Below are 57,671 nucleotides of genomic sequence, written 5' to 3' on the forward strand. Positions count from 1 at the left end.
GGAGCAAATGTCATTGTAGTCGTTTTAGGATCTATTGCTGTTTTATCTGTATATTCGTTCCTTATTTAGATATGATAATGATAGATTGTGCATTGAACCGGTTCATAGAGCCGGTTTTTTCATTAGAAAATTTATTTTGCGGAAATGATTTTAAACGGGTCATGGACATAAGCTTGAAGCTGCAAAAATATCGTTTGCCGGTATTCACGCAATTTGGCCGGTAGATCCTAATAATCAGATCAGCCGGTAAATTCATTTTCACCTGCTGATCCGGAGTCGGAAAACCGCAAAACTTACATTTGGCCAATAAACATTGCTCATTGGACGATAAATCATGGCAGCGGCCTGGCTGGAATATCTGGAACCAGTGGCAGTGAACACCAGCCCTAATCATTGAATGAATGTCCAACTAAAATAGTTCTAATTACAGATTTTTATACTAAACTAATTATAGAATGGTTGTACCAAAAGGGGGGAATCAGATGGCAAGAAAATTAGGCTTTTACGGCGCGTTAGCCTTTTGCTTATACGGCTTATTTTTTTATTGGTATTTATTTTACTTTGCGGATAACAGTCTGCCGTTTGAATATGAAGGCTCACGGGCAGATCCTGCAACATTCCTCAACGGCAGGGAATTGATGCTTAGTGAGGAATATTCAAAAATAAGAAATTTACTGTTTTTCATCTCCACACCCTTTGAATGGGTCTTCTATTTATTCATTCTTCTATTTGGTTTGTCAAAGGCTTTTAAAAAATGGGCGGAGCAATCTACACCATATAAGTTTCTGCAAACAGCTATTTATCTTATTTGGCTTTCATTTTTTGCGTTTATCGCCACGATGCCATTAAGCTACATCAGTTTTTCATTATCGAAAACTTATAATATCTCGACTCAAAGCTTTAGCGGGTGGATGAAGGATGAACTCATTGATTTTTGGGTTAATTATGGAACGATGGTCCTGATTGTATCGGTTTTATATTGGCTGATTAATAAGAGCAAGAGAAGATGGTGGCTTTACGCATGGCTTCTATCTATTCCTTTCACCTTATTTATGATGTTTTTGCAGCCTGTTGTCATTGACCCTCTTTATAATGATTTTTACCCTTTAAAAAATAAAGAACTTGAAACCAAAATACTTGAACTCGCAAATCAGGCAAATATCCCTGCTGAACATGTTTTTGAGGTCGATATGGCTGAAAAAACAAATGCGCTGAATGCCTATGTTACAGGTATCGGCTCTAATTCCAGAATTGTTCTTTGGGACACAACCCTGAATAAATTAAATGAAGACCAAATTCTGTTTATTATGGCACATGAAATGGCCCATTATGTTGAAAAGCATATCTATATCGGAATCGGAGGCTACTTGCTGCTGTCCCTGCTGGGCCTTTACCTGACCGCTAAATTAATGGAAAAGGCAATTGATAAATGGGGAAGGGCGCTTAAAATTCCTGCTGTAAATGATATAAGGTCCTTGCCATTATTCTTAATGATTCTTTCAATGCTTTTGTTCATTTCCAGCCCGTTGACCAATTTGGTTTCGCGATACCAGGAAACAAGGGCTGATCGTTATGCGATTGAAATGACCGAGGATTCGGATGCTGCTATCCAAACATTTCAGGAGCTGACAAGGGCAGGCTTGAGCCAGGTGAATCCGCCGCTACTTGTGAAAGTATTCCGGTATGGCCATCCAACCATGCTGGAACGGATTTCAATGCTGGAGGAGTTTGAAATTAAGCAGAGACAGAAGGAGAGAGAGCAGGCTCAATAAGGGTGCCCATTATTATATTGGCTGTGTTAAAGCTAAATGTTGATTTAGCACCCTGATGATTGGAGCGGAAGGCACGAGACTAGCGAGTCAAAGGGAGACCCCAAAGGCGCTAAGGGACGAGGAGCGTCGGACCGCCCGCTGTTCGCTAAGTCCCTGAAGCGGAAATCACCAGGCAAGTTTAACAGAGACATTCTATTAAGAAGTTAAAAAGCAGGCCCATTGGGTCTGCTTTTTAGATCTTTTTATATGTATGAATGCTTCCATCCTTAAAAGCTGGTATTTCATTAGTAAAATAAATACCTGCTCCATCATCAATTCCATAACCAACTGAAGCACCAGTCCTTTTCATAGCCGCTTTTAAATTTTCCCTTTCGTTCCACTTTGTAAAATGGACACTGATAGCACAATCACGGATCAATCCGAGCCCATTCAGAAAAAGATGCTGCTTTTTCGGCGTGTCAACTGGAGGGATTATACAATGCTCCGGGCATATTAAAGCCCCTGCCGAGAAGCCTGCCACGGGGATGCCTTCCCAATACATCTTCCTGATGCATTCACCAAGACCTGTTTCCGCTATAAAGCTCCTGTATTTTTCAGTTTCGCCACCGCCAATAATGATTCCGGAGCAACAGAGCAGTTCCTCAAAAAGTGAAGCTGACGAAGAAGAGGACAGCGGAAGATAGGTGCAATCTTTAACTCCGTATTGCTTTAAAGGCCTTGTATACTTGTCCATATAGTTTATCCAGCCTTCCCTTTCCAAAAAGAGTACTGCTACTTTATTTGTAGATGCAGAAGAGAGCTCTGCAAATTTTCTTCCTGAAATTTCTCCGAAAGGCGGGCTGCCGCCCATTAAAAATAAATGCCTGTCACTCAAGAGTCATTCTCCTAACTGTAAAAATAAAATCCCCCGCTTTTTTGGCGGGGGGCAACTTTAATTTGCTAAGTACCGAAACGTTTGGAAAGTTCCCTGTACTGGTTTGATAAATGGATAAATGCCGGCTTGTTTCCTTCGTCAATGGCTGCGTCCACTTTTTTCATTAATTTTTCTTTTTCTGTGTTCAGCAGGATCTCAGAAATCAGCATGTCAATGTAAAGGTCAAGAACAAAGGACTCTTTCTGCTGCTTGCGCTTCATGGCGCTCGCTTTCATTAATTCGGTGTATGATTTTTCCTTCATGGAAATCACCCCTGATGCTTTTTAATATTATATGGAATTCCTTCTGAATATTCAACTAAATTTTTTAAATTTTTAGAAAATATTTTCATGGATGTCGAAAATGTGAACATTTTAGCAACTATTATCGAAAATTAGTAATTTTTAGATTAATTGGTGCTATTATGAAAATGCGGCGGTATACAAAAAAAGGAGATGAAAAAATGAGAAGCCCAAATACTCAGCTAATCGAAGAATATGAGATCAATCCAAATACGATGATTATCAAGCCTCTCCCTTATGGCCTTAAGGTTTATTCACAAATTTGGGGGCTTGATGAAGAATTGACTTCCCCATTTAAACCCATTGAAATTATTAAAAAAAGCTGCAGGTTTTTCGGTTCAAGCTATGAAGGCAGAAAGGAGGGTACGCGCCAATTGACCGGAATAACCCACAAGGCTCCGATTACAATTGACCCCACAAACTTCATTTATTTTTTCCCAACAACCTCTCCAAGCAATCCTGAATGCATTTGGATTGCACAGGAGCATATTCTCTATTACAAACGGACTAATGACGGAAATACAGAGGCGGTTTTCAAAAATAAGCAAAGTTTTATTCTTCCAGTGTCTTACAATACTTTTAATAACCAGCTGCTGAGGACAGCATTGCTAAAAACAACTCTAATAAGCAGGATAGAAGAATCAGAGAGAAAGGCACTATACTTTTTAAATGGTTCCAGAAGTTTGAATGCTTCGGAGAGAGCGGGAGCATATGGTGCAAGAAGGGATTAGGGATAGCAGGATAAGCGAGAAGCATGCATGTTTTCATGCTTCTGTTTTTCCGTGTATATTACAATATTAAAAGCAGGCTCTTCCCATTACAAATTTATCGAATTAATTTGCTTTTAGGTTTTTGCCAGTTCCGGTCACATGCCTTTTAAACAGATAATATACCATTAGCTCCTGAACTTTGTTGCGGATGCGGGGATTAAAGTAATTATGACGCTCCTCGTAGCCTTTATAGAGAAACATGAACATGGTAAACGCGTCATCTCGTTTAATTTCATGAACCTTGAGCTGGTTTTTGTTCATATAGCGTTTGACTTCTGATAGTTCATTTTGTATGACTTTCAGGGTTTCTTCAACTAAATCAAGATAAGGCTGTTTTAGTTTGAAGGGACTTTTATTAATAACAATCAGATCACGGTTTAAAATAGTTAATACCATTGGCAAATAGATAGCCTGTTCCATTACGTTACGGTCTTCCTCAGGAATTCTCGTCATAATCTTTCTACTCCCTTAATCAAAAGTTGCCTGCTATTTCACGAGCTTGCAAGTTTCATCCAGATAATCTTTCCAGAACAAGTGTTCCTATTTAATTTTACAAAGGAAAGCTTCTCCTTGCAAGAGCCTTTATTTGTCGAATAAGGTGAAAGCCCCCTATCCACATCATTTCCATTTAGCAAAAAAAGTTTCACCTATTAGCAGAATGAGAAGGGATTTTATTTCTAATGTCGAAATAAGTAGAACAGCATAGTTAGGAAGGATGGAAGAAATGACACAAAAGAGAGCAATACAACCTGAAGATCTTTATGAGTTAAAGTCGGTTGCCGACCCGCAGCTATCCTCGGATGGGTCCGGTTTGGTATATGTTGAGACGAAAATACTAGAAGATAAAAATACATATAGCTCGAATTTATTCTATATAAATGCCAGCGAAAAGAATAAACCAGTCCAGTGGACGTATGGTGAACATAAAAATCATTCACCGCGCTGGTCTCCGGATGGACGAGCGCTTGCATTCGTTTCCGATAGGAGCGGCAAACCGCAGATTTATATTATGAACATAACAGGCGGTGAAGCACGTCAGCTGACCCAGTGCACAAATGGCGCTTCCAATCCTGTTTGGTCACCGGACGGAAAAAAGCTTGCTTTTAATGTATCTTTGAAGCCAGATGAAGAAGCGGGGAAAGCGGAAAAACAGGAAAAGCAAGATGAGAAGCCGGTTCCGCTTGAAATTGATAAAATGAAACACAAATCAGATGCTCAGGGATTTTGGAGCGGAAGATACAGCCAAGTGGCAGCTGTAGATATAGAGACTGGCATGATTGAACAGCTAACTTCAGGTGAGCATGACTATCAGGTGCAAAGCTGGTCCCCTGATGGAAAATCAGTGGCTGTAACGGCTGATTTAAGCGAAGAAAAAGATTTTTCTTTTGTAAGCGATGTTTATCTCGTCAATCCTGAAACAAAAGAAATGAAAAAGGTAACGAACGGCAAAGGTTATTTTGGTAATGCTACATGGTCACCAGATGGAAAATATCTGGGCATGTTCGGACACGAAAGAGAATATGAAAATGCCACACATACAAAGGTTTGGATTTACGGCCTTGAAACTGAAAACATACAGTGCCTGACTGCGGATTCTGATATTTTGGCAGGGGATTATGCAATCGGAGATTTCCAGCAGGGTGTAGTGACACCAGGAATTCTTTGGGCAGAGGACAGCAGGAGTTTTTATTTCCTGGCCACGGACAATGGCAATACAGTTGTTTATTATGGCTCTTTGGAGGGCGAATTGTACCCGGCGCTTCTGGATCAGCAGCATGTGTATGGTTTGACTACCGGCGGAAATATCAACCAGGCAGTCGTAGCCATCAGCAAGCCTGCATATCCTGGCGATTTATTTTTGCTGGACGTACCAACGGGAGAATTAGAACAGCTGACAAATGTGAATGAAGAGTTTTTGGGCAAGGTGGAGCTTGCAGATGCAGAGCCGATTCAGTTTAAATCTTCAGATGATTGGGATCTGCATGGCTGGATCATGAAGCCACTCCATCTGCAGGATGGCGACAAAGCTCCGCTTGTAGTGGAAATCCACGGCGGGCCTCATGCGATGTATGCCAATTCCTATTTCCACGAATTTCAGTGCCTTACTGCAAAAGGCTATGCCGTATTATTTATTAACCCAAGAGGAAGCCATGGATACGGCCAGCAGTTTGTTGACGCTGTAAGGGGAGATTACGGCGGCAAAGATTATGAAGATATTATGGATGCAGTTGATTACGCGCTGGAAAACTATGATTTTATTGATAAAGACCGGCTTGGCGTGACAGGTGGAAGCTATGGGGGCTTTATGACCAACTGGATTATTGGGCATACAAACCGCTTCAAGGCAGCAGTCACACAGCGCTCTATCTCCAACTGGATCAGCTTTTACGGGGTAAGTGATATCGGCTATTATTTTACGGATTGGCAAATTAAAAGTAATTTGAATGATATTGATAAGCTATGGAAGCATTCTCCGCTTGCCTATGTGAATGAAATGGATACACCATTGCTGATACTTCATAGTGAAAAAGATTACCGCTGTCCGATTGAACAGGCAGAGCAATTATTCATTGCTTTAAAGCATCGTAAAAAAACAGCTAAATTTATCCGTTTCCCTGAATCGAACCATGAACTATCAAGAAGCGGGAAGCCTAACCTAAGAATCAGCCGTCTCAACTATATTGCTGGCTGGTTCGATCAATACCTATAAAAAATTGCCGCAGGCCTTCGGGTTTGCGGTTTTTTAGTTTGAATTGTGAAATAATTGGAACAGGAAGCATAGAAATCAACGGAAAAATGGATATATCAACGAAATTTTCAATTTATCAACGAAAGACTGTATATATCAACGAAAAAGCCGATATATCAACGAAATTAAATTTTTCTGCCCAACCGCCCCAAAGGTTTAAGATTATCAAAATAAGTTGCAAAGAAAGTAATTCATCTGCAAATTATAAGGGTATACAGGATATACCAGTACCGATATCGAAACTTTTTAACAAGAACATCAGTCAAATATATTTGAAGGTCTGTTTAGCATATCTTCAAAGCCCGGCCTGCCAAACCAGCGGGACTATCATTTTGTTTTAAAGAAAGGACTTAATTTTATGAGATCTGAAAGACATGAATATAAAAAGCAGAAAAAGAAGAGGAAATGGAAATCGTTTCTCTTAATTCTGTTTCTGTTGTTTGCAGGGACACTTGCTTATTCTTATTTCCAATTTAAGCAGGGGGTTTCCCAATCAAAAGGTGAAGCAAATATAGAGACAGAAGAATTTGAGTTTAATGGAGAAAAGGATCAGTACGGTGGAACGAATATATTGATATTAGGAAGTGACGCCAGGGGGGAAGAAAAATCGAGGGCAGATACAATTATGGTTGCCCAATATCATCCCGATAAGGGCACATATAAACTTCTTTCCTTTATGAGGGATATGTATGTAGACATCCCGGGCCACGGACAAAATAGGATAAATGCAGCACTGGCATATGGCGGGCCAGAGCTATTAAGGCAAACGCTGAAGGAAAACTTTGATTTAGATACTCAATATTATTCTATTGTGGATTTCGAGGGCTTTGTCCATTTGATTGATGAGGCCTTCCCAAGAGGAGTAGAAATTGACGTTGAAAAAAGAATGTCCGCCAATATTGGAGTTACTCTGGAACCAGGTTTGCAGCGCCTGGATGGCGAGCATCTTCTCGGCTATGTAAGATTCAGGCAGGATGCAGTGGGTGATTTTGGAAGAGTAGAGCGTCAGCAGAAAGTGATGAAGGAAGTTGCCAGCCAGTTTACCAGCTTCCAAACCATTACAAAGCTGCCGAAACTGATAGGGGTTGTAACACCTTTCGTAAATACTAATATGGATACAGGAGATATGCTGTACATTGGGAAAGACTTTATTTCTAAAGATAGCAGGAATGTGGAAACTCTCCGTGTTCCTGTTGATGGCACATTTGAAAATCAGAGGATCAATGGGGCTGCTGTACTGGCGATTAATCTGGAGGAAAACAAAGCAGCTATTCATGAATTTCTCTCAAAATAATAGAAAGAGCCGGGAGTTCGATTTACTCTTTTTTTGCTGATTAGGTGTACAATAAAAGGGTAAGTGGTAAAAATAGAGGAAATTGCCCTTTTTAAAAACGGGGATTTGCGTTATGACTTATAAAAAGCTGCTCGCCGCATATGTACAAGGAGAAATACTAAATGGATTTTGAACTGTTCAAAGACTGGTTTACATTGGAAAACATAATGGATTTAATTCAGGAATATCGCTCTTTTGGCCCCCTCCCAGGCATCCTGCTGCCTATGCTTGAAGCGTTTCTGCCGTTTCTGCCGCTGTTTTTATTTGTTATGGCAAACGCAAGCGCATTCGGCCTCTGGCTTGGTTTCTTGTATTCCTGGATAGGTGCTGTAGCGGGAGCCCTAATCGTTTTCTTGCTAATCCGCAAATACGGACAGAAAAGAATACTGCGGGTTTTGAAAAAGCACCAAAAGGTGCAAAAGCTGATGAGCTGGGTGGAAAAGCATGGATTCGGCCCTTTGTTCATTTTACTTTGCTTTCCGTTTACTCCATCTGCTGTTGTCAATATCGTCGCAGGCCTTTCAAACATCAGCATTGCTCAATATATGCTGGCTGTCCTGACAGGTAAAATGGTTATGATTTTTACAATTAGCTTTGTTGGCTATGACATAAGGTCCTTAGTGACACAGCCAATTCGGTCAGCCATTGTTGCGCTGGTTATTTTTATTCTTTGGTATGTGGGCAAAATCATTGAAATAAAAATGAATATGAGCGTAGAAAAAGATCGCACTCATAAAGAATAGCGATTCTAGAAAGCATTGGGGGAGATGCAGTGTGAAGGAAGAATTGAAAAAAGAAGGGGCAGAATGGATAAAGGCTTTTGCTATCGGCATAATTATCTTTGCTTTTATACGGACTTTTTTCTTCTCCAATTATGTGGTGGAAGGTGAATCCATGATGCCAACACTTCAGGATGGGAATAAGCTAATTGTTAATAAAATTGGCTATCAGGCCAGCGATTTGGATCGTTTTGACGTCATTGTATTTCATCATAATGATAAAGAGGACTTTGTAAAAAGAGTTATTGGGCTCCCAGGAGATAAAATAGAATACCGCAATGATGAACTTTATATCAATGGCAAAAAAGTGGATGAGCCATATTTGGAAAAATACCGGAAAGATGCACTTGGCGGCAGGCTGACAGGCGATTTCACTCTTAGAGAAATGACAGGCGCGGAAGCAGTTCCGGAGGGTAAGCTGTTTGTGATGGGGGATAACCGTCTCGGAAGCTGGGACAGCCGCCACTTTGGGTTTATTTCAGCGGAGCAGGTTGTTGGAAAAGTTAATCTGCGCTACTGGCCGCTTGATGAAATGGACGCTTCTTTTTAAATTAGCTATTAAAATTCATTGTGACTTTGAACGGCAAAAGGACTCGATAAAATTCGAGTCCTTTTTTTATAATGCTTAGATTCTGAAAATAACTAGGACGGTCCTAAAAACAATAATTTTTAGATAACATGCAAATTAGGATTCTCCCTATATTCAGGCTCACAATTAACACAAACATTTTCATCATAATCAGTCATATTGACATCTTCCCGGTTATATTGAATTCCGCACAGGGAGCAGGCAACCATTTCGTTTTCTTCTATTTCCTCTGGTGAGACCGGTATAGGATCATTAATGTTAATCGGTTCAACTGTAATTCCGCGCGTATTGGACATTTCTGTACTTAAATATTCCCTGGCGGATTCTTCGCTCTCCCAAAAGCCCAGATCCCATAACAATTCCTGGGCATCTCCGTTTTGAGTCATTAAGCCATAAACAACTTTCATCATGATTGCTCCTTTCAACTTGCCGTCATTTGTTTTATATTTCTTAGCCTTTTTTAGCGGGTATTAAACCGATTCAAAAAATTACCATAACATGTTCGTGGTGTAACTCATTTGTAACAGCCTTTTTTTATGCTGGGTTCAAAGCTAATTGGCTTTGTTTTGGGGCCGTGTTGATAGGAGCATAATGGGCGTTGTGCGCGGTGTTAGTTCACGGATGTGGTCATTCCTAAACAAATGGCTGAAGAAATAATCGAACACATAGGAGAAAATGCAAGCTTTGTCGAATTAAAAGATTGCGGACATTCGCCGCCGATCGATGATATAGATCAGCTGCTTTGTGTGATGTCGGAATTTTTGAATAATAACGGGGGTGCAATAGATGAGGCTTAAAGGGAAAACAGCCATTATAACCGGAGCCGCCAACGGTATTGGCCTTGCAGCTGCAGAAAGATTTGCCAGTGAAGGAGCTTCGGTAGCTATGGCGGATTATAATGCTGACCTTGGAAAACCAAGAGCACAGGTGCTAAAAGATAAAGGATTTAACGTAGAATTTTTCCAGGTAAATGTGGCAGATAGGCAAAGTATTGACCAAATGGTTGAAGCCGTAAAAGAGACATTTGGAAAAATTGATATTTTAGTAAATAATGCAGGAATTACAAGAGATGGGATGCTATCGAAACTATCTGCTGAAGATTTTCAGGCAGTTTTGGATGTCAACCTTTCTGGTGTATTTCACTGCACTCAAGCAGTCCTTCCGGAAATGGTGGAGCAGGGAGGCGGAAAAATTATCAATACTTCATCTGTTTCCGGAGTCTATGGAAATATTGGACAAACAAACTACGCAGCAGCAAAAGCTGGGGTAGTCGGCATGACTAAGACATGGGCAAAGGAATTGGGGAGAAAAGGAATCAATGTGAATGCAGTTGCTCCTGGATTTATTGCAACCGGTATGACAGCAAAGGTTCCAGAAAAGGTTATCGGGCAAATGAAAGGAATGGTCCCGCTTGGGAGGCTTGGAAATCCTGAAGACATTGCCAGCGCATATTTGTTCCTTGCTTCCGATGAATCAGATTATGTTAATGGAACTGTCCTTCATGTAGATGGCGGAATAATGATGTAACACCCGGTTTCGAGAGGATGCTCGGAACTGTGGCTGAGGATAACAAACGAGGTGAAAAAGGATGAGAAGTGTAGTAATAACATCAGCTGTCAGGACACCAGTCGGAACATTTGGCGGAGCCTTTAAGGATCTTCTTCCGACTGATTTAATTGTTCCGGCTTTAAAAGAAGCAGCGGAGAGAAGCGGATTGCAAAGCAATGAGGTGGATGAGGTCATTTTAGGCCATTGCATTCAGCGCACGGATGAGCCAAATACGGCAAGAACAGCTGCTTTGCTTGCAGGCTTTGATGATACGACAACCGGGTTCACTGTACAAAGACAATGTGCTTCAGGTATGCAGGCGATTATTTCTGCTGCGCTGCAAATTCAGTCGGGCATGTCAGATATCGTCATTGCAGGCGGAGTTGAAGCAATGAGCTCCAGCCCTTATACATTAAAGCAGCATCGCTGGGGAGCCCGCATGCAGCATGGGCAAGTAACAGATACAGTGTGGGAAATTTTGGAGGATCCGATCCATCATATTATGATGGGGGAGACTGCTGAAAACCTGGCAGAAATCCATGGCATCACAAGAGAAGAACAGGATGAAATTGCTTTGCTGAGCCATGAAAGAGCTTTGCATGCAATTGAAAACGGTTATTTTGACTCGCAAATCATTCCAATTAAAGTGAAAAACCGGAAAGGGGAAGTCATTGTTACAAAGGATGAAAACCCTCGCAGTGATTTAACTGCCGATAAACTAAGCGGTTTGAAGCCTGTATTCAGAAAGGGTGGATCCGTTACGGCAGGGAATGCATCCAGCCTAAATGATGGCGGAGCAGCGCTTGTTCTGATGCCTGAAGAGCTGGCGCTGGAAAAAGGCTTAGTGCCACTAGCTAAAATCGTTGGCTTCTCAGTAGCAGGAGTAGATCCAAAAGTCATGGGAAGAGGCCCGGTTCCGGCTGTGAAAAAAGGACTTGCCCACGTAGAATGGTCACTTGAGGATGCAGACTTGATTGAAGTTAATGAAGCTTTTGCTGCACAATACCTCGCAGTTGAAAAAGAACTTGGTTTGAATCGCGACAAAGTCAATGTAAACGGCAGCGGAATCAGCCTGGGTCATCCAATCGGCTGTACTGGTGCCCGCCTTGTCGTTAGCCTTGTCCACGAATTGAAAAGAAGAGGCGGACAAAAAGGGATTGCATCCTTGTGTGTCGGCGGCGGCATGGGTGCTACAGTTTTTGTGGAAACATACGAATAAAGGGTTCCTTCGGGGACTCTTTTCTTTGCGGGCGCTCAAATTTAGTGGCAGGAATTCTCAGAAGGCGGTTCCAATCCGCCCCTGAACTGGAGAAGTTTGGAGAGAAGAGGACCGAAAGAGTTCCAATTGTGGTCGATTATAAGCATTCTTCATCATATTCAGGGGAAAAAGCAGCTGAATCATGCTTGCAGATAGGCAAACCAGCATTTCTTGGGAAAATAAAACGGGATATCCGCGAAATTCGATATTTGGTTCGTAAGAGCCTTTAGCCGGTGAAAAAAGAAACAAAATTTTAAAATAGGAGTGAAATCATGAAAAGCCCTGTAAAAAATCAGGTTGGCGCCATTTTTATCCATGTGAAAGATATGAACAGAGCAATCGATTTCTATTCACAATTGCTCGGACATCCGAAAAAGGAAACTGCTCATGAAGGCATGATTTATGATTTGCCGGTATCAGGCGGATCTGGCATTATTCTCGATGCCAATAAAGGGGTCGTTGCCAAGCAGGATGCAAAGCCGCTTTTCTTTTTCGATACGAATGATATTTACCAATCTTATGACTACGTCAAATCTTTAAATGCAGAAATTTTTAGCGAGATTGAGGAGCATGGGGATATTTCCTTTTTTAATTTCCGGGATAGTGAAGGCAATCTGCTGATGATTTGTGAAGATAAAAGAAAAATCCAATGATAACCGCACCGAAAAAATCCCGCCATACCTTTAGTTTGGCGGGGCTTTTCAGCGTATATTGGTTCATCTTGTATGAAGTAGAGATTGTTGTAGGCGGGAAATTGGCTGGCTGCAGAATAGAGCGGGGCTGAAACCAGATTCTTTAGGGTCGTTTGTCCAAGGATGGTTCCCGCATAACAGAAGCCTTGTCTAATATATTTTAAAAAAACCAATTAATACAGGAAAGAAGGATTCCATCATTTAATGCAGAAATTATTGTTCCGGGGGTGATGGAATGCTCAGCGGAAATATATTATCCGGAAAAGATATAGCATTGGGAGCTTTTAATGAGGAAGATATAAAAAAGATCATCCAGTGGTATACAGATGAAAAAATAATGCGCAACCTGGATGCGCTGCCGGTAAAACCTAAGCAGGAAACAGAAATAAAAAAATGGCTGGACGAATCTTCACAAGATACTTTCAGGTTTGCTATTCGGTTAAAAAATACAAATGAACTTATCGGCTATGCAGAGTTAAACGGTATTCTATGGCCGCACCGAACCGGCTGGATCACCATCGCTATTGCAGCTGAATCTAAATGGGGGAAAGGTTATGGAAAAGAAGCCATGCAATGCCTTATTCGTTATGCTTTCATGGAATTGAATCTCCATAGGCTGCAGCTTACTGTATTTTCATATAATAATAGAGCCGTGTCCCTGTATGAAAGCCTTGGATTCCAAAGGGAAGGCAGATTCAGAGATTTTCTTGAACGTGATGGAAGCAGGCATGATATGTTTTTATACGGGCTGCTTCGGCCAGAATGGAAAGAATAAAAGTAGCGCGCGGTCTCGTCCCGCGCTTTTCTTATTTATTCTGACTGTGGACTAAGATTAATTTCTTTTGATAGGAAATAACCAAGTACCATATTCAAAAGGAAAAAGGCTAGCAGCAGCTGCAGCACATACTCATATTGAAGGACCATCACAACAGGCGAAGCAAGGCTGGCTCCAGTTAAAAGGATAAATGAATAGAGCGAAAGTGCCTTTGCCCGATCAGACCCTGCAATCATGCCAATGAGTGTAATAACTGTTGGTACAAGCAGGGAGATGGAGGCTACAAATAGTATGGAAAAGGCCATTAAAGCGGGTGTACTGCTAAATACAGCCATATTAATAATGCTGCATATGCCCAGTAACAAACCCAGCTTCATGGTTGCGTAAATGCCAATTCGGTCGATTAATTTGCCTGTGAAAAGAGACAGGACTGCCCCGATTAATCCAACCGCTCTTAATATAAATAAATCTTCTCTGGTCCCCTGGAAAAATCTTCCTATCGAATCGTATAAAGCTACAAAAGAAAACAGTAAAGTAAACGTAATGGCGTAACATTTTAACAGGCTGCTGTTTTTTATAAGATTTTTCATAGTCTGAATAACGGAAACTCTTGAATTGGCTGGTGGTGGAGTTGAGGGCAATATTTTGTACGACATAAGAAAGAGTACAAAATAACAAATGGCAAAGAAATAAAAAGCATAACTCCACTGAAAATAAAAAGTGATTGTAGAGCTGATGAGTTGTCCCAGTATACCGGCAATGAGAAATCCTGTATTGATAAATACGAGCAGCAGGGTACGTTTCTTTGGCGGAAAAAGGTCAAAGGAATAGGCAAAAGCAACAGGTGCGAAACTGCCAAGTGTCAACCCCTGAATCGACCTGGAAATATAAAGCGCCTCAACATTTGTTGAAAGCCCCACAGCAAAAGTGGACAATGATGAGGCGAGCAAACCGATAGTGATTATTTTTCGCCTGCCGAAAGTATCAGAAGCAGGGCCAAAGTATAGCAATCCGGCTGCATAAAAAAAGGCAAAAAGACTGCCTCCTCCGACAATATAATTTTCATTCACGTTAAATGTATCAGCTATATCCCCGTAAATAGGAATAAGCGTATAAATATTGCTGGCAACAAAAATGCCTGTTACTGTCAAAATAATGGAGGTTGCCAGCAGAATTGGTTTTGAGACCATTCATATCACCTGCCACCATAACCTATGCAGGATTGCCTGTATATGAAAGTTGTTCATTTCCACATTTTTGAAAGACCCCAATTGAAAAATTGAACAGCTAATATGATAAAATAATTTAAGAGAATATAGACATAAACGTAATGACTGCTAGGCTTTTCGGCAGATGGCTTTGGAAGCCTCACATAATCTGTTAAGTAAGCACCTAAATTTCGATAACTGTATAGCTCCAGCGCCTGACTACTCGAGGTGTCGGGCGCTTCTGCTTTTCTTTTAAGGAGGAAAAACATGACCGTACGTTTATTGATAGGCCGTTCCGGAAGCGGCAAAACGGAGTACTGCCTGAATGAAATCCGCGATGAACTGCGGTTCAGCCCGGATGGCGACCCAATTATCTATTTAGTACCGGAACAGATGACGTTTCTATCAGAATATAAACTAATTACAACACCAGGTTTAAATGGAATGGTTCGAAGCCAGGTGTATTCTTTTACGCGCCTTGCCTGGAGAATTCTTCAGGAAACTGGAGGCATGAGCAGATACCATCTTAATAGTGTTGGCATCAGCATGCTGATCCGCAAAATCATAGAAGATAAAAAAGATGAGCTGAAGCTTTTCCAGCGGGCTGCTGATAAGAATGGATTTATCCAGCAAATTGAACAGATGATGACAGAATTTAAACGTTATTGTGTCAATCCTGATGAGCTGACAGAGCGGCAGAATCAGCTTTCAGCTGGCGGGGAATCGAATAAAGCGCTGCAGGATAAGCTTCATGACCTTGAATTAATTTATAAAAATTTTGAAGAATCCCTTTCCGGTAAATATACAGATTCTGAAGATTATTTCCGTTTGCTTTCGGAAAAAGCCTCGCGATCACAGTATCTAAAAAATGCAGAAGTTTATATAGATGGCTTTTATAGCTTTACACCGCAAGAATATATGATCGTTGAGCAGCTAATGAAGCTGTGCAAAAAGGTAACCATTACACTCACACTTGATCGTCCATTTAAGCAAAGCGCTCCTGATGAACTTCATTTATTCAGGATGTCAGGTGAAAACTATCAAACGATCTTTGAAATGGCTTCTCGGAATGGGCTGGATGTGGAAGAGATCAAGCTTACTGAGCAAAAAAGATGGAATACGCCTTCCCTGAGGCATCTTGAAGCCAATTTTGACAGCAGGCCGGCTGCTGCTTTTTCAGGAGAGTCTGCCATTCATATTGGACAGGCTGTAAATAGAAGAGCCGAAATTGAAGGAATCGCAAGAAAAATAAACCAGCTTATTCGCATTGAAGGATACCGTTACAGAGATATTGCGGTTTTGGCTAGAAACGGACAGGATTATCATGACATGATTGAAACCGTGTTTCACGACTACGATATTCCTTATTTCATTGACCAAAAAAGGACGATGCTGAATCACCCTCTAGTGGAATTAATTCGCTCGACCTTGGAGATCCTCAATGGGAACTGGCGTTATGAACCGATCTTTAGAGCGGTTAAGACTGAGCTCATCTTTCCGTCAAAGTTAGATCCATCCCGTCTGCGCGAGCAGATGGACAGGCTTGAAAATTATGTCCTTGCCTATGGCATCCAAGGGGATAAGTGGACGAGGAAGAGAAGATGGATTTACAGAAGAATTAGGGGACTGGAGTTTGAAGCAGTTGCCCAGACAGATGCAGAAAAGAAAATCGAAGATGAATTAAACGATCTTCGGGAAATGATTACCGGCCCGATTTTAAGGCTAACCCGCCGCCTTAAAAAAGCTGATAATGGCCGTAAATATTGTGAAGCTATGTTTTTATATCTTGAAGAACTTGAAGTCCCATTAAAACTGGAACAATGGAAAACGGCTGAAGAGGAAAAAGGGAACCTTGTTAAGTCAAGGGAACATGGACAGGCTTGGAATGCCATAATGGAGCTTCTGGATCAATATGTAGAAATGCTGGGTCAAGAAGATGTCACTCTAAAGCGGTTTGCTTCTATTCTTGATGCCGGAATGGAGTCACTGCGCTTTACACTTGTTCCGCCTGCTATCGATCAGGTAATGGCAGCAGACTTGGAGAGATCCCGATTAACTGACATTAAAGCGGCTTTTGTCATTGGTCTTAACGAAGGAGTACTCCCTGTCAAATTTTCGGAGGATGGTGTGCTGGCGGATGAAGACAGGGAAAAGCTGCATGCAAATGGCATGAAACTTGCTCCAGGAAGCCGAACTCGCCTTCTGGATGAGGAATTTTTAGCTTATAAAGCCTTTGTCACCCCGTCAGAAAGATTATTTATCAGCTACCCGCTGGCAAATGAAGAAGGCAAAGCGCTCATGCCGTCTCCTTTTATTAAAAGAATGGCAGATTTATTCCCTGAATCCAGGCAGCATGCCTTTATGGCCGACCCGGCAGAATTGCCGGAAGCTGAACAGCTTGAATATGCGGATAACCTTAATACAGCACTTTCTTATCTGACATCACAGCTGCAGCTGAAGAAGCGAAACTATCCGATTTATGATTTGTGGTGGGATGTTTATAATATTTATTTAAAAAATGAGCAATGGAGAAGGCCGGCATTAAAGGTTCTTTCCAGCCTGAATTATGAAAATAATACACAGAAGCTAGATGAGAACATTAGCAAAGAGCTGTATGGTGACCATATACAGGCAAGTGTATCCAGAATGGAATTATTCCACAGCTGCCCGTTTTCCCATTTTGCCCAGCACGGCCTAAGGCTCCGGGAAAGGCAGGTATACCGCCTGGAGGCGCCGGATATTGGAGATTTATTCCATGCTGCATTAAAATATATTGCTGAAACGGTAATGACTCAAAAGCTATCATGGACGGATATGACCAGAGAACAGTGTGAAATTCTCGCAAAAGAAGCAGTCGAAATGCTTGCCCCTAAATTGCAAAATGAGATTCTCTTAAGCTCAAACAGGCATCACTATATTAAGAGAAAGCTTGAACAAATCATCAGCAGAGCATCATTCGTAATCAGCGAGCATGCCAAATCAAGCGGATTCTCTCCAGTAGGGCTTGAACTCGGATTTGGCCCGAAAGGAGAATTGCCTTCGCTCGTTTTCCCGCTTAAAAATGGGTCGAAAATGGAGCTTGTCGGCAGAATTGACAGGGTAGATAAAGCACAGGATGCACATGGAACATTTTTACGGGTTATTGACTATAAGTCGAGTTCCAAAGATTTGAATGTCAGCGAAGTCTACTATGGCATCGCCCTGCAAATGCTTACCTATCTGGATATTATTATTGCCCATTCCAATGCCTTGATCGGTACGGAAGCAGATCCAGCGGGAGTTCTATACTTCCATGTCCATAACCCAATTGTAAGCACATCAAAAATGCTGACATTGGAGGATATAGAGCAAGAACTCTATAAAAAGTTCAAGATGAATGGACTGATGCTGGGGGATGAAAATGTCATCCGGTTAATGGACCAGACGCTGGAAACAGGAGATTCATCGATTATTTCCGCCGGCTTCAAAAAGGACGGGACCATTTCAAAGCGGTCCAAGGTCGCCAATAAGCAGGAGTTTGACTATTTACGGCGTTATGTGAGGAAGATGTATACAAATACCGGCAACCGCATAACAGAAGGAACTGTCGATATTGCCCCTTATAAAATGAAGGAAAAAACGCCTTGTACTTTTTGTGCCTATAAATCAGTTTGTCAATTTGATGAATCGCTTGAAACAAATGATTACAGGCTGTTTGTTCCCAAGCCTAAAGAGGACGTTATAGAAACCATCAAGAAGGAGGTGGAGGAAGATGAAAATGACCATTCCGCCTAAGCCGGAAGACGCAACTTGGACAGATGATCAATGGAAAGCGATTATGGCAAAAGGCCAGGATATCCTGGTTGCAGCAGCAGCAGGATCCGGAAAAACAGCTGTTCTTGTTGAAAGGATCATCAATAAAATTATCGCAGCAGAAGATCCCATCAATGTCGATGAATTGCTGGTTGTAACCTTTACGAATGCATCGGCAGCCGAGATGAGGCACCGGATCGGCGAGGCTCTTGAAAAAGCCATCAATGCGGATCCAACGTCTGTCCACCTCAGAAAACAGGTGAGTTTATTAAATAAAGCTTCCATCTCCACCTTGCACTCATTTTGTTTGGAGATTATCCGGAAATATTATTATATGACTGAAATTGACCCGGGCTTTCGGATCGCTGATGAAACGGAAGCCCAGCTGTTAAGGGATGAAGTTCTCGAGGATCTTTTCGAAGAGGAGTACGGCAAGGAGGGAAATGAGGCTTTCTTCGCTCTTGTAGATACTTTTACGAATGACAGAAGTGATACAGCCCTGCAGGATATTATCCGGGACTTATACGATTTCGCCCGTTCTAATCCTTCTCCAAATCAATATCTCGACTCAATTGTTGAGATGTATAATGTGGATGGAACTGCTAGTCTTGAACAGCTGCCGTTTGTCCGTTCCCTATTGAATGATGTTGATCTGCAGCTGAAGGGAGCCAAGCAGCTGCTTGAGTATTGCCTTGAACTGACCAGGCTGCCGGGCGGACCGGTTCCAAGGGCTGAAAACTTTATCGCAGATTTGCATGTTGTTAATACTCTTATTGAAGCAAAGGAAGATTCATGGTCGACTCTTTATGAAGCCATGCAATCATGGTCATTCGGGAGAGCAAAGACGTGTAAAGGCGATGGCTATGATCCGGTTCTGGTAGAAAAAGCTAAAAAGCTGAGGGATCAAGCAAAGAAAATTATATCTGATCTTCAGGACGAGTTATTTGGACGCCGACCGGAAAGCTTCATTAGGGATATGGTAGAAATGAAGCCCCATATTGAAACGCTTGTTTCTTTAGTTAAGGATTTTTCCGTCCGATTTGGCCAGGTGAAAACGGAAAAGGGCCTTGTTGATTTTGCTGACCTAGAGCATTATTGCCTAGAAATTCTTTCTTTACAAGGTGAAAATAGCCGTCTGCTGCCATCAGTGGCTGCTCTTGCATGCAGAAACCAGTTTAAAGAAGTTCTGGTCGATGAGTATCAAGATACCAACATGGTGCAGGAAGCCATTTTGCAATTAGTAACGGCTGATTCAGAAGAAAACGGAAACCTATTTATGGTAGGGGATGTGAAGCAGTCGATCTATCGTTTCCGCCTGGCAGAACCCAATTTATTTTTGGGCAAGTATACCCGTTTTGACCAAAGCGGAGCAGGAGCAGGGCTCAGGATCGATTTGGCACGGAATTTCAGAAGCCGTAAGGAAGTACTTCATGGCACCAACTATATTTTTAAACAAATAATGGGTGTTGCTGTTGGTGAAATTGAATATGATGAAGCTGCTGAACTGGTAAAAGGAGCTCCTTATTCAGAGAATCAGGGGCATCCAGTAGAACTGGCTATTATCGATTTGGAAGGGAACGAGCAGGATGAAACGCAGCCCGAAGATCTGCAAGATGATTTCGACAGCACGGAGCTGGCGCAATCACAGCTAGAAGCAAGGTATATGGCTGCTAAAATTAAAGAAATTATTGGGGAGCGCAAAGAAGTTTACAATCCGAAAACCCAATCCGGGCGTCCTGCCATGTACCGGGATATCGTGGTCTTGCTTCGATCCATGACATGGGCACCACAAATTATGGAAGAATTCAAGCAGCAAGGTATTCCTGTGTATGCCAATCTTTCAAGCGGTTATTTTGAAGCCACGGAAGTCGCGATTATGATGTCCCTTCTTAAAGTCATCGATAATCCTTACCAGGACATTCCGCTTGCTTCTGTTCTAAGATCTCCAATTTTGGGGTTAACAGAGGAAGAACTAGCTCAAATCCGGATTCATAATAAAAGAGGCTCTTTTTACGAAGCAATGACTTCCTTCTGCCGGATTAAACCAAACCTTGCAACAGGTGAATTGTATGAAAAAGTCCGCCCGTTCTTTGAGCAGCTTAAGGAATGGCGTGTTATGGCACGCCAGGGTTCACTTTCCGAACTAATCTGGCATCTCTACAGAAAGACCCGTTTCTATGATTTCGTTGGCGGCATGCCGGGCGGAAAACAGCGGCAGGCGAATCTTCGCGCTTTATATGACAGGGCCAGACAGTATGAGGCAACTTCCTTCAGGGGATTGTTTCGCTTCCTGAGATTCATTGAGCGGATGCGGGATAGAGGCGATGACCTTGGTGCTGCCCGTGCCTTAGGTGAACAGGAAGACGTTGTGCGACTAATGACCATCCATAGCAGCAAAGGACTGGAATTTCCATTTGTATTCATAGCCGGGCTTGCCCGAAATTTTAATACGATGGATTTGAAAAAGCCATACATGCTGGACAAGGAATTTGGTTTTGCTGCTAAGTATGTGAATGCTGAAAAAAGAATTTCTTATCCATCACTTCCGCAAATAGCTTTTAAACGGAAAAAGAAGATGGAAATGCTTGCGGAGGAAATGCGCGTTTTATATGTTGCCTTAACCCGGGCTAAAGAAAAGCTATACCTGGTTTCCTCTGTAAAAAGTGCTGAAAAGAAACTGAGCCAGTGGCTGCAGACAGCTGAACATAAAGATTGGCTATTAAATGAGTTCGACCGTGCCTCTGCTAACAGCTATTTGGACTGGATCGGTCCATCCCTAGTCAGACATAAAAATTGTGAAACATTGCGAGGAGAAGCGACAGCAGTAAGCCCTCTAGTCTCATCTGATATTCTTGAACATCCTTCATGCTGGGACATTAAGATTATGAAAAGCGGGGACGCAGCCATGTTGTCTTCAGAAAAAGAAGAGAGTGAAGAAGATTTACTTCAATTGGTTTATGAAGGCAAGCAGGTTCCTGCAGAATCGGATTATAAGGAAAAAATACAGGAACAACTCTCATGGCAATATACCTACAAGCAGGCTGCCCAGCATCGCTCGAAACAATCGGTTTCTGAAGTAAAGCGGCAGCGGGAAATATTCTCAGATGAAGATAGCGGCACTGAATTAATCCGTAAAATAAATAAACCGCTGTTAAGCCGGCCTCGTTTTATGCAGGAAAAATCACTTTCGCCAGCAGAACGGGGAACGGCCATGCATGCAGTGATGCAGCATATCGATTTCTGCCAGCCGGCAACAGAAGAATCTGTTTCTGCTAAGATGGATGAGATGGTTCATAACGAGTTGTTGACGGCAGATCAGCGGGAAAGCATCGATTCGCAGCTGATTGTGCAGTTTTTTGAAAGTGAACTTGGACAAAGAATGGTTCAGGCAGCATCAATCAGAAGAGAGATCCCATTCAGTTTATCGTTCCCTGCCCGCGAAATCTATCCAAACTGGCAAGGCGAAGACGAGCCAATTTTAATCCAGGGAATTGTGGACTGTATATTTGAAGATGAACAGGGCTTAGTGCTCCTTGACTATAAAACGGACGGTATTACCGGAAGATTTAAAGGCGGCTTTGCCGAAGCAAAACCAGTACTTGAAAATAGATATAAAGTGCAAATGGACATGTACACAAGAGCACTTGAACTAATTTTAAAAAGGGAAGTCAATGAAAGATACTTATTTTTCTTTGACGGTGCCCATTCTATTAAGTTATAGAAATAGGAAAAACCGGCGGACTATGACACCTGCCGGTTTTTTTGTATAAGGCTGTTTTCGCAAAGTNNAGAGGGAGCGGGAGACCCCGCAGGCGTGAAGCGCCGAGGAGGCTCCCGTTCCTCCCCGCGGGTTCGCTGCGTGACTGGAGCGGAAATCAACGGGCAAGCTTTATAGTCCAAAAACAACAATCTATACGAAAAGAGCCTTGTATAAAGGTGAGGTCACCCCGCACGCACTCATCAGGCATCTCTTTATCCCACAAAAAGTAGGGTATTCTAAAATAAAAAAGGAGGGTTTCCCCATGGGGAAGAAGAGGAAGGAAATCGGAACATGTGAATTGTGTTTACGGGAGGATGTGGAGATAACTGTACATCATTTAACACCTAAAGAAATGGGCGGAACGTTCCTGCCAACCGCAAATTTATGTATCCCCTGCCATAAGCAGATCCATGCTTTATATACAAATGTTGAGCTCGCAGCAAGGCTGAACAAAATCGAGTTATTGTGGCAGGACGATAAAATAGGAAAGTATCTGAAGTGGATCAAAAAACAGCCGTCTTCTAAATTAACGAAATCCAGAAAGTCGAATGAAAGAAAGTTAAAAGGACGATAGCACGCCGGCTATCGTCCAAATCCCTTTCCATGTATTCAAATATATTAGTTATTCCCGACGGTTGGCTGGTCAATCAGGTTGGTATCCAGCACATTGCTGGCATTAAGGCCATTATTAGTTATGATAAATCCGCCGGTGTTCAACGCTCCCTGTCCGGAGGTTGATTTGGAATTGCTTTTTGGGGAAATAAACAGTGAGTCACCAAACTGTACAACTCCTCCTCCGACATTTATGATTTGTACCGGTCCAATTATAGCTGGCATAAAAAACATCCTTTTTAAAATTTTATATAATGTGTGTCTTATGCCCCTCCAGAATAATTGTTGCTTTTTGGATAAAGCTGGCGGAGGTGTTTGACACGAGTCTCCATAGAGATATGTTTACTGCTGCCAATATGGATAATGGAAGATGAAGAAACACCGATGACATCGATGTTTTTCACTTTTATAACTGGGTTTAGCTGTGTTGTCTGGATTGATATTTCTTCTTCAATTGGCAGGAGGGGGATAGGTTCGCTGAATATCGGATAAACAGAATAATTCCCTTCCCGGGCGTTAAAAAACTCTGCTTCCCGCTGTACGGCAATAGCCCTGGAGAAACCCTGGATATAGGAGGAATCTCCAATCTCAAAGATAGAAGAAAATGCAATGGTATCAATGTTAATTTTATCGACCGCTGATGTTCGCTGAAGCATTTTGTTTACTCCGGTGTCAGCGGAACAAAAGGTCCCACGATAAGTGATTCTGCTGGGGTATCAAAAGTAGCGGCAAGCTGGATCGTCTCCGTATCTCCTACCATAAGAACTGAGGAGCTGGATACACCCAGCACCCTGATGGTTCCTACACATACATCTCTGTTATATACTTGGTAATTCATTCTTTTTTCATTCCTTTCATGTTCTCAGGCAAATGGGAGATAAAAGCATGGACCCCGTTTTGAATTTCCTTTTTAAGGCTTTCAATGACTTCAGCATTTTCATTAGAGTCCTGTTGTCCTCTGTTTGAATACTGCTGCTGTTTGATATAAAAATCAATTCTGTTCGGCAGCTGCTTTTTGATGTCCTCTTTGATAAACGCAATATAAGAATCGTCCACAGATACATTTAACTTTTGCTGCACATTTGAAACTACTTCCGGCAGCTCGCTTTCTAAATATTGATAGATGGCATCTTCAATTTCCATCGTTCTTTTCATGTGGTTTTTTGGCGAAACAGGTGCTTTGATGTTTTTGTTATCAACGGCAAAATCTTCAATGTTTTGCAGCTCGGAAGGATTAAGTCCAATGTTTAAAGTTCCTTCAAGAGACTCCACCTTTAGCTGGTCAAATTTATATTCAATTCGGTCAACCTGCATAGGGGGACGGCTTTTAAGAGCCTCAGTTTCTCCCTGAAGCTTTTTGACCGTTGCTTCCAGGCTGCGGATTCTTCTTTCCTGAGCCTCTACGAAAGCGTGCAACTGCTGAAGATAGGTAGAAAATTGCTGGTTCATGCGCACCACCTCGCTTTTAATTTATTAATCCCTATGGTTGGGTTGTGCCCCCCAAGGGAACCGCAGGCGTAGTTAATAAAGAGTCTGATTGAACCGATGGAACGGAAACCTCTGCTTCGGGAGCCGGTTCTGTAAACCCTCCTGTGTTATACAAATAGGAAGATGGCTTGATTATGCCTGCACTACCAATCTGCATAACGGAAGAGTTTGTGATTCCGCCAATTTTTATAAAATTGATATGAATCGATTGCTGTATATAAAAATTCATGCTATCACCCATTTTCAAGCATTAAAATAGTTGCCTTGGTCAACGCCATCTGAATCATACGTATTCGTTGAGCTCCGATTATTATAAACATTCAGCCCGTCACCTGTGTTAAAAGAACCAGCGCCAGAAAAGGTTTTGGCATTCGATACAGGCATGATTTTATATACATCCCCGATATTAAAAACTGCGCTGCTTCCGATGGATATAACCTGTGCGACTCCGACAATAGCTGGCATATATAACACCCTTTTAAATTATTTCTTGTATATCGTATGTGCCTAAAAGCTGATTGTGATTAATTAGCCCAAATATCCGGAGCATCATCTTAAATCGGAGCCCTAAGCAAGATCTTAATTGATAGCATAAAATGTTATATAACAGACAAATTTCCTGTGAAACTGTCTCATTTTATGTGATAATATACTAATAAATACAGAATTAACAAAATATTCAGTGAGGTGTCTTGAGATGAATGTTCCTTTGATATTAACTCAGTTTTTAGATCGCGCTGTTTCTCTTTATGGTTCCAAAAAAGCGATATTTGCCGATGACAGAGCTTTTACATACGAAGAATTGGACACCAGGGTCAACAGGCTTTCCCATGGTTTGAAAGCGCTTGAAGTTCAAAAAGGGGATAGGATAGCTTATCTTGCACCCAATTCAGTTGAAATGCTTGAAGGATTTTACGGAGTTTTTCAGCTGGGGGCGATTATGGTTCCTTTAAATATTCGTTTAAAGCCAGATGATTATCTGTTTATATTAAACCATAGTGAATCAAAAATCCTGTTTGTCGACCAGGAGCTTTATCACCTTATTCTTCCTGTAAAAGATCAGTTGAAGACAGTGGAAAAAATAATCGTGCATTATAAGGATGAAGCGACAGATGAAACGGATTATGATGTATGGCTGGAAAGCCAAAGCACTGAGCCATTTGACAGGGAAATCCTTGATGAAAATGATGTATGCAGCCTTTTATATACGAGCGGCACAACGGGCAATCCGAAGGGCGTCATGCTCACACACCGCAATAATTACTTGCATGCTTTGACAACTATGCATCATCTGCGAGTCCAGGATCAGGACGTACTGCTTCATGTATTGCCGATGTTCCATGTAAATGGATGGGGCTCTCCGTTTTATTACACGGCAAATGGCGCTTCCCAGGTATGCATGAGAAAAGCCACTCCTGAGAAGATTTTTGCAGCCTTGCAAAAGCATAAGGTATCTGTAATGCATATGGCACCAACTGTACTGAATTCCCTCATGCAATATTATGAACAGCACGTTCCCAATGTAGAACAGGATGTGAGGGTGGTGATTGCAGGGTCTGCACCGCCGCCAGCTTTCGTGACAAGAGTAGAGAAAGAGCTTGGCTGGGAGTTTATTCAGGTCTACGGTATGACCGAATCATCTCCATTAAGCACCGTATCGACTGTCCGTTCCCATCTGAAAGAATTGCCGCTTAATCAGCAATATCGGTTGAAAGCAAAGGCAGGCCACCAGATGATAGGCTGTGAAGTAAAGGTATTAAATGAGCAAGGAGAAGAGGTTGCTCAAGATGGCAAAGAAATTGGTGAGGTTGTAGTCCGAAGTAATGGAGTAATGAAGGGCTACTGGAAAAATGAAGAGGCTACAATGGGAGCTATACGTAATGGCTGGCTTCATACAGGAGATATGGCTAATGTCGATGAATATGGCAATATTGACATTGTTGACCGTAAGAAAGATATCATCATCAGCGGTGGGGAAAATATTTCTTCTATTGAAATTGAAGGCGCCCTATACGAGCATCCAGCCATCCTTGAAGCTGCTGTAATTGCTGTACCTCATGAAAAATGGGGGGAAACACCGCATGCTTTTGTTGTGTTGCGAAGCGGCCGAACATTGACAGAGCGAGAGGTCATTGCATTTACCAGGGAAAAACTTGCCCATTTTAAAGCCGTAACCGGGGTTACATTTGTGGAGGAGCTGCCGAAAACCGCTTCAGGAAAAATTCAAAAAATACATCTCCGCAACGATTATTGGGAATCCCGAGGAAAAACAGGGAGGTTTGTTAATTAACCGAAAGGGGCCTGCAGCCAATGCTGCGGTCTCTTTTTTTACTGGACAATTCCACTGGAGCTCTCTATCATTAAGATTATATTTCGGTTTCCAAAAAAAGGAGGCGTTCTATGCACAAGCCAGTTAGCCCCGTCCTGGAGAAGGACCGGATCGTTTCATTGGATATTATAAGAGGCTTTGCTATCCTAGGAATTTTTTTAGTGAATATGCTGTCATTCCATTCCCCATTTTTATATCTTGATCCATTTGAATGGTGGAGCAGCCCTGCTGATAAAAGTACATATGTTTTTATTGATATCTTCGTACAGGCAAGTTTTTATCCATTATTCTCTATGTTATTCGGGTATGGTTTGGTCCTATTAAGAGAAAGGGCCATTGCCAAAGGACTGCCTTTCGGAGGGATCGCAGCAAGAAGAATGTCATTGCTGCTGCTAATAGGCATTTTTCATGCTTTTCTTATTTGGCATGGAGATATCCTCATTAACTATGCAATCTTTGGCTTTATCTTCTTGCTTTTTATAAAATTGAGCGGAAAGAATATGCTCTTGACCGGAATTCTGCTCTACGTTATTCCTAACCTATTATTCGCTCTTTTATTTTTCATGACTGTTATGTTTGTCCCTGCCGAGGAGCTGTCTATCTATGACCCTGCAGCAGCGGAAGCATCTTTGCAAGTATACCAAAATGGGAGCATCGAAGAAATTACGGCTCAGAGGATGGAGGACTGGTTATTAGTTAATAACCTAGCTTCATTGCCAATCATGCTTGCTTCCATTTTCCCGCTTTTTTTAATAGGGGCAGGTGCGGCCAAGTTAAAGTGGCTTGAAGAACCCGAGAAGGTTGGCGGATTTTTAAGGAAGCTGATGATTGGAACCCTGGCTGGTGGCGTGTTCTGTAAATTGCTCCCATATTTGACTGAAGGCAACCTGGCGGTGGATTTTCTGCAGGACATCTTTGGCGGGCCGCTGTTAGCGATTGGATATGGTGTCGCAATTGCCTTGGCCATTAAAAACGGCACAGTACTAAAAGTGATGTTGCCGCTGTCTTATGTCGGCAAATTATCACTCTCTAATTATCTTTTGCAATCCATTATTTCAACTTTGATTTTTTATAGCTATGGATTGGGCTTTTATGGTGAGATTTCCGCATTAAGCGGGACACTATTAGTCATTTTTATCTTCGCCCTTCAAGTAATGGCCAGCCGCTATTGGGTTTCTCGTTATTACTATGGGCCGGCTGAATGGCTTTGGAGGAGCTTTACTTATTTAAAACTGCCAAAATGGAGGCGCCAGGCATGATGAGAAGAATTCTAATAAGCGGGGCTGGGGGAGCTGGCAAATCTGCAGAAACGAACGAAATTTCTTAAAGACTTATAGATTGGGAGGTCACCTATAGGGGGCTCTTTTTTATAATAAACGCAAATAGTCTCGTAAATCTGAAAATTTATATTATACTTATAATGTGAAAATAAAAATGAGGTGATGAGATGAAGTTTGTTACAGCAAAAGATAGCAGCGGCAGTTTTGTCGGACTTATTGATGAGTCAAGCACAAAGGTATTGCCTCTTGGCACTGCTATAGAAAAAATGGAGGGGAAAAGTGACTTACCCGCCTCTTTAAAAGAATGCATTGCATTGGGAGATGCATTTATTGAAAAAGTTCATCAATTAACTGATTGGGTAAGCAGCAGTTCTGAAAGGGAGGAATTATATATACCGCTTGATTCTGTTACTTTGCAAGCGCCGATTCCGCGCCCGGATAAAAATATCTTTTGTGTGGGGAAAAACTATGCGGAGCATGCCATTGAAATGGGAAGCGAAGCGGATATACCTGAGCATATTATGGTATTTACAAAAGCGCCTACAACCGTCATTGGCCCGGATGAAACAGTGCTCAACCATCAAGATGTGACTTCTCAGCTTGATTATGAGGGAGAGCTTGCAGTTATCATCGGAAAAACAGGACGTGCCATTCCAAGAGAAGAAGCATTGGATTACATATTTGGCTACACAATCATTAATGATGTATCAGGAAGAGACCTCCAATCCCGTCATAAGCAATTCTTTATCGGAAAAAGCTTGGATACAACCTGTCCAATGGGACCATGGGTTGTCCATTCATCCGCAGTGGAAAATCCTAACAAGCTGGATATTCAAACAACGGTAAACGGGGAAGTGAGGCAAAGCTCGAATACGGAAAACTTTATATTCCCAATCGAAGAAATAATTACTGTGTTATCTAAAGGGATGACCCTGGAGCCGGGAGACATTATTGCTACCGGCACGCCTGCCGGAGTCGGCAAAGGATTTAAGCCCCCACGTTTTCTGCAGCCGGGAGATACAGTGGAAATTACGGTTGAAAAAATCGGTTCTTTAACAAATTCAATAGAAAAATAATGTCCTGGCCTATGCAATTGCTGCATAGGCTTTGTTTTTTTTGTAAAAAGTCCGTTTAAGCAAGGGGAAATGGGCTTTATCAACGAAAAATAGTTCTTATCAACGAATTTTCCTCATTTATCAACGAAAATTTAAATATATCAATCAAAAATGGCAGAATATCAACGAATCGCTATTTTCGTTGGTACACCCAACAAACATAGGCAAATGTCTATGACCAATCTCACAATCCGCCATAAAAGTTTCACAAAACTTGTTTGTATTGTGCTCTTCCCGCACCATTATTTTAGGATTTTCGATTTCAATATGATATGATTGTATCGAATTTTACAATAGGAGGCACTGGAATGATACATGCCCACATTACGACGTGGTTTTTAGCACTAGTTCTATTTATCGTTGCCCTTGTCATGCATAAAAGCGGCAAACACAAAGGTTTAAAAGTAGTACACATGATTTTAAGGCTGTTTTATTTGCTGATCATTGGGACTGGCGTATGGATTCTAAGCACCCTTAACAACATTGATATGCTATATGTTTTAAAGTCATTGGTGGGTTTATGGGTTATCGCTATGTTTGAAATGATCATTATTCGTACTGTAAAAGAAAAGAAAACGTCTATTTTATGGATCCAGTTCATAATTGCGTTAATTCTGGTTCTCTATTTAGGTTTTGTGCAATTGCCTTTAACATTTATGACGTAATTTTGAAAAAAGCTGCTGAAAGGCAGCTTTTTCTAATTTTGTCATGTCATGTATGTCCTAAATATGGTATTTTAAAAAAGATAAGAACTATAATTTGACAGTTGTCCCAGTCGAAGGGCCTGCTGCTTAACGTTTGAAGCCAGCGGGCTTCTCTCTTTCTTTTTAGGAATGACATTACTATGATGGTGGGTTTTTATGGCTAAAACAATAACATGTCTATATGAGAATACTAACCAGCTGAATAGTTTCATAGATGAAAACGAATTGGATGAATATCCGAATCTGCTTGTACAGGTTTTTACAGGGATAATAAAGGAAGAGTTTATTGAGAATCTGCAAAATGAACTGGCCAACCGGCTTCCTTTTGCTGCAATTGCCGGCTGTTCCACTTCTGGTGAAATTTACGAAGGCCGCATTACTGAAAATCAAACAGTCATCACTTTTACGGCTTTTGAAAAAACAGAGTTAAAATCGTTTCTTCTGCAGCAAAAGGATTATAAAGATAGTTATGAGATGGGGAAAGCTCTGGCACATGAGCTTGCTATTTTCAATACAAAAGCTTTAATTCTATTTCCGGCAGGCTTTAATGTTGATTCTTCTTTGTTAGTTGAGGGGATATATGAAACAAATACTGAAATGGTAATTGCTGGCGGAATCGCAGGGGATAATGGATTATTTCGGGAAGGGTTTGCTTTTACACAAGAAGGGCTTACCCAAAATGGGCTTGTTGCGATAGCCCTGCAGAGCGGCCATCTTTCAGCACATTCGTTTGCAAACTACCGATGGCAGGAAATCGGAAAAAGTTTTACGGTTACAAAGGCTTCAGGTTCTACTATCTATTCGATCGACCATAAGCCACCTTTGCAAATATTAAAGCATTATCTAGGAGAAGCTTTCATAAAAGATTTGCCTAAATCAGGCACAGAATTCCCATTCCTCTTAACGTATCGCGGGGAGAAAGTGTCAGTTTTTATCATTAAAATGCTTGAAAATGGGGCAGTCAAGGTTAACCGGATGGTTAAAGAAGGAGATAATCTTATCTTCGCATATGCCAATCTGGAAGAAATTATTGAACGGTCTTTGCAGGAGTTAAAGAGACTGGGGAAAGAACCTGCAGAAACAATCTTTATCTATAATTGTATGGCCCGCAAACAGTTTGCAAGAGATTTCACCGAAAAGGAACTGGCCATGTTCCAGGGGATTGCTCCTGCAAATGGGTTTTTTTCTTATGGAGAAATCGCTTCACGAAAAGGCGATTATCCAATAATTGTTGGACATTCCCTTACCTATCTTTCTTTATCAGAAAATGTGGCCAAGTCAAAGAAAACTGCCGCCGATACATACATTTATGAGAAGCCGGCACAATTTAACACGATATCTTCTCTAACACATTTAATGCATGCCTCCCAGGATGACATAGAGGTTCTAAACAGCAGCCTGAAGATCTCGGAACAATATTATAAATCATTATTTGATAATAATGCTGATTTTGTTTATTCAACAGACATGAAAGGAAATTTCACAAGTGTTAATCCGGCATTTGAAAAAACCTTTGGATACAGAAGTGGTGAAATACTGGGAAAATCAGCTCTTGGTTATGTGAGAAATGAAGATATTCCGCGGGTGAGAATGCATTTTTACCGGGCGATAAGAGGAAAAGAGCAATATTACAATGTGTATATAGATTCAAAGTCAGGAGAGACAAGCCTCTTTCAGCTGAAAAATATCCCAATCACAGTGAATGGGGAATGTGTAGGCATTTACGGAATTGGCAGAAATATTACTGAGCAGAAAAAGATAGAAGATAAAATTACAGAGCTCGCTTACTTCGACCAGGACACCGGGCTGCCAAATAGAATGAAATTTACAGAGCAGCTGGATGTTCTTTTGAAGAGAGCGAAAAAGAAAAGGAAAATGCTCGCAGTTCTTTCGATTGATATTGACCGTTTTAAGATCATTAATGATAGCCTTGGCCATTTTGCAGGTGACATGGTTTTAAAGGAAATTTCGGAAAGAATCGAAAAGGTGTTGCCTTCAGGTTCCTATTTGGGCCGGTTCAGCGGTGATAAATTTACACTGATATTATCAAGAGATATTAAAATAGATAGAGTCATGAAAACGTCTAAAAAGATATTAGATGAAATATCGAAGCCGTTATTCCAAGCAAATCAGGAATTTATTGTCACAGCGAGCATAGGTGTCAGCTTATATCCCGGTGATGGGCTGGACGAGCATACTTTGCTTAAGAATGCTGATGTGGCAACCAATCGTTCCAAGCAGCAGGGCGGCAACAGGATAACCTTTTTCTCAATGGAAATGAATGAGCAGGCCATGGTCAGGCTTGAGCTTGAAAGCTATTTAAGAAAGGCTTTACAAAAAGAAGAATTTTATTTATGCTACCAGCCTTTAATCGATCTTGAATCAGGAAATCTTTACGGAAGCGAAGCCCTGATTCGCTGGAATCACCCCAAACTGGGTCTTGTTTCGCCTGGGGAATTCATACCGCTGGCTGAGGAAACAGGCCTCATAGAGGAAATTGGCAGCTGGGTTTTGCGGACAGCATGCAAGCAAAATAAAAGGTGGCAATCGCTTGGCTATCACTCACTTTCAATATCAGTCAATGTGTCCGCATACCAGTTTCAGCAGCCAGGCTTCCTGAACGAGGTAAAGAAAGCATTGGGGCTATCAGGTTTGGAACCGCAGTATTTAACATTAGAATTAACTGAGAGCACCATGCTCAGAAATGTAGAATACAGTATTCAGGTCATGCAAGCACTGCAGGCAATTGGCGTTAAGGTTTCAATAGATGATTTTGGCACAGGCTATTCTTCCTTGAGTTATCTTAAAGATCTTCCCATCAATACATTGAAGATTGATCGATCTTTTATAAACAATCTGCGACTAAACACATCCGATATTGCCATTGTGAAAGCAATCATTACGATGGGACATGGGCTCGCTGTTAAAGTGGTGGCAGAAGGAGTGGAAACAAAGGAGCAGATAGAGTTATTAAAAGAATTGAAGTGCCATTATGCGCAGGGGTTTTATATTCATAAACCGCTTATGACAGCCGAATTTGAAGAAGGATTATCCAAAAAGATACAGACGTACAGCTAAGCAGGATAACATCAATTGCCGCTTGATGAGATCGTGATTAAAAAAGCATCAGTCTGCCGACTATTGGCAGACTGATGCTTTTTTATGAAGAAATTTTTTCAATCACCATTCTTTTGCCGCTGTTTAATGTGAATTCAAAGCGGTCACTCATTTTTTCATAATAGCAAAAATGGTGCTGTACATTGCAGATGTGGTCCTGATTATCAAAAACGATAAAATTCACTCCGCTTTTGCGATCTTTATCATTAAAGAAAGCTAATTGATTATAGCAATATATGCAGTCATACACTGAAAACTGCATAGAATTTAAGGTTGTTACAAATTGGTAAAATGCATCATCATTTATTTCCTCCAGTAGTCTCTCCAATGAAAAAACAAGATGCTTGCGTATTCGGACAGAATCCTGATCCTTTAAGTGGAAAACTTCATCGGCCAAAGCAATCTTGCCATCCTCGAACAAGATTCCTTTTTTCCAGCGCTTGAAGCGAAATACTTCTAATTCCTGGTGGAGGAATTCATCTAACAATGATGCTTCATCTGTTTCGTGATCGAAAAAAACCCATTGATCATTGATAAGCTCTACAGTGCCTTCTGTAAACGCACGGGATTGATATTCAATAAGCTTAGTTCGCTGCTGTCTATTCATAAAAAACCTCCATTAACTTCCTCAACTTCTTTTTAGACAGTTTAGGCGATTTTTATAACTGCTAAAAGTGGACAATTAACTTTTTTCTAGGCCGTGCATACAATAACATCATGCAAAATGTGCCCAAATGATTCCGCTTAGAAAGGATGATGTAAAAATGTGTGGAATTACAGGCTGGGTCGATTTCCAAAAGGACCTGAGAAAAGAAACCGCTAAGATTGGAAAAATGACGGATACTTTGGCTAAGCGCGGTCCGGATGACACGAATGTCTGGACAGATATTCATGCGGGCTTCGGCCATAAAAGGTTAATCGTTGTAGACCCTGCTGGCGGAAAACAGCCAATGACAAGGGAAAAACAAAATAGCCGCTATACCATTTGTTATAATGGCGAGCTATATAATACAGAAGATATTCGTAAAGAACTCCTTATAAAAGGATATTCGTTCAACGGCCATTCTGACACAGAGGTTTTACTGACTTCTTATATGGAATGGGGCGAAGACTGCCTGAAATATCTCAATGGCATTTTTGCTTTCGCTGTATGGGATGAAAGGAAGGAACAATTGTTCATTGGCAGAGACCGGCTTGGGGTAAAACCATTATTTTATAAAGAAACAAAAAAGGGGATCATTTTTGGATCAGAACTAAAAGCCATTTTGGCCCATCCGGATGTAAAGGCTGAGCTTGATAGGGAAGGGCTGGCGGAAGTTTTCGGATTAGGACCGTCAAGATCCCCTGGTTCAGGAGTATTCAGAGGTATAGATGAATTAAGGCCTGCACATGCTTTATCTTTTTCAAAAAATGGGCTGAAGGTTTGGCGTTATTGGAATGTTAAAAGCAGCCAGCATGAGGATAACCTTGAAGAAACTGCAGAAAAAGTTCGCCACTTATTTACGGATGCAGTAACGAGGCAGCTCGTATCGGATGTACCGCTTTGCACGTTCCTTTCAGGTGGTGTCGATTCAAGTGCGATCACTGCCATTGCTGCCAAAACCTATGAGAATGAAGGAAAAGGGCAGCTGCACACCTATTCCATAGATTACGAGGGAAATGATGTTTTCTTCAAGGCGAATGAGTTTCAGCCCAACTCGGATGGTGCGTTTATCCATAAGATGTCCCAAGCCTTTAATACCAAACATAACAGCTGTATCATTTCCCAGCAGCAGCTGGCAGAGGACCTAATGGAATCAGTGCATGTCAGAGACCTTCCCGGTATGGCAGACGTTGATTCTTCCCTTCTATGGTTTTGCCGGGAGATAAAGAAGGACTTTGTGGTAAGCTTATCCGGCGAGTGCGCTGACGAAATATTTGGAGGTTATCCGTGGTTCCACAGACAGGAGGATCTTCAGCGTAAGGGGTTTCCATGGATGAGGTCGCTGGAAGCTAGGCATGGCCTATTAAAGGAGAAGTGGCAGAGCAAATTAAAAATTCAAGATTACGCCATGGAAAAATATATTCAGGCAATCTCGGAAACTCCAAAACTCGACGGAGAAAGTGAAGAGGATGCAAGCCGTAGAGAGCTTTTCTATATTAATATGATTTACTTTATGACAACATTATTGGATCGGAAGGACAGAATGAGTATGGGTGCAAGCCTTGAAGTAAGGGTCCCATTTGCTGACCACCGCCTTGTAGAGTATGTATGGAATATACCATGGGAGATGAAAATGCACGGCAACCGTGAAAAGGGTATTCTGCGTAAAGCACTTGAAGGCATATTGCCTAATGAAGTTTTATATAGAAAAAAGAGCCCTTATCCAAAAACGCATAATCCGGAATATACCAACGCAGTTCAAAAAATGCTCAATGGGTATCTGGAAGACCGATCATCCGCACTTTATGAGTTTTTTGACCACGGCCAGCTGAAGAAAATAATTGAATCGGGCGGAGAAGCATTCCAGGAGCCATGGTTTGGCCAGCTCATGACTGGTCCCCAGCTGCTTGCGCATCTTGCACAAATTCATGTCTGGTTTAAAGATTATAATATTAATATTGTTGAATGAGGAAAAGCGGCAGTTTAAATTGCCGCTTTTTCTCATTGACTTATTGGCTTAGACTGCTTTGGATGCCACAAACGATTTGCTAATCCATACTTTAGACTTCCAGCGCGATAGCATGAGCAATCCCCTGAGCCATTCATCAGCAATAAAAGCAATCCAGATGCCTGCAAGCCCCATGCCAAAATGGATTCCCAGAAGATAGGATAGTGTCACACTTACTCCCCACATGGAAATAATACCCATATAAACCGGAAATTTCACGTCACCTGCAGCACGCAATGAGTTAATGACGACCAAATTGAATGATCTGCCAGGTTCAAGGATGATGGTTAATAGAATCAGCACACTGCCAACTTTAATTATATCGGTATTTGACGTGAAAATTCCCATCAGTTCTTCAGAGAAAGCGGCAAAAAGCACAGCTGTAGCAAATGAAATCATAATGGCCAGGCGCAGGCTTTTTAGGCACCTTTGATAGGCTGCATCATAATCCTTGGCACCAACCATATGCCCGATCAAAATTTGAGTCCCCTGGCTTATGGCGACACTAAAAAGAAAAATGAACATCATAATGTTCTGTGCGTACACTTTAGCTGTCAGTGCTTCTGTACCTAAGCCAGCAATAAAAATGGTGATGACCATTTGCGACCCGTTATAGGATAAATGTTCTCCAGCGGAGGGAATCCCAATTTTTAAAAGGTTTTTTATATGTTCTTTTGGAAAACGGAATAGCAGTCCAAAAGGGAGTGTATTTTCCGTGCGCTTAAGCAAAACAGCTACAGCTGCTGTAAATCCAATCAATCGGCTGACAACCGTAGATATGGCAACCCCTTCAACACCCAATACTGGGAAACCGAAAGGCCCAAAGATAAAAAAGTAGTTTCCGATTACATTTAAAATGTTCATGCCAATAGTGATGTACATAACATCTCTTGTAAATCCGTAGCTTCTGATAATCGCGCCGATTGTCATGATCAGAGCTTGGATAAAGGATAGGCCGCCAACAATGATCAGGTAGGAATTCGCTTCATTTAAAAGTTCCTCCGGCAGGTCCATCATTCGCAGCAATGGCTTGCTTAAAATAAATAAAAGGATACTTAAGAGAATTCCGAAAACAAGGTTGGCACCCAAAGATACAACTGATATTTCAGCTGCTATTTTATTATTTTTTGCTCCAAGGTTTTGGGCAATCAAAATTGATGTACCTGTAGCTACGAAGCCGAACATGACAATAACAAGGGAAAGGATCTGGTTGGAAACACCGACAGCTGCGACAGATTCATCCGAATATTGCGATAGCATAAGAGTGTCTGCATTCCCCATTAGCATATGGAGCAAAATTTCTATAAATATGGGCCATGTTAAAGCAAATAATGTAAGTTTTTTGTGGTTCCTAGTCATCTCTATTCTCCCAGTGTGTAAAGTTGATATATTTTTCATGCCTTGATAAGGGAATGCAGACATTCTAAAACGAAAAAAGAAAAGTCTTAAGGGTTTGCACTTAAGAACTTTTCTTAACAGATTCTGATATATTTCTAAAGTGGAAATCAACAGCGTGTTTAAAGAACCATTAATTTAAAGAAGGGAATGACAAAATATCAAATCCAAAGCCGTCCAGCTTTACTTTTAAGCTGGACGCTTCTGCAGCAAACTCTTCGCCTGAAAGTAAGTTTGTGATTTTAACGCCCTTCATGTTATATGGCAGTGTAAATTCAGCTTTTTCAGCAGAAGAATTAGCCAGTACAACGATTGTTTTTGAGTCATTGTATTTTTGATAGGCAACAAGATCACGATCTGTATGGATAAACTCAAATTGTCCTTCATTGGCCAGCAATTTTTCTTCGCGGCGCAGTTTGATCAGCTGTTGAATATGGGAGAAAAGTTCACGGTCCTGGTTATTTTCATCCCACTCCATGCATTTTCTGCACCCTGGATCCATTTCGCCGCTTAACCCTATCTCATCACCATAATAAAGGCAAGGCGAACCCACAAAGGTAAATAAAATCGTATATATAAGCTTAACCTTGTCTTTATCTCCTTCACATTCTGTCAGAATTCTTGGTGTATCATGGCTTCCGACAAGATTGAATGCAGTTTCATAAACATTAGCCGGATAGCGGTGAATTTCAGCTGTCAAATTATTGGCGAATTCATTGCCATTTATGGTTTTCTTTGCGATCAGGTTCAGCAGATTGGCTGTAAATGGGTAATTCATGACTGCATCAAATTGATCACCGCGCAGCCAAGGCATGGAGTTGTGCCAGATTTCACCTAATATATAAAGATCAGGTTTAATTCCTTTTACGGCTTGCCTGAATTCACGCCAAAACTGGTGGTCAACTTCGTTTGCTACATCAAGCCTCCATCCGTCAATATTAAACTCCTCAATCCAGTATTTAGCCACTTTCAGCAAGTATTCTTTTACATCCGGATTTTTTGTATTCAGCTTCGGCATTTGTGCCACAAATGCGAAGGTTTCATAATTAGGGTATTCTCCACCCTTTAAAGGAAAGCTATGCGGATGAAACCAATCCTTGTACTTTGATTTCTCCCCGTTCTCAAGCACATCCTGAAAAGGCGGGAAGTAGTATCCGCTATGATTGAAAACGGCATCAAGCATAACGCGAATGTTTCTTTTATGGCACTCTTCTACAAGTCGTTTGAGAGTATCCTTTGTCCCGAACTGGGGATCAATTTCGAGATAATCGATTGTATCATATTTATGGTTGGAAAAGGCTTTAAAAACAGGAGTAAAATAAATACCTGTAATGCCAAGTTCCTGTAGATAATCCAAATGTTCTATTATACCCTCAAAGTCGCCGCCAAAAAAATTAGTGGGGGAAGGCGGGGCACTGCCCCAAGGGAGAGCTGCTTCTGGATCATTTTCAGGATTTCCGTTTGCAAATCTTTCTGGGAAAATTTGATACCAAACAGTATCCTTCACCCATGAAGGGGCTCTGAAGACCTCTTCAGCATGTAGATAGGGAAAGTTGAAATAATAACCGGAATCTGCTGGAGGTATAGCGTAAAAGCCCTTTTCAGTTAAAATCAATTCTTCTTCTCCTGACTTTAACTTAAAGCCGTATCTTGATCTTCTATAAGGCGGTTCAATAAAGACATGCCAATAATCATGAATCCCATCTGTACCTGACTTTAACATATCTGTTTCTTCAAACTGCCATTTTCCATCAGACCAGTAATATTGGTCACCGTGTATTAAAGTTACTTCTGCAACGTCATCTTTTTTGGTTTGTATTCTAATATGTAGGGTTTTTTCATTATATGGATAGACATAGTGATCAGAAGGATAGTGGATGATAGCTGCTTTTTCCATTCTTATTCCCCTTTCAAAAAGTGCAATCGCTTGCATTATAACATATGGATGAAATGAAAATATAGAAAAGAAAAGATAAGATATACCTTTTTTCTTTTTATAAATTGGACTCATAAATTTTTAAAAAAGGAGTTGTAAAAGCCCAAAAACCTTGTATAATAAAAATATAAATTGTGCAATCGTTTTCATAGAATGAATTTAATAGAATTCATTAAAAATAGAATGGGTGAAAGCGCTAAAATTTTTCGATATAAATAAAAGCGTTTACACTTTTGTGCAAACGGTTGTACACTTTTAAAAAGCATCCATATTTTTAGGAGGGTCAAGAATGAAAAGAGCATTATCATTATTTATGATGATCGTTTTGGTATTCGGAGTTTTAGCTGCTTGCGGTCCAAAAGACGAAGAAGAGACTGGCAGCAATGACAGCAAAACTGAAGGAGAACAAGCAAAACCTGAAAAGCTAATTGTTTGGGAAGATACTGACAAAGGTACAGCTTTAAAAGACGCTGCCCAAAAATTTGAAGCAGAGCATGGAATTAAGATTGAATTCAAAGAATTAAATATTACAAAAATGCAAGAAAACCTAGCACTTGATGGAAATACTGAAAACGCTCCAGACGTAGTAACAATGTCTCATGATGGCGTTGGACCTGCAATGGTTAAAGGTTATATTAAAGAATTAGAAGTTGATTCTAAAATTTTAGGACAGTTTACAGATTCTTCTGTTGACGCACTTAAATATGAAGGTAAGCTATATGGTCTACCAAAGGCAACTGAAACACCTGTTTTTATCTACAATAAAGATTTGCTTCCTGAAGTTCCAGCAACAATGGAAGATCTTTATACTAAATCTAAAGAGGTAACAAAGGATGGAAATTATGGTTTCTTAGCTATCTGGGATGATTTCTATCATGCACATGGTATTTTCTCTGGCTTTGGTGGATATGTATTCGGTGAAAAAGACAGCAAGCCTGATGTAACAGACATTGGTTTAAACAACGACTCAGCTGTTGAAGCTGCAGAATATATTAACAAATGGTATGCAGAAGGCCTTTTCCCTAAAGGAATCATTGGTGAGAAATCAAATGATAATATGAATGGCCTGTTCAAAGAAGGAAAAGCTATTGCAGTACAGAATGGTCCTTGGGCTTTCAAAGACTACAGTGATGCAGGAGTTAATTACGGTGTTGCTGCAATGCCAAAACTTCCTAATGGTGAACCTGTTAAAACATTCATGGGTGTTAAAGGCTGGTTTGTAACAAACTTCAGTAAAAATCCTGATTGGTCACAAAAGTTTGTTGAATATATTACAAATGAAGAAAATGCTAAGAAGCGTTTTGAATTAACTGGAGAAATTCCTCCTTTGAAATCATTAATGGAAGATCCTGAATTCGTTCAGAATAACGAAGGAGCAGCTGCTGTAATGGAACAATCCCAATACGCTGTACCTATGCCAAGTGTTCCAGAGATGGCAGAAGTTTGGGATCCAATGAAAAAAGCAGTTGAAACGATCGTAACTGGAAAATCAGAAGCAAAACCTGCTTTAGATAATGCCGTTAAAACAATCGAACAGCAAATCGAAGCTAACCATAGCGGAAATTAATTCATTAATTCCTTTCTTTAACAAAGGCTGTTTAATAAAGGTGGAGGCTCCTGGAGCAAAAGACAACATCCTAGGTTAAAAGAGCCTTAAGAAAAAACAAAAGAAGCGGTACTCCCAGTCAGTGGGGTACTGCTTCCATTTTATTAAAAACATTAATTTTCAAATTTAAAGATACTAAAAAAAAATACACCCCTTTAAGGGATATGGCAGAAAGGGGAATCCTTTCAATGGAAGATGTATATAAGTCTAACCACAGAAAAATAGCTGCGTGGCTTTCCATAATTCCTGGCCTTGGCCAGATCTATAACAAACAGTTTTTTAAAGGTATTGCTTTTTTAGTATTAACTTTTTCTTTTATCATTGCTTTTAAAGATTTCTTGAACATCGGATTATGGGGTCTGGTTACCCTCGGGGAAAAGCTGCCTCGTGATAATTCTATATTTTTGCTTGTATATGGAATCATATCAGTCATTCTGATTCTTTTTGCAGTAGGTTTTGTCCTTTTAAGCCTGCGTGATGCATATAAAAATGGAAAAAAACGAGACTTAAATCAACCTTTAAGCTCGATAAAAGAACAATATCATACATTAATAGATGAGGGATTTCCTTATCTTATGATTACTCCGGGATTTTTCCTGCTGGTATTCGTCGTTATTTTACCAATTGTTTTTGTTTTGCTGCTTTCATTTACAAACTATAATCTCTATCATCAATGGCCGGCGAAGCTAATGGATTGGGTAGCTTTGGACAATTTTACGAGGCTTGTAACGCTTGATATTTGGAGGGAAACATTTGTAAGTGTTTTTGCCTGGACAGTGATCTGGACATTTGGAGCAACCACATTTCAAATTGCGCTTGGCATTTTCCTCGCAGTTTTAGTTAATCAAAAAGACCTTAAAGGAAAGGCCATTATCAGAACCATCTTAATTCTTCCTTGGGCGGTACCAGCTTTCGTTTCCATCTTGATTTTCTCAGGATTATTTAATGAAACATTTGGCGCCATTAACAATGTAGTTCTTGATGCATTTGGAATAGGTCCTATACCATGGATGACCGAAGCATTTTGGACAAGAGCCGCTTTGATTATGATTCAGACCTGGCTGGGGTTTCCGTTTATTTTCGCAATGGTTACTGGAGTACTTCAAGCTATACCGGATGAATTGTACGAAGCTGCGACAGTTGATGGGGCGACAGCGTGGCAGAAGTTTAAAAACATTACTTTTCCGCTGATTATGTTCTCTATTGCACCAATTCTTATCACACAATATACCTTTAATTTTAATAACTTTAATATTATTTACCTGTTTAATATGGGTGGTCCTGCTATTTCCGGACAAAATGCAGGAGGGACAGACATCTTAATTTCCTGGATTTATAATTTAACAGTAACAAAATCTGAGTATGGTATGGCTGCCGCTATTACGATGATATTGTCAGCTATTGTTATTTCTGTTGCGTTATGGCAATTCAGAAGAACGAAGGCTTTCCAAGAGGAGGATATGATGTAAATGAGCACAAAAAGGCAAAAATTCATTAGACTATCGCTAACCTATTTAGTGATCTTATTTATGACTGTGATCATTGTCTATCCAATTCTGTGGGCAATCGGGGCTTCATTAACACCTGGTACCAGTTTAACTAATTCCTCACTTATCCCGAAAAGTGCAACATTTGATCATTATCGTACTATTTTTGATCCTGAGCAGAGCAACTATTTAATTTGGTACTGGAATACTTTAAAAGTTTCTTTTTTAACAATGTTTTTCTCAGTGATTGTTATTAGTCTAATGGCTTATTCATTTTCAAGATACCGATTTGTGGGAAGAAAAAACGGTTTAACTACTTTCTTGATTTTACAGATGATTCCAAACTTTGCTGCGTTAATAGCCATATTTGTCTTGGCACAGGTTACTGGCTTATTAGATACTCACTTAGGTTTGATCTTAATTTATGTTGGCGGTGCCATTCCAATGAATACCTGGCTGATGAAAGGTTACTTGGATAGCATCCCTAAAGAGCTTGATGAAAGCGCAAGGATGGATGGAGCTGGTCATTTTCGCATCTTTTGGCAAATTATTATGCCGCTGGCAAAACCTATTATTGCTGTAATTGCCTTGTTTACCTTTATTGCGCCTTTTACAGATTTCATACTTGCAAAAGTAATGTTGCGTTCAACTGAAAATTACACATTGGCTGTTGGTCTATATGAACTGGTTTCTAGACAATATGGGGCTGAGTTTACGACGTTTGCAGCCGGTTCAGTGTTAATTGCCATACCAATCTCAATTCTTTTCTTATCTTTCCAGAAATACTTTGTATCTGGTTTGACGGCAGGGGGAACAAAAGGCTAATCTTAAAGGGCTGAAACTTTATAGGCCAATTGAGAATAACTCATAGCCTCAAAAATTGAAGGAGGAGCGGCGATGAAAAAAGGAGTATTATTCTTCATCTTAATCCCGTTTCTTCTTTTTTATGCCCTGCCGGCAGGAGCAATTGAAAAAGAAGAGCGCAAATGGCAAGATGAATCAATTTATTTTTTAATGGTGGACCGTTTTCATAATGGCGATTCTGAGAATGATTACGAAGTAGATGTTAAAGATCCTAAAGCTTATCATGGCGGTGATTTTAAAGGAATTACCGATAAACTGGATTATATAAAAGACATGGGTTTTACGGCCATTTGGCTTACTCCAGTTTTTGATAATGAAGATAAAGGATATCACGGCTATTGGATTAAGGATTTTTACAAAACAGAAGAACATTTCGGCACGATTGATGAATTTAAAGAACTTGTTCAAGAGGCCCATAAAAGAGACATGAAAGTTATTCTTGATTTTGTTGTCAACCATGTTGGCTACAATCATGAATGGCTAAACGATCCTCGGAGGGCAGAATGGTTTCATGAAAAACAAGACATACAAAACTGGGAAAACCAAGAAGAGCTTGAAAATGGCTGGATTTATGGATTGCCTGATTTAAATCAAGAAAACCCAGAGGTTGAGAATTACCTTATTGAATCCGCCAAATGGTGGATTGAAGAAACTGATATTGATGGTTATCGATTAGATACTGTTAAGCATGTACCCAAAGACTTTTGGGCTGAATTCTCAAAGGAAGTAAAGAGTGTTAAAAAGGATTTTTATTTGCTGGGTGAAGTATGGTCTGATAATCCGGAATATATCGCTCAGTACGAAGGTACAGGTATTGATGGGTTTGTTGATTATCCTTTGAACGAGTTTTTGCGCCAGGCATTTGCGAAACCAGATCAACCTATGAATTGGCTTTTCACTTCGTGGGAAAGGAATAAATCCATCTATGAAAATCCTTATTTAATGGGAACATTTATGGATAACCATGATACTGTTCGTTTTACCAGGGATACAATCACCCAAAACCAGCATCCGGGTCCAAGGTGGAAGCTGGCATTAACGTATTTATACACGAGTCCCGGTATTCCAATTATGTACTACGGCAGTGAAATTGCGCTTGATGGCGGCAATGATCCTGATAACAGAAGACAAATGGATTTCCGGACAGATAAAGAGCTTATCGATTATATTACCAAGCTTGGAGAAGTTCGCCAGCAGCTTCCCTCTCTGACAAGGGGAACAATGGAATTACTGAAAGAAGATAATGGACTTGCTGTATATAAACGCCAATATGAAGATGAAACTTCCATTATCGCCATCAATAATACAACGGAATCCCGAAAGGCTGTAATTGGATCAGACGTATTGAAAGGTGACAAAGAACTTCAAGGCATGCTTACAGGCGACCTGGTCCGGAGTAAAGATGACAAATTTACATTGATTCTTGACCGTGAAGAGGCCGAAGTATATGTGCTTAATGAGAAGACCGGTCTTAACATTCCATATATTGCATCTATAATCGCTGTATATACGGCTTTTATGGTGTTTATATATCTATTATGGAAGCGGTCCAAAAAGAAGAAAACTGAATAATTTTAGAGAATTTCTTTCCATAGAATAAACGGTAAAGAAGTAACTAATTGCGTTCTTTGTTTAAAGGAAGGAGCCCTTTTTATGCTTGAAGATACAAGTTTTGCGATTCATCCAGACAAAGAGAATAAAATTTCGAATACAGAATTTCAGGATATCGGAGACTTTATTTCCTATAAAAGAGAAGAAAAAGGTGTAACGATTCTAACAGAATCCGGAGAATTTAAAGTTCTGTTTTACAGAGAAGATATTGTTAGATTTTTCATTAATTTTTTTGGGGATCCCCAATTAGGAAAAAGCCCGGCAATCATCTCCAGCCCGATTGATGCGGAGTTTTTCTTAGATGAACAGCATGATGTGTTAAGGATATCAACTGCTGCATTGAATATTGCTATTAATAAGTTTCCAATAAGAATCAAAGTATCAGACTCAAAGGGTCGCTTGCTTGTAAATGAAAGTGAAAAAGGAATGGGCTATAAAAGAAGGACAAAAGAAGTTATTTGTTTTAAAGAAATGGACGAACGGGACCATTTTTATGGTTTTGGTGAAAAAACCGGCTTTTTAAATAAACGGGGCGAAAAACTTTTCATGTGGAATAGTGATGTATATGCACCTCATAATCCTGAGACTGATCCGCTATACCAGTCTGTTCCGTATTTTATGACGCTTAGGGACGGCCATGCCCATGGGCTATTTTTTAACAACACGTTTAAAAGCACGTTTGATCTCCGAACAGAACAGACTGCCTATTCCTTTTCTGCGGAAGGCGGGCAAATGGATTATTTCATCATGGCCGGTCCTGCTCCAAAGGAGGTTCTTGAACAATACACCTATCTAACTGGAAGAATGCCAATTCCTCCAAAGTGGGCAATTGGATACCATCAATCAAGGTATAGCTATGAATCAGAAAAAGAAGTCAGGGAACTGGCAAATACTTTTCTGGAAAAAGCGATTCCTCTTGATGTTATCTATTTGGATATCCATTATATGGATGAATACAGAGTTTTTACATTTGATAAAAATCGCTTTCCAAATCCGCAAAAATTGGTCCAGGACTTAAAAGATAAAGGCATCAGGATTGTGCCTATTGTCGATCCTGGTGTAAAAGAAGATCCTGAATATTACGTGTATCAAGAGGGAATAATAGAAGACCACTTTTGCAAGTATCTTGAAGGAAATATTTACTTTGGTGATGTGTGGCCTGGCAATAGTGCATTCCCGGACTTTACTGATTCAAAAGTGCGCAAATGGTGGGGAATAAAGCACAAGTTCTATAGTGATTTAGGTATTGAGGGCATTTGGAATGATATGAACGAACCTGCTGTTTTCAATGACACTAAAACGATGGATAACAAAGTTATGCATCGAAATGACGGTGATCCAAAGACTCACCGCGAGCTCCATAACCTCTATGGCCTTTATATGGGTGAAGCAACCTACACAGGTATGAAGGAGCAATTAAACGGCAAGCGTCCATTCTTATTGACTAGGGCTGGATATTCAGGTGTCCAAAGGTATGCAGCAGTATGGACAGGTGATAATAGGTCATTTTGGGAACATTTGCAAATGTCGCTTCCTATGGTCATGAATTTGGGATTATCAGGTATTCCTTTTTCAGGTCCGGATGTTGGCGGTTTTGCACATGATTCCAATGGCGAGCTTCTTGCGCGCTGGACTCAGGTGGGAGCGTTAACACCTTATTTCCGAAATCATAGTGCACTTGGGTTTTTACGTCAGGAGCCCTGGTCCTTTGGAGAAAAATATGAAAAAATTATTAAGAAATATATTGAGCTAAGATATAAATGGCTGCCCCATCTATATAATCTTTTTGCTGAGGCAAGCCAAAAAGGCCTGCCGATCATGAGACCGCTGATGATGGAGTTTCCATCGGATAAGAATACTTATAATATATCAGACCAGTTCATGATTGGAGACAATGTTATTTGTGCACCAATTTTACAGCCTTCTCAAACTCATAGGTCCATTTATTTGCCGAAAGGACGTTGGGTTGACTATTGGACAGACGAAATACTGGAAGGAGATAAGTATCATTTAATTGAAGCAGATCTAGATACACTCCCACTATTTATTAAAACAGGAACATTTATTGTCCATGGAGAAGTCAAGCAATCAACTAACATTCAAGATAAGAAATTAGTTCTTCATTATTACTTAGAGGCTGGCAAGCATTCAGATTTCAGCCTATATGACGATGATGGCAGTTCCTTTAAATATGAAAAAGGGGAATTTCTCCTTAAAACATTCCATGCTGTTTGCAGCAGTAAGCAAATAAGTTTGAAGGTTAATACATCGGGCAAATACAAGCCTGATTGGAGCCAAATAGAACTAATGATTTATGGAGCCCAAGAAGATCTATCCCTCATTGTAAATGGGGAAGAGAAAACTGCACAAAAAAGGAACGGAGAAATAAAATCTTTTGTTTTATAATAGTAAATAACAATTAAGCGGCTTCATGGAGAGGGTGATATAATTGGCAGTCACAATTAAAGATGTTGCAAAGATGGCTAAGGTAGCGCCTTCGACTGTTTCCAGAGTCATTGCAAACAATCCCCGCATTAGTGAGAAAACGAAGCAAAAAGTCAGAGAGGCAATGGAACAATTGGGCTATCATCCTAATTTTATTGCCCGCAGTCTTGCAAGCCAGTCAACGCGTGCAATTGGCCTCATTATGCCAAGTTCAACAGATGTAGTTTTTCAAAACCCATTTTTTCCAACTGTTCTAAGAGGTCTGAGCGAGGGTGCACATGAGAGGCATTATGCTCTCCATATGACAACTGGAAAAACGGATGATGAAATATATGATGGGGTAATCCAAATGGTACAGGGCGGACGAGTGGATGGAGTGATTCTCCTTTACTCAAAAGTGGAAGATAAAGTCCTTTCCTTCCTAAAGGAGAGAGATTTTCCTTTTGTCGTTATTGGGAAGCCCTTTTCTAATGAGGAAGAAATCACGTACGTGGATAATAATAACTTCCGTGCTGCTAAGGAAGTAACGGAATATTTAATCAAGCTGGGTCATAAGCAGATTGCATTTGTCGGCGGAAACTTGAACCTTACTGTAACAGTGGAACGTTTGCTTGGTTATGAAAAAGCATTAAGAGAAGCGGATATTGGGCTGGTTAATGAATATATAGTACATGAGGAATTTTTAAAAGAAGGCGGACAGGAGGCTGTCAGAGGGCTCATATCACTGGAAAAGCCTCCTACAGCACTGGTGGTTGCCGACGATTTAATGGCGCTTGGTGTATTGAATACATTGGATGAACTAGGAATCAAGGTTCCGGAAGATATGTCAATCATCAGTTTTAATAATGTCCTGCTGGCTGAGATGTCCAGACCGCCATTAACCTCAGTTGATATCAATATTTTCGATCTCGGCTTTGAATCTGCAAGAAGTCTTATTTACAGAATTGAAAATCCACGCGAACCTGTTAAAAGAATTATTATTCCGCATGAAATCGTAAAACGCTGTTCATGCAGCAGTCCAAATCCGGAAAAACCGTTATTATTGTCATAAAGGAAGGGAAGCCAATGTGGCTTCCCATTTTGCTTTACTATCCATTTACGATGGTGCCTCCATTTACATGAATCATTTGGCCGCTCACATAAGAGGAATCGTCACTTGCAAGGTATACATAAGCTGGAGCTAGCTCGTATGGCTGGCCAGCTCTGCCCATTGGTGAATTTGCTCCAAATTTTGATACTTTTTCTGCTGAGAAAGTAGATGGGATAAGCGGTGTCCATATTGGGCCGGGAGCTACTCCGTTGACACGGATTCCTTGGCCTGCCAGTGATTTTGCCAATGAACGTGTAAAGGAAACAATTGCGCCTTTTGTAGATGAATAGTCTATTAGCTGTTCATTTCCTTCGTATGCCGTAATGGAAGCAGTATTAATAATGGAGCTTCCTTGTTTAAGATGCGGCAGGACAGCTTTTGTTAGATGGAAGAAAGAAAAGATATTTGTTCTAAAAGTCTTTTCCAACTGCTCGGCTGTGATGTCCAGCAGGCTTTTTTGCGGATGCTGCTCTGCTGCATTATTAACGAGGACATCAATCCTTCCAAATTTATCTAATGTTTTATTGACAATATCTTTACAGAAGGTTTCACTTCCGATATCACCGGAAATCAGCAGGCATTCCTGGCCTTCAGCTTGAATGGCTGCTTTGGTTTTTTCTGCATCTTCATGTTCATCCAAGTAGACTATGGCAATGTTGGCGCCTTCTTTAGCAAAGTAAATGGCGGCCGATTTTCCAATACCGCTGTCTCCACCTGTAATTAAGGCTATCTTACCTTTTAATTTATCAGAACCCTTGTAATTTGGATCAACAGATTGTGGCTCAGGCTGCATCGGATTTTCTGTGCCAGGCTGATGATCCTGATGCTGCGGCGGAAATTCCTTAGGGTTATTTTGACTGTTAGACATTACTGCATCCCTCCAAAGATTGATATTAGGTAAATTCCATTTTATTATGGAGAAAAAACATGGAAATTATTAGCATTGACCCATATAATAAGGTCAAAAATAGCTGGGGGAGAATAGCCATGCAAATAAGATCAGCTAAGAAAACAGATGCAGCAGCCATTATGCTACATTGCAAGAAAGCCTTTGGGGAAACTGACTTTTTTTGAAGGCAAATGTATTTTAATCAACCGGCACAATTCATAAACAAAACAACAATCTATGAGGAAAGAGCCGAAAATAAAGACAAAAAAGGAGTGCATCACCTATTACGGCTGAACACTCCTTTCCAATTACTTATTTAAAATGGCATAAGTCTTATAACCGCCAGTAAGGTTTTTTACCCTAAATCCATTTTGCTTCAGAATCCTTGATGCGAGATAACCCCTTAAGCCAACTTGACAGTTGATATGAATCGTTTTATCTTGCGGAAGCTCAGCAAGTCTATCCCTTAATTGATCAAGGTCAATATTAACTGCGCCTGCGATATGGCCATTTTCAAACTCTTTCACTGTGCGGACATCCAGTAAGTAGCCGCCTTCTCTGATGATATCGTCAATTTCATCCCATTGTACGGTTTCAATCATTCCATCCACAATATTGGATGCCACGTATCCTGCCATATTTACCGGATCTTTTGCAGAAGAAAATGGTGGAGCGTATGCCAATTCAAGCTCCTGTAAATCATGGACAGTCAAGCCGCCTTTAATGGCAGTTGCGATAACATCAATTCTTTTATCTACTCCATCTTCCCCGACTGCCTGAGCTCCAAAAATCTTTCCTGTTTCTTTATCAAAAAGAAGCTTTATCGATATTTGGGATGCACCAGGATAGTAGCCTGCATGTGAAAGCGGATGAATATGGACAGCTTCATATTTTACACCCAATCTTCTTAATGCTTTTTCATTATTGCCTGTTAGGGCAGCAGTCAAATCGAAAATTTTTACAATTGATGTGCCCATGGTTCCCGGATATTTGATGTCTTTGCCATTAATGCTATGAGCCACAATATGTGCCTGGCGGTTTGCAGGCCAGGCAAGCGGAATCATGGTAGGTGTTCCGTTCACATAATCTTTTACTTCGATTGCATCCCCAAGTGCGTAGATAGACGGATCAGATGTTTGCAGGTATTCATTTACCTTAATTCCGCCTCTGTCTCCTAGCTCCAGGTCAGCAGCTTTCGCAAGGGTGTTTTCTGGAGAAACACCAATAGCAAGGATAATAAGGTCACTTTCAAGCATATCGCCGCTCTCGAGCACAACCTGCTGTCCATTTTGCTGTACTTTTTCGATTCCGTTGTTAAGGACAAGATTAATCCCTTTTTCAACTAAATGATTTTGCACAATGCCTGCCATTTCAGGATCCAGAGGTCCCATAACTTGTGGAGACTTTTCTACAATCGTAACAGCCAGGCCTGCCTCTTTTAAATTCTCTGCCATTTCCAATCCAATAAAGCCGCCGCCAATTACCACGGCTGTTCGTGGCGACTTACCTTCTACGAAACCTTTGATTTTATCCATGTCAGGAATATTTCTTAAAGTAAATACATTGCTGCTTTTTAATCCTTCAATTGGAGGAACAATTGGCTTTGCTCCAGGTGATAAAATAAGGAAATCATAAGCTTCAGAGTATTCCTGGCCAGTCTGCACGTTTTTAGCAGTGATTTTCTTTTGTTCACGGTCAATGGAAGTTACCTCTGTAAAATTGCGGATATCCATGTTATAACGCTGTTTCATGCCTTCAACTGTTTGAACCAATAATTTGGATCTTTCGTTAATAACTTCACCAATATAGTAAGGAAGTCCGCAGTTCGCGAAGGAAATAAACTCTCCTCTTTCAAACATAATAATTTCTGCCTCTTCATCTAAGCGGCGCATTTTTGCTGCTGTTGTAGCTCCCCCTGCAACTCCGCCTACAATAATAATTTTCTTACCCATTATATAATCATCCTCCATCGGTTTTACGTTTTATTAATACCCCTAAAGGTATAATAAGTGATAATGTACCACTGTGACCGCTGTAAATGTGAAGAAATAATGAACTCTAATAAATAGGGGGCTGATTAAGGGGTAATTAAAAAAAAGAGGCGGTTTATGAACCGCTCTATTTGTAAACATAGCGAAGAAAAGTTTGAAACTAACAAAATATCAGCGAATATAACCGTCAATTTGCTAACAACAAAGGGCACAATTCTGCGAATAAACTCAATAAATCAGCAAATAAAACATCTGCATTCCGGCAGATAAAAGCCAAACCCAGGCTATAGTAACTAAAGCAGTCAGCAAAGTATATAAAAGGGGGCGGGATAATAATGAAGATCGGAGCTGCGGGAGCAGGTGCAAACCAAATGTTAGTAGGAACAGTAAAAGTGGAGAGATATCAAACAGGGATTCAGTATGGGATCCATCCAGGGCATTCGAAATCAAACTGATAAAAAAGTAAAGAAAGGTAGCAGCATGAGCAAAACAAACAAAGAGAAAAAGATATCTTGCACATTTATTAATAAGCATTTCAAGGCCGCCTTTTCATCATAAATTCCTATATTATATGTATGATACTGGCTGCTTGCTTATTAACGAAGAAAAAAGCAAACGGAATGGATCCGTTTGCTTTTGAAAATCAGCGGTAATTTACGAATTGGACATCAACAGTCAAATCTGCATCTTTTACAGCTGCAATAATCTTCTGGAGATCGTCACGGTTTTTACCAGTCACGCGGACCTGGTCATCCTGAACCTGGCTCTTCACTTTTACACCGCTGTTCTTAATAAGGGTATTGATTTTTTTCGCATTCTCTTTATCAATACCTTGAACAAGCTTGGCTCTCTGGCGGACAGTTCCGCCTGAAGCTCCTTCAACCTTGCCGTAATCGAGGTTTTTCACTGGAATGCCTCTTTTAATCAATTTGCCCAATAAAACATCTTTGAGCTGTTCAAGCTTGAATTCATCATCCGAAACAAGGACAAGCTCTTCGTTATCCAGCTTTATGTCACTTTTGCTTCCTTTAAAGTCATAGCGTGTGGAAATTTCCTTCATAGCGATATTAATGGCATTTGTTACTTCTGAAAAATCAACTTTGGATACAATATCAAATGAGCTTTCTTTAGACATGGCAGCCTCCTTGGACATACAAATTTCATTCGAAAAGAAGTTTCACTTTGCCGCGTTTTAACTGTCCGTAAAACTGATGATTCAAGAGGTATAACGGACAGTAAAAACCCGATAAGTTCAACTAACTTTTTGAAGGAAAAGCACCTTCAAAAAGAAGTTTCACTTTACGTCCTTATTATAGTAAAATATAGCAGTTCAAACAACTTTAGGAGTTATAAGATCTTTAAAGGGAAAGATTTAATATAATGAATATTTGATGTTTACAGTGAAAAAATGAATTAATTTCAATAAAGGAGGAAACAGAAATGGCATTAGAGGAATACTTGGGCCGTACAGCCAGGCTGACTGTATCAAGAGAGGCGGCATTTGGCTATTTTTTAACCGATGGAGAAGAAGAGGACGTCCTGCTTCATCAAAATGAAACAGAAGAGAAGCTGGAAGAGGGACAGGAGGTTGAGGCGTTCCTTTATGTGGATTCCCAGGGGAGAATCGCTGCGACAACGAATATTCCGGAAGTTCAGGCTGGTACATATGGTTGGGCTGAAGTGAGTGATGTAAAGCCGGGCATTGGCGTTTTTATCAATATTGGTGTTCAAAAGGATATGCTCCTGGGAGAAGAAGATCTTCCAGTTCATGAAGCTGTCTGGCCGAAAGTGGGGGACACTTTGTATATTACTCTTCGTGTGAATAAGAATAACCGTATTTACGTAAAAATGGCTACCGATCCGGTTATAAGTGAAATCGCTGTTAAAGCAGAAAGAAGTGATTTTAATAAAAATATACATGGGCATATATACAGAACGGCTAAAGTCGGAAGCTGGATTTATACCGCAGAAGGCTTCAAAGGATTTATCCATGAATCCCAGCGGAAAAGGGAGCCGCGCCTTGGTGAAAAAGTCGAAGGCCGGATCGTGGATGTAAAGGAAGATGGAACAGTGAATGTTTCTCTCATTCCAAGAAAGCATGAAGTGCTTGATGAGGATTCAGAAAAGATTCTATCCTATTTGGAAAGCCGAAATGGTGCTATGCCGTTGGGCGATAAGAGTGCGCCGGAAGATATTCAGGAACGTTTTCAGTTGAGCAAGGCTTCGTTTAAAAGGGCTTTAGGGCGTCTTATGAAGGAAGGTAAGGTATATCAGGAGGAAGGCTGGACATATCTTAAGAAAAACGGACAAGCCTAAGCTTGCCCGTTTTTTGAACTTCGATAACTGTCTAGCTACGGCACCCTTGCTTCCCTCACCTCGTCTACGATAAGTCAACATCGAATCGCTATCGCTCTTCGTGTTTCCTTTATCTCATAAAGGGAACTCAGACTAAAAACGCCACGTCCTGTGGCAACGTCTGAGTGACCCGCATCCTCCCAAAAGCTGACGAAGCCTTCCTTGTCCTGTGGGCCTCAGTCCACCACGCTTCGTCGATGGGCAAGGGTGCCTCCGCTTTTCTTATAGATGGTCTGTCTTTTTGGAATACTGGTTTTTTCCGGCTTTTCGGTTTTTCTCGCGCATCATATTTTTTTCGTGGCGAAGCGCGTTGTTGTCTTTTGCTTTTTTATCATTATCAGAAGTATGCGGCATACTAAAAATACTCCTTTCCAATCTGTAAGGTTTATTCTTCAGCATGATGGAAACTGAAGTACAATCTTATTGTCTGTCAGAATGGATTGGAGTATGTACGATTCAAATGAGGGTGTGTCTATACTTGACTTTGAAAGAAAATAGCTATTGAACCTGGTCCGGTATGGGATCCAATGGCAGCGCCAATTGATGAGATATAGACTTCTTTTGCGTTTAGCTCGTCTATAATTAGAGTTTTCATTTCAAGAGCAGTTTCTTCATCATCGGCATGGCTAATGCCGACTGTCTGATTTTCAAACGAGGCTCCTCTTTCTTTCATCAGCTCAATGATCCGGCGATAAAGCTTTTTCTTGCCGCGCAGTTTTTCAATCGGAACCAGTTTGCCATCTTCGACATTTAAAAGAGGCTTAATGTTCAGTAGTCCTCCCAAAAATGCGGAAGCTTTCGAAACACGGCCGCCTTTTGCCAAATATTCCAGGTCATTGACTGTGAATAAACTCTCCAAATGCTGGCAGCGGAATTCGATATCCTTTTGAATTTCTTCCTTTGAAGCGCCTGATTGCATTTTTTTCACAGCAGCCTTTACAATCAGCCCGTAACCTAGTGATGCAGCCTTGGAATCTATGACGGTTAAATTGAAACCGGGATATTTCTCTTTCACTTGTTCAAGGATCATAACAGCTGTTTGGTATGTACCCGAAAGCGCGGAGGAAAAAGCGATATAAATCCCATCTTCATTCTGTTCTGCCATTTCGGTGAACGTTTGTTCAAAAAGAAGCGGAGATACTTGGGAGGTCTTAGGAACCTGTCCCTCGCGTATAGCGTTATATACTTTTTTTGGTTCAATCGTTACTAAATCTTCATACTCTGTATCGTTTAAATGAACTTTTAATGGAAAAAGTGTGACGCCATTTTCTTGGTAAAAGTTTATCGGCAAATCACACGCGCTGTCAGCCAAAATTTTTACTGACATTCTCTTTCACCTGCTTTCAAACTGTATGAGTTAAGTTTATAGAAATCAGCAAGAAAAAACAATGAATTGTGTTGGAATTGCCCATTTTGGGGTAAAGAATTAATAAGGTGAATATAGGGGGTTTATAATGGTTTGGTTAGAGACTAAGAAGGTATTTGTTGTATTAATTGGAGCGGTTTTAAATGCAATCGCCATGAATTTCTTCCTGATACCTGCAAATGTGTATGCAAGCGGATTTACAGGTGTAGCGCAGCTGCTTTCAAGCATTTTAGGCAGTTTTGCCTCAACAGGTATTTTGCTCTTCATTTTGAATATACCTGTTACGATATTAGCTTGGAAAAAAGTCGGAAGGTCGTTTACTGTTTACAGTTTTCTTAGCGTATTTTTAATGTCGTTTTTTTTGGAAGTTATCCCTGTTATCCATGTTTCTAAAGACATTTTGCTTAATGCCGTTTTTGGAGGGGTTATAGCAGCTGTAGGAGTAGGGATGACACTAAAGTGGGGGGCATCTACAGGCGGGATGGACATTATTGCTATGGTATTGTCCCGCATGAAAGATAAACCGGTCGGTACATATTTTTTCACGCTTAACGCCATCATTATAGTAACAGCTGGATTTCTGTATGGCTGGGAAAAAGCGTTGTATACCCTTGTGACCCTTTATGCCTCAACAAGGGTAATCGATGCTATCCATACAAGACATGAAAAGTTAACAGCACTAATCATTACGAAAAAATCTGATGAGATGAAAAAGGCGATTCATGATAAGCTTGTCCGCGGGATTACAACCATCCCTGCAAAGGGTGCTTTCACCAACGAAAGCAAAGAAATGATGATGATTGTTATTACACGCTATGAATTATATGACCTTGAGAGAATTATAAAAGAGGTAGATCCAAGTGCTTTTACCAATATCGTGCAAACAGCTAGTGTTTATGGTTTCTTCCGCAGGGATTAAATGACTGGAGGGATGCAGATGCTGCGTCTATTGGTGTCTATGGCTATTTTTGTTCTTTCTGTACATTTACAAAGCACTGAAGCGGCTGGCAATCAAAAGCCGTATGAATTTGAGGTTATTCCATATGCAGCACCGGAAACATTGGAAATGGAAGTGGTTCTGAGAAATACCGCGAGTTACCCTTTGGACTTTGAATTTCCAACTTCACAAAAATATGATATAACCATTAACGATAAAAATGGCAATGAAGTATACCTTTATTCAAGAGGCAAGGCTTTTCTGCAGGCATTGCAGACTCTTACTTTAAATCCTGATGAGAGCATGATCTGGAAGGAACAATGGAATTATGCTCATGAGGGCAAGAGGGTCTCTGAAGGGGAATATCAAATAAATGCCATTTTGCAGGCCAGGAAAATAAATGGAGAAACGTTAGTTGCCAAAGAAACGGCTGAAGCCTCTGTATATATACCGGGTGAAAATCCTGCATTCCGGCAGACAAAAGTCAGTGGTGAAAAGGGTAATTATATCGTTACGGGAGAAGCTCGCCCTGTAAGCGGGAAGCTCTGCTACACGGTTGAAGACGGCCACAATGAACTAATTACTGAACAGCCTCTAAAAACAAATACAAAAGATTGGGAGCCCTTTAAAATTGATGTGAGCATTCCTGCAGATAAACTTCCAGAAAGCGGGTCAGTGGTTCTGCATTTGTATGAAAGAAGCAAAAGAGACGGCAGCATTATTCATTCTTTCCCTGTATTATTGGAAAAAAGAAGCTGACAGCCAATTACGGTGTCAGCTTCTTTTTATTAACGATTTTGCGGATCGTATTGCTCCAGCTCCTGCTGCATTTCACTTAGCTGCTCCTGTTCAGCTGCAGTGGAATTCGCAAACGCGGAACTTAATGCATTTTTCGCGCGGGATACAGTTGCTTGGCCTGCAGAATCAGCATTTTTTGCTAAGTCTACGTATTTTCTGGCTTCCTGAAATAATCTGTTTCCCATATTATATTCCTCCGAGGGATGATTCCTTCACATTAGCCAATTTTACGGCTTCTGCCTCCGCATAGGTCATGTGGTACGGGATACGTTCATCATGCTTACTAACAGTGTCAACACCCTGTTGAACGAAGCGTTTTGATTTATTACGTTTACCCATTCGAATCCCCTCCGTGAAAGAAGTTTGAAACAGCCTGGCTGCTTCATCCTTTAGTATGCTCTAAAGCTTTGATTTCAAAAAGGGATTTAATGGCCGAGTTTCTAATTAATTCTTCTGCAGTTATAGCGCTTTTAAATTTAATAAATCATTTAAGTAAACACCGATACCATCTTCTTCATTTGATAACGTGGTTTCGTTGGCAATATTCTTGACCTGGTCAATGGCATTTCCCATTGCTATGCCGTAGCCTGCATACTCAAGCATTTCCAGATCATTATCTTCATCGCCGAAAGCAATAATCCGCTCGGGCGGGATTTGGAAATAGTCAGATGCTTTTTGTAAACCGACAGCTTTATTAAGGCCGGATTTTACGATTTCAATTACATGCCAAGGTGCTGCCCAGCGTCTATGATCAATCACTTCTGCATGAACTTCGGATAAGTGGCTTCGAATGGATTTTACATGTTCTTCGTCTGTGTGGATTAGCATGCTGGTCGGATTATCATTGAGATAATTGCGCAAGTCACCAGTGGTGATATTGGGATCTCCAAATCCAAAAATATCCAATAGCTTTTCATCGTGATAGTGCAAGTAAACATCATCAATAACTTCCGCAACGATATTATGGATGGTATAGCTGTTAACGGCCTCAACAATCTCCTTCGCAACGCTCATTTGCAGGGGCGTATGGTAAATTCCCCAATTGCGGTCATTAGGATGATGGATATAGGCACCATTGAAATTTACAATTGGTGAAGTAAGCCCCATTTCCCGATAGTAAATCTCACTGGAGCGGAATGGCCTTCCAGTAGCAATCATGACTTCATGTCCTTGTTCACGGGCCTTTTGAATAACCATTTTTGTTTTTGATGATATAGTTTTATCATCTTTTAATAAAGTGCCATCCAGGTCTAGTGCAATTAAATGTTTTTCTGCCATAAGATCTCCTTTTATTATCTTGATTTCACAGAATAAGAAAGTATATTGACTCTTTATGCTGCTTTTCTAATAAGTGTAAAGGTTTGT

53 protein-coding genes (1 of these 53 only partly in view) are annotated in these 57,671 nt (G+C 40.7%); 31 read left to right on the top strand and 22 right to left on the bottom strand.

From position 1 onward, the window contains the following. Together J7I93_RS12275 and J7I93_RS12280 are read left to right on the top strand one after the other, a co-directional pair. Positions 1-69, top strand: partial view of an AzlD domain-containing protein gene (locus J7I93_RS12275; protein WP_214726154.1) — the end only. The gene continues 237 nt to the left of window position 1, outside the view; 69 of the gene's 306 nt are visible here — the last part of the coding sequence; its start codon lies beyond the left edge, outside the window; the stop codon is at positions 67-69. A 413-nt stretch (positions 70-482) separates the two neighbouring features. After that, positions 483-1,772 carry a M48 family metallopeptidase gene (locus tag J7I93_RS12280; RefSeq protein ID WP_214726155.1) on the top strand — a complete coding sequence of 430 codons (1,290 nt, stop codon included), beginning with the start codon at positions 483-485 and terminating at the stop codon, positions 1,770-1,772. 232 nt (positions 1,773-2,004) lie between these two features. Here J7I93_RS12280 and J7I93_RS12285 read toward each other — a convergent pair whose 3' ends face one another. After that, positions 2,005-2,646, bottom strand: a complete 642-nt coding sequence (locus tag J7I93_RS12285; protein ID WP_214726156.1) for a Type 1 glutamine amidotransferase-like domain-containing protein — start codon at positions 2,644-2,646, stop codon at positions 2,005-2,007. A gap of 65 nt (positions 2,647-2,711) precedes the next feature. Then, positions 2,712-2,948, bottom strand: a complete 237-nt coding sequence (locus tag J7I93_RS12290; RefSeq protein ID WP_110065404.1) for an IDEAL domain-containing protein — start codon at positions 2,946-2,948, stop codon at positions 2,712-2,714. Between the two features lie 200 nt (positions 2,949-3,148). On the opposite strand from J7I93_RS12290, the gene J7I93_RS12295 reads away from it, so the two are divergent. Next, positions 3,149-3,718, top strand: coding sequence for a competence protein ComK (locus J7I93_RS12295; RefSeq protein ID WP_214726157.1), 570 nt, complete (start codon positions 3,149-3,151; stop codon positions 3,716-3,718). Positions 3,719-3,820: 102 nt separating this feature from the next. Here J7I93_RS12295 and J7I93_RS12300 read toward each other — a convergent pair whose 3' ends face one another. Beyond that, positions 3,821-4,210 (bottom strand): YhjD family protein, encoded by a 390-nt coding sequence (locus J7I93_RS12300; RefSeq protein WP_214726158.1) that lies wholly within the window; start codon positions 4,208-4,210, stop codon positions 3,821-3,823. Between the two features lie 271 nt (positions 4,211-4,481). Between J7I93_RS12300 and J7I93_RS12305 the strand changes: the two genes are divergently transcribed. From J7I93_RS12305 to lepB, 4 genes are all read left to right on the top strand, one after another. Then, complete coding sequence (locus tag J7I93_RS12305; RefSeq protein ID WP_214726159.1) at positions 4,482-6,467, top strand: S9 family peptidase; 1,986 nt, start codon at positions 4,482-4,484, stop codon at positions 6,465-6,467. Positions 6,468-6,864: 397 nt separating this feature from the next. Further along, entirely contained in the window at positions 6,865-7,800 is a 936-nt protein-coding gene (locus J7I93_RS12310) for an LCP family protein (protein ID WP_214726160.1), read from the top strand. 161 nt (positions 7,801-7,961) lie between these two features. Beyond that, a complete protein-coding gene (locus J7I93_RS12315) occupies positions 7,962-8,582 on the top strand; it encodes a TVP38/TMEM64 family protein (RefSeq protein WP_214726161.1) in 621 nt (206 codons plus the stop codon). A 31-nt stretch (positions 8,583-8,613) separates the two neighbouring features. After that, on the top strand, positions 8,614-9,168 hold the full coding sequence (gene lepB, locus J7I93_RS12320) for a signal peptidase I (RefSeq protein WP_214726162.1): 555 nt from the start codon (positions 8,614-8,616) through the stop codon (positions 9,166-9,168). 119 nt (positions 9,169-9,287) lie between these two features. Here lepB and J7I93_RS12325 read toward each other — a convergent pair whose 3' ends face one another. Continuing rightward, positions 9,288-9,617, bottom strand: coding sequence for a hypothetical protein (locus tag J7I93_RS12325; RefSeq protein WP_214988102.1), 330 nt, complete (start codon positions 9,615-9,617; stop codon positions 9,288-9,290). A 213-nt stretch (positions 9,618-9,830) separates the two neighbouring features. On the opposite strand from J7I93_RS12325, the gene J7I93_RS12330 reads away from it, so the two are divergent. The 5 genes from J7I93_RS12330 (at position 9,831) to J7I93_RS12350 (ending at position 13,480) form a co-directional block, all read left to right on the top strand. Beyond that, positions 9,831-10,004, top strand: coding sequence for an alpha/beta fold hydrolase (locus J7I93_RS12330; RefSeq protein WP_214726163.1), 174 nt, complete (start codon positions 9,831-9,833; stop codon positions 10,002-10,004). Beyond that, entirely contained in the window at positions 9,994-10,734 is a 741-nt protein-coding gene (fabG, locus tag J7I93_RS12335) for a 3-oxoacyl-ACP reductase FabG (RefSeq protein ID WP_214726164.1), read from the top strand. The genes J7I93_RS12330 and fabG overlap by 11 nt, the downstream gene beginning before the upstream one ends. Positions 10,735-10,795: 61 nt before the next feature. Beyond that, entirely contained in the window at positions 10,796-11,974 is a 1,179-nt protein-coding gene (locus tag J7I93_RS12340) for a thiolase family protein (RefSeq protein WP_214726165.1), read from the top strand. Positions 11,975-12,285: 311 nt separating this feature from the next. Then, positions 12,286-12,666 carry a VOC family protein gene (locus tag J7I93_RS12345; RefSeq protein WP_214726166.1) on the top strand — a complete coding sequence of 127 codons (381 nt, stop codon included), beginning with the start codon at positions 12,286-12,288 and terminating at the stop codon, positions 12,664-12,666. 274 nt (positions 12,667-12,940) lie between these two features. Next, positions 12,941-13,480, top strand: a complete 540-nt coding sequence (locus J7I93_RS12350) for a GNAT family N-acetyltransferase (RefSeq protein WP_214726167.1) — start codon at positions 12,941-12,943, stop codon at positions 13,478-13,480. 35 nt (positions 13,481-13,515) lie between these two features. On the opposite strand, the gene J7I93_RS12355 is transcribed toward J7I93_RS12350, so the two are convergent. Then, positions 13,516-14,670: an MFS transporter gene (locus J7I93_RS12355; RefSeq protein ID WP_214726168.1), complete on the bottom strand. Its 1,155-nt coding sequence runs from the start codon at positions 14,668-14,670 to the stop codon at positions 13,516-13,518. Between the two features lie 285 nt (positions 14,671-14,955). On the opposite strand from J7I93_RS12355, the gene addB reads away from it, so the two are divergent. From addB to J7I93_RS12370, 3 genes are all read left to right on the top strand, one after another. Next, positions 14,956-18,462, top strand: a complete 3,507-nt coding sequence (gene addB, locus J7I93_RS12360; protein ID WP_214726169.1) for a helicase-exonuclease AddAB subunit AddB — start codon at positions 14,956-14,958, stop codon at positions 18,460-18,462. Beyond that, complete coding sequence (gene addA, locus J7I93_RS12365; RefSeq protein WP_214726234.1) at positions 18,446-22,201, top strand: helicase-exonuclease AddAB subunit AddA; 3,756 nt, start codon at positions 18,446-18,448, stop codon at positions 22,199-22,201. The genes addB and addA overlap by 17 nt, the downstream gene beginning before the upstream one ends. A 301-nt stretch (positions 22,202-22,502) precedes the next feature. Next, positions 22,503-22,814, top strand: a complete 312-nt coding sequence (locus J7I93_RS12370; RefSeq protein WP_214726170.1) for an HNH endonuclease — start codon at positions 22,503-22,505, stop codon at positions 22,812-22,814. Between the two features lie 44 nt (positions 22,815-22,858). Here the strand turns inward: J7I93_RS12370 and J7I93_RS12375 are convergent, their stop codons facing one another. The 6 genes from J7I93_RS12375 to J7I93_RS12400 are packed head-to-tail and all read right to left on the bottom strand — an operon-like array spanning position 22,859 to position 24,805. Beyond that, on the bottom strand, positions 22,859-23,077 hold the full coding sequence (locus J7I93_RS12375) for a spore germination protein (RefSeq protein WP_214726171.1): 219 nt from the start codon (positions 23,075-23,077) through the stop codon (positions 22,859-22,861). 38 nt (positions 23,078-23,115) lie between these two features. Beyond that, entirely contained in the window at positions 23,116-23,508 is a 393-nt protein-coding gene (locus tag J7I93_RS12380; RefSeq protein ID WP_214726172.1) for a spore germination protein GerPE, read from the bottom strand. A 5-nt stretch (positions 23,509-23,513) separates the two neighbouring features. Further along, a complete protein-coding gene (locus J7I93_RS12385; protein ID WP_214726173.1) occupies positions 23,514-23,690 on the bottom strand; it encodes a spore gernimation protein GerPD in 177 nt (58 codons plus the stop codon). Beyond that, positions 23,687-24,301: a spore germination protein GerPC gene (gene gerPC, locus J7I93_RS12390; protein ID WP_214726174.1), complete on the bottom strand. Its 615-nt coding sequence runs from the start codon at positions 24,299-24,301 to the stop codon at positions 23,687-23,689. Before gerPC ends, J7I93_RS12385 begins: the two co-directional genes overlap by 4 nt. Positions 24,302-24,332: 31 nt before the next feature. Further along, positions 24,333-24,569, bottom strand: coding sequence for a spore germination protein GerPB (locus J7I93_RS12395; protein ID WP_214726175.1), 237 nt, complete (start codon positions 24,567-24,569; stop codon positions 24,333-24,335). Positions 24,570-24,583: 14 nt separating this feature from the next. Continuing rightward, complete coding sequence (locus tag J7I93_RS12400; RefSeq protein ID WP_110065386.1) at positions 24,584-24,805, bottom strand: spore germination protein; 222 nt, start codon at positions 24,803-24,805, stop codon at positions 24,584-24,586. Between the two features lie 232 nt (positions 24,806-25,037). Here J7I93_RS12400 and J7I93_RS12405 point away from each other — a divergent pair, with 232 nt between their 5' ends. The 5 genes from J7I93_RS12405 to J7I93_RS12425 all read left to right on the top strand — a co-directional run bounded on the left by J7I93_RS12405 (position 25,038) and on the right by J7I93_RS12425 (position 32,846). Further along, positions 25,038-26,630, top strand: a complete 1,593-nt coding sequence (locus tag J7I93_RS12405; RefSeq protein ID WP_214726176.1) for a long-chain-fatty-acid--CoA ligase — start codon at positions 25,038-25,040, stop codon at positions 26,628-26,630. A gap of 110 nt (positions 26,631-26,740) precedes the next feature. Next, the gene (locus tag J7I93_RS12410; protein WP_214726177.1) at positions 26,741-27,928 is read left to right on the top strand and encodes a DUF418 domain-containing protein; all 1,188 of its coding nucleotides are present in this window, start codon (positions 26,741-26,743) and stop codon (positions 27,926-27,928) included. Between the two features lie 188 nt (positions 27,929-28,116). Beyond that, complete coding sequence (locus J7I93_RS12415; RefSeq protein ID WP_214726178.1) at positions 28,117-29,025, top strand: fumarylacetoacetate hydrolase family protein; 909 nt, start codon at positions 28,117-28,119, stop codon at positions 29,023-29,025. Positions 29,026-29,372: 347 nt separating this feature from the next. Next, complete coding sequence (locus J7I93_RS12420) at positions 29,373-29,729, top strand: YisL family protein (protein WP_214726179.1); 357 nt, start codon at positions 29,373-29,375, stop codon at positions 29,727-29,729. Positions 29,730-29,924: 195 nt separating this feature from the next. After that, positions 29,925-32,846: a bifunctional diguanylate cyclase/phosphodiesterase gene (locus tag J7I93_RS12425; protein ID WP_214726180.1), complete on the top strand. Its 2,922-nt coding sequence runs from the start codon at positions 29,925-29,927 to the stop codon at positions 32,844-32,846. Between the two features lie 82 nt (positions 32,847-32,928). Here J7I93_RS12425 and J7I93_RS12430 read toward each other — a convergent pair whose 3' ends face one another. Then, on the bottom strand, positions 32,929-33,492 hold the full coding sequence (locus tag J7I93_RS12430) for a DUF2777 domain-containing protein (RefSeq protein ID WP_214726181.1): 564 nt from the start codon (positions 33,490-33,492) through the stop codon (positions 32,929-32,931). 157 nt (positions 33,493-33,649) lie between these two features. On the opposite strand from J7I93_RS12430, the gene asnB reads away from it, so the two are divergent. Further along, positions 33,650-35,497 (top strand): asparagine synthase (glutamine-hydrolyzing), encoded by a 1,848-nt coding sequence (gene asnB, locus J7I93_RS12435; protein ID WP_214726182.1) that lies wholly within the window; start codon positions 33,650-33,652, stop codon positions 35,495-35,497. A 48-nt stretch (positions 35,498-35,545) separates the two neighbouring features. Here asnB and J7I93_RS12440 read toward each other — a convergent pair whose 3' ends face one another. Both J7I93_RS12440 and J7I93_RS12445 read right to left on the bottom strand, forming a co-directional pair. Beyond that, positions 35,546-36,895 carry an MATE family efflux transporter gene (locus J7I93_RS12440; protein ID WP_214726183.1) on the bottom strand — a complete coding sequence of 450 codons (1,350 nt, stop codon included), beginning with the start codon at positions 36,893-36,895 and terminating at the stop codon, positions 35,546-35,548. Positions 36,896-37,064: 169 nt separating this feature from the next. Beyond that, complete coding sequence (locus J7I93_RS12445; protein ID WP_214726184.1) at positions 37,065-38,828, bottom strand: alpha-glycosidase; 1,764 nt, start codon at positions 38,826-38,828, stop codon at positions 37,065-37,067. A 328-nt stretch (positions 38,829-39,156) separates the two neighbouring features. Here J7I93_RS12445 and J7I93_RS12450 point away from each other — a divergent pair, with 328 nt between their 5' ends. The 6 genes from J7I93_RS12450 (at position 39,157) to J7I93_RS12475 (ending at position 47,931) form a co-directional block, all read left to right on the top strand. Continuing rightward, positions 39,157-40,434, top strand: a complete 1,278-nt coding sequence (locus J7I93_RS12450; protein WP_214726185.1) for an extracellular solute-binding protein — start codon at positions 39,157-39,159, stop codon at positions 40,432-40,434. A 227-nt stretch (positions 40,435-40,661) separates the two neighbouring features. Next, complete coding sequence (locus J7I93_RS12455; RefSeq protein ID WP_214726186.1) at positions 40,662-41,942, top strand: carbohydrate ABC transporter permease; 1,281 nt, start codon at positions 40,662-40,664, stop codon at positions 41,940-41,942. Further along, complete coding sequence (locus J7I93_RS12460; RefSeq protein ID WP_214726187.1) at positions 41,943-42,785, top strand: sugar ABC transporter permease; 843 nt, start codon at positions 41,943-41,945, stop codon at positions 42,783-42,785. It abuts the gene before it with no gap. A 72-nt stretch (positions 42,786-42,857) separates the two neighbouring features. Beyond that, a complete protein-coding gene (locus J7I93_RS12465) occupies positions 42,858-44,396 on the top strand; it encodes an alpha-amylase family glycosyl hydrolase (RefSeq protein ID WP_214726188.1) in 1,539 nt (512 codons plus the stop codon). Positions 44,397-44,477: 81 nt separating this feature from the next. Then, entirely contained in the window at positions 44,478-46,841 is a 2,364-nt protein-coding gene (locus tag J7I93_RS12470; protein WP_214726189.1) for a glycoside hydrolase family 31 protein, read from the top strand. Between the two features lie 43 nt (positions 46,842-46,884). Further along, positions 46,885-47,931, top strand: a complete 1,047-nt coding sequence (locus J7I93_RS12475) for a LacI family DNA-binding transcriptional regulator (RefSeq protein ID WP_214726190.1) — start codon at positions 46,885-46,887, stop codon at positions 47,929-47,931. 37 nt (positions 47,932-47,968) lie between these two features. Here the strand turns inward: J7I93_RS12475 and J7I93_RS12480 are convergent, their stop codons facing one another. Then, the gene (locus J7I93_RS12480; RefSeq protein WP_214726191.1) at positions 47,969-48,838 is read right to left on the bottom strand and encodes an SDR family oxidoreductase; all 870 of its coding nucleotides are present in this window, start codon (positions 48,836-48,838) and stop codon (positions 47,969-47,971) included. A gap of 59 nt (positions 48,839-48,897) precedes the next feature. Between J7I93_RS12480 and J7I93_RS25175 the strand changes: the two genes are divergently transcribed. Beyond that, positions 48,898-49,044 carry a hypothetical protein gene (locus J7I93_RS25175; RefSeq protein WP_214988098.1) on the top strand — a complete coding sequence of 49 codons (147 nt, stop codon included), beginning with the start codon at positions 48,898-48,900 and terminating at the stop codon, positions 49,042-49,044. A 123-nt stretch (positions 49,045-49,167) separates the two neighbouring features. Here J7I93_RS25175 and J7I93_RS12490 read toward each other — a convergent pair whose 3' ends face one another. Together J7I93_RS12490 and J7I93_RS12495 are read right to left on the bottom strand one after the other, a co-directional pair. Beyond that, complete coding sequence (locus J7I93_RS12490; RefSeq protein WP_214726192.1) at positions 49,168-50,811, bottom strand: CoA-disulfide reductase; 1,644 nt, start codon at positions 50,809-50,811, stop codon at positions 49,168-49,170. Between the two features lie 682 nt (positions 50,812-51,493). Beyond that, positions 51,494-51,985, bottom strand: a complete 492-nt coding sequence (locus tag J7I93_RS12495) for a YajQ family cyclic di-GMP-binding protein (RefSeq protein ID WP_214726193.1) — start codon at positions 51,983-51,985, stop codon at positions 51,494-51,496. A gap of 305 nt (positions 51,986-52,290) precedes the next feature. On the opposite strand from J7I93_RS12495, the gene J7I93_RS12500 reads away from it, so the two are divergent. Continuing rightward, complete coding sequence (locus tag J7I93_RS12500; protein ID WP_214726194.1) at positions 52,291-53,166, top strand: CvfB family protein; 876 nt, start codon at positions 52,291-52,293, stop codon at positions 53,164-53,166. A gap of 261 nt (positions 53,167-53,427) precedes the next feature. Here the strand turns inward: J7I93_RS12500 and J7I93_RS12505 are convergent, their stop codons facing one another. Together J7I93_RS12505 and J7I93_RS12510 are read right to left on the bottom strand one after the other, a co-directional pair. Beyond that, complete coding sequence (locus J7I93_RS12505) at positions 53,428-53,559, bottom strand: DUF3941 domain-containing protein (RefSeq protein WP_071976845.1); 132 nt, start codon at positions 53,557-53,559, stop codon at positions 53,428-53,430. Between the two features lie 118 nt (positions 53,560-53,677). Next, positions 53,678-54,532, bottom strand: coding sequence for a DegV family protein (locus tag J7I93_RS12510; RefSeq protein WP_214726195.1), 855 nt, complete (start codon positions 54,530-54,532; stop codon positions 53,678-53,680). 127 nt (positions 54,533-54,659) lie between these two features. Between J7I93_RS12510 and J7I93_RS12515 the strand changes: the two genes are divergently transcribed. Next, positions 54,660-55,490 carry a YitT family protein gene (locus tag J7I93_RS12515; protein ID WP_214726196.1) on the top strand — a complete coding sequence of 277 codons (831 nt, stop codon included), beginning with the start codon at positions 54,660-54,662 and terminating at the stop codon, positions 55,488-55,490. 18 nt (positions 55,491-55,508) lie between these two features. Next, the gene (locus tag J7I93_RS12520; RefSeq protein WP_214726197.1) at positions 55,509-56,267 is read left to right on the top strand and encodes a BsuPI-related putative proteinase inhibitor; all 759 of its coding nucleotides are present in this window, start codon (positions 55,509-55,511) and stop codon (positions 56,265-56,267) included. Positions 56,268-56,296: 29 nt separating this feature from the next. On the opposite strand, the gene J7I93_RS12525 is transcribed toward J7I93_RS12520, so the two are convergent. The 3 genes from J7I93_RS12525 to J7I93_RS12535 all read right to left on the bottom strand — a co-directional run bounded on the left by J7I93_RS12525 (position 56,297) and on the right by J7I93_RS12535 (position 57,584). Then, positions 56,297-56,491, bottom strand: coding sequence for a DUF3813 domain-containing protein (locus J7I93_RS12525; RefSeq protein WP_214726198.1), 195 nt, complete (start codon positions 56,489-56,491; stop codon positions 56,297-56,299). 1 nt (position 56,492) lies between these two features. Next, a complete protein-coding gene (locus J7I93_RS12530; RefSeq protein WP_214726199.1) occupies positions 56,493-56,645 on the bottom strand; it encodes a hypothetical protein in 153 nt (50 codons plus the stop codon). 120 nt (positions 56,646-56,765) lie between these two features. Continuing rightward, a complete protein-coding gene (locus J7I93_RS12535) occupies positions 56,766-57,584 on the bottom strand; it encodes a Cof-type HAD-IIB family hydrolase (protein ID WP_214726200.1) in 819 nt (272 codons plus the stop codon). Positions 57,585-57,671 lie beyond the last annotated feature (87 nt).

The organism is Bacillus sp. ISL-47 (assembly GCF_018613175.1).
Classification (GTDB): Bacteria; Bacillota; Bacilli; order Bacillales; family Cytobacillaceae; genus Cytobacillus.

Excerpts from the sequence above, each read along its gene's own strand:
- J7I93_RS12375 (WP_214726171.1), bottom strand. The coding sequence starts at position 23,077 with ATGCCAGCTATAATTGGACCGGTACAAATCATAAATGTCGGAGGAGGA.
- J7I93_RS12380 (WP_214726172.1), bottom strand. The coding sequence starts at position 23,508 with ATGCTTCAGCGAACATCAGCGGTCGATAAAATTAACATTGATACCATT.
- J7I93_RS12370 (WP_214726170.1), top strand. The coding sequence starts at position 22,503 with ATGGGGAAGAAGAGGAAGGAAATCGGAACATGTGAATTGTGTTTACGG.
- J7I93_RS12500 (WP_214726194.1), top strand. The coding sequence starts at position 52,291 with ATGGCATTAGAGGAATACTTGGGCCGTACAGCCAGGCTGACTGTATCA.
- J7I93_RS12525 (WP_214726198.1), bottom strand. The coding sequence starts at position 56,491 with ATGGGAAACAGATTATTTCAGGAAGCCAGAAAATACGTAGACTTAGCA.
- J7I93_RS12280 (WP_214726155.1), top strand. The coding sequence starts at position 483 with ATGGCAAGAAAATTAGGCTTTTACGGCGCGTTAGCCTTTTGCTTATAC.
- J7I93_RS12535 (WP_214726200.1), bottom strand. The coding sequence starts at position 57,584 with ATGGCAGAAAAACATTTAATTGCACTAGACCTGGATGGCACTTTATTA.
- J7I93_RS12515 (WP_214726196.1), top strand. The coding sequence starts at position 54,660 with ATGGTTTGGTTAGAGACTAAGAAGGTATTTGTTGTATTAATTGGAGCG.
- J7I93_RS12430 (WP_214726181.1), bottom strand. The coding sequence starts at position 33,492 with ATGAATAGACAGCAGCGAACTAAGCTTATTGAATATCAATCCCGTGCG.
- J7I93_RS12355 (WP_214726168.1), bottom strand. The coding sequence starts at position 14,670 with ATGGTCTCAAAACCAATTCTGCTGGCAACCTCCATTATTTTGACAGTA.
- J7I93_RS12460 (WP_214726187.1), top strand. The coding sequence starts at position 41,943 with ATGAGCACAAAAAGGCAAAAATTCATTAGACTATCGCTAACCTATTTA.
- J7I93_RS12450 (WP_214726185.1), top strand. The coding sequence starts at position 39,157 with ATGAAAAGAGCATTATCATTATTTATGATGATCGTTTTGGTATTCGGA.
- J7I93_RS12305 (WP_214726159.1), top strand. The coding sequence starts at position 4,482 with ATGACACAAAAGAGAGCAATACAACCTGAAGATCTTTATGAGTTAAAG.
- J7I93_RS12510 (WP_214726195.1), bottom strand. The coding sequence starts at position 54,532 with ATGTCAGTAAAAATTTTGGCTGACAGCGCGTGTGATTTGCCGATAAAC.
- J7I93_RS12495 (WP_214726193.1), bottom strand. The coding sequence starts at position 51,985 with ATGTCTAAAGAAAGCTCATTTGATATTGTATCCAAAGTTGATTTTTCA.
- J7I93_RS12340 (WP_214726165.1), top strand. The coding sequence starts at position 10,796 with ATGAGAAGTGTAGTAATAACATCAGCTGTCAGGACACCAGTCGGAACA.
- J7I93_RS12445 (WP_214726184.1), bottom strand. The coding sequence starts at position 38,828 with ATGGAAAAAGCAGCTATCATCCACTATCCTTCTGATCACTATGTCTAT.
- J7I93_RS12345 (WP_214726166.1), top strand. The coding sequence starts at position 12,286 with ATGAAAAGCCCTGTAAAAAATCAGGTTGGCGCCATTTTTATCCATGTG.
- J7I93_RS12350 (WP_214726167.1), top strand. The coding sequence starts at position 12,941 with ATGCTCAGCGGAAATATATTATCCGGAAAAGATATAGCATTGGGAGCT.
- J7I93_RS12385 (WP_214726173.1), bottom strand. The coding sequence starts at position 23,690 with ATGAATTACCAAGTATATAACAGAGATGTATGTGTAGGAACCATCAGG.
- J7I93_RS12490 (WP_214726192.1), bottom strand. The coding sequence starts at position 50,811 with ATGGGTAAGAAAATTATTATTGTAGGCGGAGTTGCAGGGGGAGCTACA.
- J7I93_RS12440 (WP_214726183.1), bottom strand. The coding sequence starts at position 36,895 with ATGACTAGGAACCACAAAAAACTTACATTATTTGCTTTAACATGGCCC.
- J7I93_RS12295 (WP_214726157.1), top strand. The coding sequence starts at position 3,149 with ATGAGAAGCCCAAATACTCAGCTAATCGAAGAATATGAGATCAATCCA.
- fabG (WP_214726164.1), top strand. The coding sequence starts at position 9,994 with ATGAGGCTTAAAGGGAAAACAGCCATTATAACCGGAGCCGCCAACGGT.
- J7I93_RS12395 (WP_214726175.1), bottom strand. The coding sequence starts at position 24,569 with ATGAATTTTTATATACAGCAATCGATTCATATCAATTTTATAAAAATT.
- J7I93_RS12400 (WP_110065386.1), bottom strand. The coding sequence starts at position 24,805 with ATGCCAGCTATTGTCGGAGTCGCACAGGTTATATCCATCGGAAGCAGC.
- J7I93_RS12425 (WP_214726180.1), top strand. The coding sequence starts at position 29,925 with ATGGCTAAAACAATAACATGTCTATATGAGAATACTAACCAGCTGAAT.
- J7I93_RS25175 (WP_214988098.1), top strand. The coding sequence starts at position 48,898 with ATGGAAATTATTAGCATTGACCCATATAATAAGGTCAAAAATAGCTGG.
- J7I93_RS12410 (WP_214726177.1), top strand. The coding sequence starts at position 26,741 with ATGCACAAGCCAGTTAGCCCCGTCCTGGAGAAGGACCGGATCGTTTCA.
- gerPC (WP_214726174.1), bottom strand. The coding sequence starts at position 24,301 with ATGAACCAGCAATTTTCTACCTATCTTCAGCAGTTGCACGCTTTCGTA.
- J7I93_RS12465 (WP_214726188.1), top strand. The coding sequence starts at position 42,858 with ATGAAAAAAGGAGTATTATTCTTCATCTTAATCCCGTTTCTTCTTTTT.
- J7I93_RS12480 (WP_214726191.1), bottom strand. The coding sequence starts at position 48,838 with ATGTCTAACAGTCAAAATAACCCTAAGGAATTTCCGCCGCAGCATCAG.
- J7I93_RS12300 (WP_214726158.1), bottom strand. The coding sequence starts at position 4,210 with ATGACGAGAATTCCTGAGGAAGACCGTAACGTAATGGAACAGGCTATC.
- J7I93_RS12310 (WP_214726160.1), top strand. The coding sequence starts at position 6,865 with ATGAGATCTGAAAGACATGAATATAAAAAGCAGAAAAAGAAGAGGAAA.
- addB (WP_214726169.1), top strand. The coding sequence starts at position 14,956 with ATGACCGTACGTTTATTGATAGGCCGTTCCGGAAGCGGCAAAACGGAG.
- J7I93_RS12315 (WP_214726161.1), top strand. The coding sequence starts at position 7,962 with ATGGATTTTGAACTGTTCAAAGACTGGTTTACATTGGAAAACATAATG.
- J7I93_RS12415 (WP_214726178.1), top strand. The coding sequence starts at position 28,117 with ATGAAGTTTGTTACAGCAAAAGATAGCAGCGGCAGTTTTGTCGGACTT.
- J7I93_RS12505 (WP_071976845.1), bottom strand. The coding sequence starts at position 53,559 with ATGCCGCATACTTCTGATAATGATAAAAAAGCAAAAGACAACAACGCG.
- J7I93_RS12325 (WP_214988102.1), bottom strand. The coding sequence starts at position 9,617 with ATGATGAAAGTTGTTTATGGCTTAATGACTCAAAACGGAGATGCCCAG.
- J7I93_RS12290 (WP_110065404.1), bottom strand. The coding sequence starts at position 2,948 with ATGAAGGAAAAATCATACACCGAATTAATGAAAGCGAGCGCCATGAAG.
- J7I93_RS12530 (WP_214726199.1), bottom strand. The coding sequence starts at position 56,645 with ATGGGTAAACGTAATAAATCAAAACGCTTCGTTCAACAGGGTGTTGAC.
- asnB (WP_214726182.1), top strand. The coding sequence starts at position 33,650 with ATGTGTGGAATTACAGGCTGGGTCGATTTCCAAAAGGACCTGAGAAAA.
- J7I93_RS12455 (WP_214726186.1), top strand. The coding sequence starts at position 40,662 with ATGGAAGATGTATATAAGTCTAACCACAGAAAAATAGCTGCGTGGCTT.
- J7I93_RS12420 (WP_214726179.1), top strand. The coding sequence starts at position 29,373 with ATGATACATGCCCACATTACGACGTGGTTTTTAGCACTAGTTCTATTT.
- J7I93_RS12470 (WP_214726189.1), top strand. The coding sequence starts at position 44,478 with ATGCTTGAAGATACAAGTTTTGCGATTCATCCAGACAAAGAGAATAAA.
- addA (WP_214726234.1), top strand. The coding sequence starts at position 18,446 with ATGACCATTCCGCCTAAGCCGGAAGACGCAACTTGGACAGATGATCAA.
- J7I93_RS12405 (WP_214726176.1), top strand. The coding sequence starts at position 25,038 with ATGAATGTTCCTTTGATATTAACTCAGTTTTTAGATCGCGCTGTTTCT.
- J7I93_RS12520 (WP_214726197.1), top strand. The coding sequence starts at position 55,509 with ATGCTGCGTCTATTGGTGTCTATGGCTATTTTTGTTCTTTCTGTACAT.